Raw genomic sequence first — 56,251 nt, 5'->3', positions numbered from 1 at the left:
ATGGTGGACGTGGTCCGGGCGGCGGTCGGCGAGGTCGAGGACTACGCCCGGGTGATCGTCCGGCCGTTCCCCGGCACCGGCCTGCTCGGCAGCGCCGTCGCGGACGTCACCCACCTGGTCGCCGAACTCGTCGAGAACGCCGCGGTGTTCTCCCCGCCGAGCACCCAGGTCACCGTCCAGGGCGAGGTGGTGGCGCACGGCTTCGCGCTGGAGATCGACGACCGCGGCCTCGGACTGAGCGAGCAGCTGCTCGCCGAGATCAACGAACGCCTCGCCGTGGAACAGGAGTTCGACCTCGCCGACACCGACCGTCTGGGCCTGTTCGTGGTCAGCCGGCTGGCCCGCCGGCACGGCATCCGGGTGCACCTGCGGCCGTCCCCGTACGGCGGGACGACGGCGGTGGTGCTGATACCGCGCGAGCTGCTCGCGGAGGCTCCGGACGGGATGCCGGAGCCGGGCGCGGCCGGGAAGCGGTCCGCGGCGGGCGGCCGGCGCGGGCAACGGGACCTGGTCGCGGTGCCGGGGTCGGGGGGAGCCACCCCGTCGGCGGCCACGCTCGGGTCCGGCCGTGCCGGGGCCGGTGCGGGTACCGGAGGTCGCGCGGGAGCCGGCGCCGACGGCGGCGCGGGTGGCCTGGCCGGCAAGCATCGCGGCACGACGGGCGGGCCGAGGCCCTCCGCGCCCGACGTGGGCCGTACGCCGGGCGGGCTGCCGCGCCGGGCCTCCCGGAGCAGGGGTGGGCCGGTGCTGGTCCCCGCTCCCGCGGCGGACACCGAGGACGCGCCGGGGACGGGTCGTCACCGGCGGGAGGACGCCGTGGTGGCCGCGGCCGAGGCGGCCGTCGCGGCTGCAGGTGCGGTTGCCGGTCCGGCTGGGGCTGGTCCGGCCGGCGCCGGTCCGGCGGTGGCGGACGGCGACGACGCCACCGGCGCCGTCGGGCGGGCCGACGCCGTTCCCGCTTCTGCTTCCGCTTCCGTTCCCGTTCCCGTTCCCGCTCCCGTCGCGGACGCCGCGCCGCTCCGGACGGCGGGCGGCCTGCCCCGGCGAGTCCGGCAGGCGAACCTGGCGCCGCAGCTCAGGGACCAGCTCACGGAACAGCTGAAGGAACGGTTCCGCAACGGGGCCGAAACCGACGGCGGGGAGACCCGCGAGGTCAGGGAGCGCTCGCCCGAGGAGGCCCGGGCCACCTTCGCCTCGTTCCAGCGCGGCTTCACCAAGGGGAGGGGCGCCACGGCTCCGACGGACCGCACGGGTGCGTCCACCGGCGCGTCCACGGGCCGCACCGGTGCGCCGGCGGACCGCCCCGGTGCTCCGTTGACGGATCGTCCCGGCACGCCCGACGATCGTCCCGGACGGACGGAGGGACGGTCCACCGCCGTACCGGTCTGGCAGCCGCCGGACCGGTCCCGGCGGGCGATCGGCCCGGCGCCCGCCCCGGCGGCGCTGCCCGCGCCGCAGGACACCGGCCGGGCGCCGCTCGCGCGTCGGGTGCCGCCCGGGCAGCCGGTCCGCCGGAGCCCGGACACCGGTGCGCCCGCACCACCTGCCGTACCCGCACCACCTGTCGTACCTGCTCCACCCGCATCACCTGCACCACCCGCTCCACACGCACCACCCGCTCCAGCGGAAGGAACTGATTCATGACCACGTCGATGCAGTCGTCCGGGGACCTCAACTGGCTCCTGGACGACCTGGTGGGGCGCGTCGCGGCCCTGCGGCACGCGGTGATCCTCTCCAACGACGGCCTGGCCACCGGTGCCTCCCGCGACCTCGGCCGCGAGGACGCCGAGCACCTGGCCGCCGTCGCCGCCGGGTTCCACAGCCTGGCGAAGGGCGCCGGGGGGCACTTCAAGGTCGGTGGCGTCCGGCAGACCATGGTCGAGCTGGACGAGGCCTTCCTCTTCATCACGGCCGCCGGCGACGGCAGCTGCCTGGCCGTGCTGAGCGAGGCCGAGGCGGACATCGGCCAGATCGCGTACGAGATGGCGCTGCTGGTCAAGCGGGTCGGCGAGCACATGGCCGCCGAACCGCGCACCGAAACCGTCCCGCCGGTGAGATGAGCGGTCCGATGGCGGATCCGAAGACGGATGTGCCGGACGGCCCCGAGACGTCGGACGGCCCCCAGGTGCCGGTGGGCACGGCCGGGCCGTCCGGCGTCGGCGGTTCTGCCGGTGCCGACGGTCCGGGCGGTGCGGGCAGCGCGGGCGGCTCGGGCGGTCCGGGGGATCCGGGCGGTCCGGAGGCCGTGGCGGGGGACGGCCAGGCGGACCCGGACGGGCCCGACGTCGACCTGTTCCGGCCGCGCACCCCGGTCGACGACCGCTGGTTCGACGACGAGGCCGGCCCGGTGGTGCGGCTCTACTCGATGACCCGCGGCCGCACCCGGCCGGTCGAGGAGGGGCTGTTCGACCTGATCTCACTGGTCACCGCCGTCGATCCCGGGCCGGTCGCGGGGGCCGTGCCCGCGCACGTCCTCGACCCGGAGCACCAGACGCTGCTCACCCTGTGCCGCCGCGAGCCGCTCTCCGTCGCCGAGCTCGGCTCCTACACCGACCTGCCGGTCAGTGTGGTGCGGGTACTGCTCGGCGACCTCTACGACGCCGAACTGATCAGCGTCACCCGACCCGTTCCGCTCGCCGAGCTGCCGGACGAGCGCCTGCTGCGAGACGTGATCAATGGACTCCGTGCGCTCTGACCCCCACCCCCACCCGGTCGCCACCGGGCCGTACCGGGACGACACCGCGCCCCACCCGGCGAACGTCAACGACCCGCGCTGGCGCGGAGGTCCGGCCGTCGCGGTGAAGATCCTCGTCGCGGGCGGCTTCGGCGCCGGCAAGACCACCCTGGTCGGCTCGGTCAGCGAGATCCGGCCGCTGCGCACCGAGGAGGAGCTCAGCGAGCTGGGCCGCCCGGTGGACGACACCTCGGGGGTGGAGGCGAAGCGCACCACCACCGTGGCGATGGACTTCGGCCGGATCGACCTTCGGCCGGGGCTCGCGCTCTACCTGTTCGGCACGCCCGGGCAGGACCGGTTCTGGTTCGTCTGGGACGAGTTGGCCCGCGGCGCGCTCGGCGCCCTGGTGCTCGCGGACACCCGGCGGCTGGCCGACTGCTTTCCGTCGGTGGACTTCTTCGAGCAGCGCGGCATCCCGTTCCTGGTCGCGGTGAACTGCTTCGAGGGCACTGAACGGTTCGCGCCGGACGAGGTCCGCGAGGCGCTCGACCTCGACCGGGACATTCCGGTGCTGCTCTGCGACGCGCGCGTGCGGCAGGACGGCAAGGATCTCCTCGTCGCGCTGGTCGAGCACGTCGCGTCCCTCAGACGCCGCCGCGCCGCGGTCGGCGCCTGAGGGGGCTCGGCTCCGGTCCGGATCCTGACCCGCCCCGCCCCGCCCGGCCCGGTCCGGCTCGGCTCCGGTCCGGATCCTGACCTGCCCGGCCCGGCGCGGCTCCGGTATGGCCGGCTCCGCTCGGCTCGGCTCGGCTCCGGCTCGGCGTGATTCGGTACCGATCCGACCAAGGCCGTGAGCCGGCCGTTGTTCCGCCTTAAGACGGCTCGGCAGGTGGACGCGCCGACCTGCGTGTTCCGCAAGCCGTCTCATTCGACCGTCCACATTCCGGACGATCACTGTGCGGAAGGTTGCCTAGACCGCCCCGGCCGTGGAAGGCTCTGTGGTCGAAGGCCGCCCGGCCGTGCCGTCGGGAGCGCCGGAAACGCCACGTTCACACGGGCGTTGCGACCGGCGGAAGGCCTTCGACGAACCGGCGAGGCATCGTCGGCGGGCACCGGCAGCGGTGCGCCGCCGGGTGGAGAACGAAGGGGGAGGGCAGCAGGATGACCGTCGGCCGACGACGCATCATCACCGCCGCGCCCGGCTCCCCGGCGTCCGGCGCCCTCATGCCCGGCTTCCTCATGACCGGTGCCTCCATGTCCGGCGCCGCCGTGCCCGGTCCCGCCGATCCGGCGCTCACCGTCCGCCGCTACATCGACCACGCGCTGATCTGCAGCGCGTGTTGTCGCTGACCGGCCTGACCTTCCCGGTACGTCCCCGGCGCTGACGGCCCACCGCCCGACGCACCGCCGAAACCCGTCGACCAGGCCGTAGCGGACCGCCCGTCCGGCGTGCCCGCGGCCGACCAACCGGACCCGCCCAGCGGAGAGAGCACCAGTGAACATCGTCTGCCCCAGCACCGCCCCCGGCCTCGTCGGCCGTACCCGAACGACCGGGTCGGCCCCCGCGATGCGCGCGGGTGGACGGACCGGGCGGTGGAACCGGTGCGGGAGCCGTGCCGCGGACAGCCGACGGGGTCGCCCCGACCTCGAGCCGTTCTGGCCGTCCCGGCAGCCGCACCTGTTCGATCAGACGTGTCCCGGCTCGCCCAGCGCGTCCCGGCCCGCCGCCCGCTGACCCGGTTCGACCCGGTCCAGCCCAGGCAGTACGCCCGGTCGACGCGCAGACGACTCCACCCCGTCCGTCACGCGCGAAATGAGCGGCACACCATGTCTTCTTCCTCCACGGCCACCCTGCCCCTGCCCACCGCGACCCCGCACCTGCGCGCGGTCCGCTCCGTCCCTCCGGTCTCCTCCGTTCCCGTCACCGTGCCGGTCGGTCCCGGCGTGCCCGGGGCCGCCGGGCCGTCCGTCCCCTCGGCGCCGGTGTCCGACCGCTGGCCCGGGGCGGCGGCCCGTGCGCCCCACGCAGGGCCGACCCATGCCGGTCCGGCCCACGTCGGGCTGACCCACGCCGGTCCGGTTCGTCCGGCGGCCGTCCCGGCCCCCGCCGTCGCCCAGCCGGGCGCGGTGGCCCCGCAGGTGCCCCAGGCGCTGCTCGCCGCGCTGCCGGAGGGGGCGGCCGTCGTCGCCACCCTGCCGCAGGGCGTGCTGCCGCAGGGACTGCTGGCGCAGTACGGCACGCAGACCGGCGGCGCGAACGGCGGCCCGCTGGTCGGGTACCTGGTGCTGGTGCCGGCCGAGAGCCTGGCGGCGGGGACCGCGGGCCAGGGGACGGCCGGCCTGTCGGGCGGTCCTGCCGCTGCCGGGATCGCCGCCTCCGGGGGCCACGCCGTCCCCGGGGCCCACGCGGGTTCCGCCGCCCACACGGCCTCGGGGGTCCGTCCGGTCCGCCCGGCGGGACGCGGCATCGCCGTCGACACCGAGCGGCGCAACGCCTACGTCGACGGGCGGCTGCTCGACCTCACGTACCTGGAGTTCGAGCTGCTGGCCCACCTCACCGAGCACCCGCAGCGGGTGCACACCCGGGACCACCTGGTCTCGGCGGTCTGGGGCTACGGCCACGTCGGGGACGGGCGGACGGTCGACGTGCACGTCGCCCGGCTGCGCCGCAAGCTCGGACCGGCCTACCGGGACACCATCGTGACGGTCCGCCGGGTCGGCTACAAGTACACCCCGGCTGCGGTCTGACGGCGGGCCGTCACCGTTCGGTCCGGCAGCGGACCGCTCGTCCCGGGTGTGGACGGGCGGTCCGCTGCTTCGTCGTGCTCCGGTTCGTCGCGCTTCGGTTCGTCGTGTTCCGGCTCGTCGAGTTTCGGCTCGTGGTTTTCCGGGCCGTGGTGTTCCGGGCCGTCGTGTTCCGCCGGACCGTCAGGGGCGCTGGTCCGGCGGCAGGAGGAGGACGGCGAGGGCGTCGGCGCAGCTGCGGGCGTGGCCGAGGAACCAGTCCAGCCGGTCGTCGGTGAGGTGCGCGGGCGTCGAGCGGACCGCCAGGGCGAACCTCGCCTGCCCGGCGCCGTCCAGGACCGGTACGGCCACGGTCCGCACCCCGGCCGCCGACTCGCCGTCGTTGAGCGCGTGACCGGCCGTCCGCACCTTCGCCAACTCCTCGCTCAGGGCAGCGGGTTCGGTGATGGTGCGGTCGGTGAAGGAGGGCAGCGGGCCGAGTGTCGACGGTGCCGTCTCACCCGGGCGCGGCCAGGCCAGCAGGACCTTGCCGAGCGCCGTGGAGTGCAGCGGGCGGCGCAGGCCCAGTCCGGTGTCCGGGCGGACCGAGCCGCCGACCAGGATCACCGCGTGGGCACCGCTGCGGATGGCCAGGTCGGCCGTCGCCTTGGTGCGCCTGGACAGCAGCTCCAGCTCGGGTCCGGCGAGGTGCAGCCCGCGCTGGTGGAAGGTGAGCTGGCCGAGCTCGGCGACGGCCGGACCGAGCCGGTAGCGGACGGTCTGCTCGTCCTGCTCCAGGAACCCGGCGCTGACCAGCGTGCGGGCCAGCCGGTGCGCGGTGGAGACCGACAGGCCCATCCGGCGGGCCAGGTCCGAGGCACTCAGGTCGGGGCCGTTGTCGTGGAAGCAGTGCAGCAGTCCGAGCGCGCGCTGGACGGCCTGCGCACCGGCCGGCGGACTCTGGACGGCGGTGGCGGCCTCGGCCATGGCACCTCGCGTTTCGATAGGAACTCCGGACGGGCGGCCGGAGGCGGGGTCTCAGCGTAGGGCAGCCAGTGCTGCGGGAATGTGTCGATGACGTTGCAATGGAATGGCGTTGATGAACAACTGATCCCACCATGTGGCAAAAGCTTGCTTCCGGTTCGCCCGCCGTGGAACGCTCCTCGTGTCGCGCCGGACGGCCACTCGGCCCGGGCGGCGCCCGCCCCGACTCCACGGAAGGAGAAGCGCCGTGACGTCCCACCGGTGTCTCCCCTTCCGCGCGTGTTGTCGCTGACCGACCCCTCCGCGCCCAGCCCGTCCTGCATCGTGGCGTACAACTCCCTTGCGCACCAAGCCTCCTGGGGCATCGTGCGGTGATCGATCCCGACCTCCTCCGGCCGTCGCCGGAGCCCCCGTAGAGGACCAACTCCGTTGTCCAGTCGCATCCAGAACCCCTCCGCGCTTCCCGACACGCTCTGGTTCACCCGCTGCCCGGTGCCCACCGCGACCGGGATCGCCGCCGACCAGGGCCGGCTCGCCCGCGAGTTCGCCGCCGACGGCATCGCCGTCCGCTCGCTGCAGGACGCTCCGCCCGAGGTGGCCGCTGACCACCACTACACCCACGCGCTGACCGGCCTGTTCCGGGAGGGCGGCAACGTCCCCGCGCTGTGGGCCCGTTCGCGCGGCGAGGCGACCAGGCTGATCGGCCTCACCTGGATCGAGGAGCGCCAGGTGGTGCTGGTCCGGGCCGGCAGCGGCGTCACCGGGCCGGAGCAGCTGCGTGGGTTGCGGCTGGCGGTCCCACATCATGACATCGGCATCGACTTCTGGCGGGCCATGGCGCTGGCCGGCTTCCGCGGCGCCCTCGGGCTCGCGGGCCTCACCCTGGCGGACGCCGAACCGGTGGACGTCCCCGGGATCCCCGGCAGCGGGCAGTGGTCCGCCGAACTGGCCGCGCTGCGGGACGGCACGGTGGACGCCGTGTACGTGAAGGGGGCGCTCGCCGTCGAGGCGGCCCGCCGGATCGGTGCGGAGGTGGCCGTGGAACTGGACGCGGCACCCGACCGCCGGAGCCGGGTCAACAACGGCACGCCCCGGCCGATCACCGTCCACCAGCGGCTGCTGGACGAGCATCCCGAACTGGTCGCCCGTTTCCTCGCGGTGCTGCTGGAGTCCGCCGACTGGGCGGCGGAGCACCCGGAGGAGGTGGGTCGGATCCTGCGGGTCGAGACCGGCGCGGGGGCGGAGGGCGTCGTCGGAGCCTATGCGCCGGGCAGCCACCGGACCCTGCACCTGGACCTGTCGGGGGAGCGGCTGGACCTGCTGGCGCTGCAGGAACGATTCCTCAGGGAGCAGGGCTTCCTTGCCGCACCGGTGGACGTGCAGGCGTGGGTCGATCCGGAGCCGCTCCGCGCGGCCCGCGAGCTGCTGCGGGTGCGGCGTTCGGCCGGGGGCGCGGGTGGGGGCGCGGGCGGGGGCGCCGGGGCGGGTGTCGGTGCCGGTGCCGTTCAGATCACAGACTTCAGCTGACAGCGTTCAGCTAACAGATTTCGAAAGTTGTCAGCTGTCATCTGTCCGCTGCCATCTGTCACTCACCTGGAGAATCCCCGTGAAGACCCCCGGTCTCGCCCGCGCCGCCATCGCGCTGCTCGCCTCCACCGCCCTGGCCGCCTGCGGCTCGTCCACCGACGGGGCCAAGGCCTCCGCCGGGGGCGGGACCGACGGCAGGGCTGACGTCGTGCTCCGCCTGCCCGACCCCGGCAACAACGGCTTCCTCGCCCGAGGCAAGAAGGACGGCTCGCTGGATCAGGCCCTGGCTGCCGTCCACGCCAAGGTCGCCTGGACCGGCAGCGCCGGCCCCTTCGCCCCCGCCGCCCAGGCCCTCTCCGCCGACCAACTGGACGTCGCCCAGGGCTCGATCACCTCGGCCGTCGCCGCACTCGCCCAGAAGCCGGGCTTCAAGCTGTTCGCCCAGACCGCGCCCGACGGCGTCGGCGAGGGCATCCTGGTGAAGAACGACTCACCCGTCAAGACCGTCCAGGACCTGGTCGGCAGGAAGGTCGCCGTCTCCCAGGGCGGCACCAGCGAATACCTGCTCCTCAAGGCGCTCGCGAAGAACGGCGTCCCGGCCGACAAGGTGGAACGGGTCTACCTGCGCGCCGACCAGACCTCCGGCGTCTTCAACTCCGGCCAGGTGGACGCCTGGGCGACCTGGAACACCTTCTCGACACCCGCCATCGCCAACACCGGAGCACACTTCCTGGTCAACGGCCAGGAGGTCGGCTCCGACAACTACGCCGTCTGGGCGGTGCGCAACGGCTTCGCCGACAAGCACCCCGAGGTGGTGAAGGCCTTCTACGGATACCTGCGCGAGAACGGCGAGAAGGAGAGGGCCGACCCGGCCGGCTACCTCAACGTGTTCACCGACGCCGGCCCGACCGCCGTCACCCCCGCGGAGAAGGACGTCGCCGTGAACGTCAGCCGGCAGGGCACCCCCGCCGACGCCATCTCCGACGCCGACACCGCCCGCTTCGCCACCGTCGCCCGGTTCTTCGCCGACCAGAAGGTCACCAAGCAACTGGTGGACGTCAAGCCGTACCTGATCGACGTCAACAAGCTCGGGGACGTAGCCAAGTGACCACCACAACCGAGGAGTTCCCACCGGCGGACACCCGGGCGGCGCTGGCCGCCGGCCTGGTCGCCCCACAGAGCCGGCGCCTGCGCCCCCGCCCCCGCGCGCTCGCCGTGACCCTGCGCACCATCGGTCCGCTCGCCCTGCTCGGTGGCTGGGCGCTCGCCTCCGCCACCGGCGCGCTGACCCAGGACGTGCTCGCCTCACCCGCCCAGGTCGCCCAGGCCATCGGGGAGTTGTGGGGAAACGGCCAGCTGACCGACGCCCTGTCCGTCTCCCTCACCCGCGCCGGGCTGGGCCTCTTCTTCGGCGCGACCACCGGACTGGTGCTCGGTGTGGTCACCGGATTCACCCGCCTCGGCGAGGAGTTGCTCGACTCCGCGATCCAGATCCTGCGCACCGTCCCGTTCCTGGCCCTCGTCCCGCTGTTCATGGTGTGGTTCGGCATCACCGAGACCGCGAAGGTGGCCCTGATCGCGGTCGCCACCAGCTTCCCGATGTACGTGTCCGCCTCGGGCGGAGTCCGCAGCACCGACCGCAAGCTGGTCGAGGCGATGCGCAGCTTCGGCCTCGGCCGCTGGGCGATCGTGCGCACGGTCGTGCTGCCCGGCGCGCTGCCCTCGCTGCTGTCCGGACTGCGCCTGTCGATGACGCTCAGCGTGATCGCCCTGATCGCCGCCGAGGAGATCAACTCCACCGAAGGCATCGGATACCTGATGGCCCAGGCGCAGAACTACTCGCGCACCGACGTCCTCGCCGTCTGCATCCTGATCTACGGGCTGCTCGGCCTCGCCGCCGACGGCATCGTCCGAGTCCTGGAACGCGTGCTCATGCCGTGGCGCCAGGCCGTCCAGGGAGCGGCCCGATGACCACCGACCCGACCGGCACCGCCACGCTCGCCCCCTCTACCACGCCCGCGCCCGCGCCCGCGCCCGCCTCCGGGCCCGAGGAGGCCGTCCCGGCCGTCCACCTGCGAGGTCTGCGCCGGGTGTTCGGCACCAGGGCGGTCCTCGACCGGATCGACCTCTCCATCGTCCGCGGCGAGTTCGTCGCCCTGCTGGGCGCCAGCGGCACCGGCAAGACCACGCTGCTGCGCATCCTCGGGGCGCTCGACCGGGCCGACGGGGGAACCGTGCTCGTCCCCCCGGTGCGCACGGTGGTGTTCCAGGAGCCTCGACTGGTGCCGTCCAAACGGGTGCTCGCCAACGTCACGGTCGGTCTGCCGCGCGGCGCCGCGACCCGGGAGACCGGGCTCAAGGCGCTCGCCGAGGTCGGTCTGGAGCGGCACGCCGAGGCCTGGCCCGCCACCCTCTCGGGCGGTGAGGCGCAGCGCGTCGCACTCGCCAGGGCGCTCGTCCGGGAACCGCGACTCCTGCTCCTCGACGAACCGTTCGCCGCCCTCGACGCGCTCACCCGGCTGCGCATGCAGGACCTCGTCGGTGACCTGGTGCGCCGCCACCGCCCGGCCGTGCTGCTGGTCACCCACGACGTGGACGAGGCCGTACGGCTCGCCGACCGGGTCGTGGTGCTGCGCGACGGCCGGCTCGCCCGGGACGAAGCCGTCACCGTCGAGCGCCCGCGCGACCCGGCCGACCCAGCCTTCGCGGACCTCCGGCGCCGGCTGCTCGCGGACCTCGGCGTCCATTGACGCCCACCGAAGCCCACCGACATCCACCGACGCCCACCGGCGTCCACTGACGTCCGTGTACCACCGAACTCCGCCGCGATTCCGCAGCATTCTCCGACATCCGACAAACCAAGCCCGCCCCACCGGAGTTGACCTGATGACCGTCACCCTCGGCGTCCACGCCAGCAACCCCTCGCTCTACTACCTCGCCCGACTCCCTTACCTGGACGAGGAACTGGCGCCGCTCGGCGAGACCGGCGCCTTCCACCACTACACGGACGGCACCCGCACCGGAACGCTGCTCGCCGAGGGCGTCATCGACTTCGGCGGCACCGGCTCCACCCCGCCGATCACCGCCCAGGCGGCCGGCCACGACCTGGTCTACGCGGCGGTCTCCGCACCCCGCCCGGACCACGGCGCCCTGCTGGTGCTGGACTCCGGCCCGGTGCGGACGGTCGCCGACCTCAAGGGCGCCACCGTCGTCCTCGCCGTGGGCTCCTGGCAGACCCACCTGCTCGCCAAGGCCCTGCACGCGCAGGGACTTTCGTACGGCGACGACGTCACCCCGGTGAGCCCGGGAGCCGGCGAGAACCAGGCCCGGCGGCTGCGCGACGGCGAGATCGCCGGCTGGATCGCCCAGGGCGCGGAACTCGCCGCCGCCCGCCGCACCGGCGAGTTCCGCGAACTGGTCCGCACCGCCGACGTCATCACCGACCGCTCGGTGTTCTTCACCCGCCGGGACTTCGCGACCGGGCGCCCCGAGGTCGTCGCCGCGATCGCGACCGCACTGCGCAGGGCGGACGACTGGGCGGCCGCCCACCCGACCGAGGCCGCCGCGATCGCCGCCGAGGAACTGGGCGGCACGGCCGCCGACTGGCAGGCCGCGCTGGTCGCACTGCCCTGGCGACTGGAGCCCGCCACCGCCGCGTTCATCGCCGAACAGCAGGAGGCCGCGGACATCTTCCACGGCGCGGGCTTCGTCGACCGGGCGCTGACCGTCACCGACGCCCACCTCCCCGCGCTGGAGGCCCCGATGGCCGCCGCGCTCGCGAAGGCGGTCTGAGCCGTGGCCTCCGAAGTCCTCTGGTACATCATCCCGCGCGAGGGGCACTACCCCTGGGAACCGGCCGGGCGCCGCCCGGTCGACCTCCGCTACCTCCAACAACTCGCGGGCAGCGTCGAGCGATTGGGCTACACCGGCGCGCTGCTCGCGACCGACCTGTACGACGTCTGGACCCTCGGCAGCGCACTCGCCGCCGCCACCACCCCGGCCTTCAAACCGCTGCTGGCCGTCCACCCCGGTCTGGTCTCGCCCACCCTGCTGGCCAAGATGGCGCTCAGCTTCGACCACCTGCACGGCGGGCGGCTGCGCTTCAACGTGGTGAACGGTTCGACCACGCAGCTGCGCGAGTACGGGCTGAACGTCGGGCACGACGACCGGTACCGGCTCAGCGGAGAGTACTGGTCGATCGTCAAGCGTCTCACCGCAGGCGAAGTGTTCGACCACAAGGGAGAGTTCTACGAACTGAAGGACGCGGGCGCGAGCCTGCGCGAGCTGGCCCCGGTGCAGCCCGGCGGCATCCCGCTCTGGTTCGGCGGCAGTTCGGCGGCCGGCATCGAGATGGCCGCCCGGCACGTGGACGTCTACCTGACCTGGGGCGAGCCGCCGCACCTGCTCAAGGAGAAGTTGGACCTGGTCCGCGAGCGCGCCGCCGCCCACGGCCGGAGCCTGCGGATCGGGCTGCGGCTGCACCTGATCGTCCGCGACACCGAGGACCAGGCCTGGGCGGCCGCCGACCGGCTGCTGGACGTCACCAGCGAGGCCACGTACGCGCGTCAGCTGGGCGGGGCGAAGGGGGAGGACGGAGTCGGCTGGCAGCGGCAGTTCCGCCAGCACGGCGGCAAGGTGCCGGCGCGGGCCCGGGAGCTGGAGGCCTACCCCAACCTCTGGCCGGGGATGAGCCTGTTCCGCCCGGGCCCCGGCACGGCCGTGGTCGGATCGACGGCCCAGGTGATCGAGCGCCTGCAGGAGTTCGAGGCGCTGGGCGTCGACACCTTCATCCTCTCGGGCAATCCGCTGCTGCAGGAGGCTCACCGGGTTGCAGAAACGGTTCTGCCCGCCCTGGGCATCAAGCGGCCGGCGCCAAACGGTTGATGCCCGACGGCTGACAGGTGACAAGTGACGGATAACGGATAACAGATGACAGCTGACAGATTTCGAAATCTGTCAGCTGTCATCTGTCGATCGTCAGCCGTCACCTGCCAGCCGTCACCCGACGGCAGGCGCTGCGCCCTCTCAGCGACTCAGCCGGTCGATCTCCGCCAGCTCCTCCGCCGTCAGCGGCCCGCCGGCCAGCGCGTCGAGGTTCTGGTCCAGTTGGGCCACGCTGCTCGCGCCGATGATCACCGAGACCACCCGCGGGTCCCGCAGCACCCAGCACAGCGCCAGCTGCGCCAGCGTCTGCCCGCGCCGCTCGGCGACCTCGGCCAGCGCCCGCAGCTGCTCCAGCTTCTGCCCGGTCAGCGCCTCCTCGGTGAGGAACTTCCCGACCGACATCCGCGAGCCCGCCGGCACCTCCCCGGACAGATAGCGGTCGGTCAGCAGCCCCTGCGCCAGCGGCGAGTAGGCGATCAGGCTGGTCCCGGTGTCGCCCACCGCGTCCAGCACGCCGGCGTCCTCCACGTACCGGTTGAGGATCGAGTACGCGGACTGGTTCAGGAGCGCCGGTGTCCCCAGCTCGCGCAGGATCGCCGCCGCCTCCCGATGCTGCTCCGCCGGGTAGTTGGAGATCGCGGCGTACAGCGCCTTGCCGGATCGCACCGCGCTGTCGAGTGCCCCCATCGTCTCCTCGATCGGGGTGTCCGGGTCGTACCGGTGCGAGTAGAAGACGTCCACGTAGTCCAGCCCCATCCGGTCCAGCGACTGGTCGAGGCTGGCCAGCAGGTACTTGCGGCTGCCGCCGTTGCCGTACGGGCCGGGCCACATGTCCCAGCCGGCCTTGGTGGCGATGAACAGCTCGTCCCGGTACGGCCGGAAGTCCTGGGCGAACAGGTAGCCGAAGTTGCGCTCGGCGCTGCCGTACGGCGGGCCGTAGTTGTTCGCCAGGTCGAAGTGGGTGACACCCCGGTCGAAGGCCCGGCGCAGCACCGCCCGCTGCACCTCCAGCGGCTGGGCGTCACCGAAGTTGTGCCAGAGCCCGAGCGAGACGGCGGGCAGCTGGACACCGCTGCGGCCGGCCTTCCGGTAGGTCATCGAGTCATAGCGGTCATCGGCGGCGAGGTAGCTCATGCCGGACATCTTGCCAGCCGACCGCGGCGGAGCGGGCCCTTGCCCCCGTTCCCGGCCGGTGCCTATGCTCGCCGCGGATCGTGTGCGCGCGAGGCGAGAGGGAGGCGAGATGGCAGTCCGGACCGTGACCGCCGCCGCAGCCCGCCGCTGTTGTCGCCGCCACCGCGGCACCGACCGCTGACGCCCCCACGCCCTGCCGCCCCGAGCGGCCCGCCGCCCGCCCCGTCAGCCACGCCGTCGATGCGGCCGTGAGACCGCGGCGCCGGAGCACGCACCGGCTTCCCGGCCTCCGCACGGCTCACCCCGGCCCCCGGCCCCGGCTCCGCCCAGCACGTCCCCGGGCGGACCCGTCCCCGACCCGCCCCCCGGACCGGCCCGACCCGAGCCGAGCCCGACCCGAGCCCGACCGAGCCCGACCGAGTCCGACCCGAGCGCCCAAGGAGACCCGTCGTGCGGTTCACCGTCTCGTCCCTCGTCGCCAACGCCCCCGACCCGGTCACCGGCGTCCGACGCACCCCACAACAGAAGCTGCGCAACGTCGTCGACCAGGCGGTCCTCGCCGAGCAACTCGGCTACGACGGCTACGGGGTGGGGGAGCGACACGGCGAGCCGTTCCTCTCCCCGGCGCCGCCCCTGTTGCTCAGCGTGATCGCCGCCCGCACCTCCACCATCCGGCTGTTCACCGCGGTGACGGTGCTCAGCGTCCTCGACCCGGTCCGGGTGGCCGAGGACTACGCGATGCTCGACCAACTCTCCGGAGGCCGCCTTGAGTTGATTGTCGGCAAGGGCAACGACCCGCGGCACTTCGGGCTGTTCGGGCTCCCCGAGGAGCGTCAGTGGGAGGCGCTCGCCGAGAACTACGGCCTGCTGCACAGGCTCTGGCGTGAGGAGAGCGTGACCTGGGAGGGTTCGACCCGTCCGCCGCTCACGGACGCCACCGTCTGGCCGCGCCCGCTCCAGGACCCGATCCCGGTGTGGCACGGCAGCGCGACCAGCACGCGGTCCACCGACCTCGCGGCCCGGCACGGCGACCCGCTCTTCTCCGCCAACTCCTTCCACCCGCTGGAGAAGTACCGGGCGCTGGTCGAGCACTACCGCGAGCGCTGGGAGCACTACGGGCACGACCCGGCGCGGGCCAGGGTGGGCGCGGGCTTCGGCGGACTGTACGTCGCCAAGCGCTCGCAGGACGCCGTCGAGGGCTTCCGCCCGTACTGGAACGCGCTGTTCGACTCGGCCGCCGGTCGGCACAACAACTCGCCGTTCACGTCGCTCGAGGACGCCCTGGAGCGCGGTTCGGCGCTCGTCGGCAGCCCGCAGCAGGTGATCGAGAAGATCCACCGCTACCACGAGGCGTTCGGCAACGAGGTGGTCGGCATCGGGGTGGATGCGCTCACCGAGGAGGCTCAGCGCGAGCAACTGGAGCTGTTCGCAAGCGAGGTGGCGCCCGAGGTCCGCCGCGCGCTGTCCTAGCCGCGCGGCTCCGGCGCCCGCCCGCGCATTGCGCCGTGCACCCCCTACGCGGCGTGATGCCGACCACCGTCCGTGACGTGACGCGCGCCACCACGCGCGCCGGAATGCCGTTCGGCGGTGCGGGGGATGACGAACGGTCGAGGGGCCGTGGCCGCCGGGGGGCGGCGCACGGCCCTCGATCGTCCCGCCCGCGGCGGAGGGTCCCGCGGCCGGGCCTACGGCGGGCGCTGCGACGGGTCCGAAGATGCCCCGAGGAGACGCCGGGGAGACGCCGGGGAGATCCGCCGAGAGTCCGGGCGGGGTCCGCACTGGCGCCTGTACCTACTGGTATGTACAGTGCTCGGCATGAGCACCCAGGACCGCCTCATCGAGAGCACCCAGGACCTCCTCTGGGAGCGCGGCTACGTCGGCACCAGCCCCAAGGCCATCCAGCAGCGCTCCGGGGTCGGCCAGGGCAGCATGTACCACCACTTCGCCGGCAAACCCGACCTCGCCGCCGCCGCCCTGCGCCGCAGCGCCGAGCAGATGCGAGGCGTCGCCGAGGCCGATCTCGCCGCCCCCGGTACCGCCCACGACCGGATCGCCGCCTACCTGCAGCGCGACCGCGACGTCCTGCGCGGCTGCCGGATCGGCCGGATGGCCCAGGATCCGGACGTGGTCGCGGACCCACACCTGCGCGCGCCGGTCGAGGAGACCTTCGACTGGTTGCGCGGCCGGATCGCCGGACTGATCGCCGAAGGCCAGGCGGCCGGCGAGTTCGCCCCCGCCCTCGACCCGGCCGACACCGCCGCCGCCGTGGTCGCCGTCGTCCAGGGCGGCTACGTCCTGGCCCGCGCCGCTGACAGCGCCGAGCCCTTCGACCGGGCCGTCCGTGGCGCCCTCGGCCTGCTCGCCGCACACCGCACGGCCTGACGCCCCGAGCCCGTCCGTCGGTCAACCTGCCCGCCGGACAAGCAGCCCGTTGGAGAACCTGCCCGTCGACCCCGAGGAGCCATGCCGTGCATGCCATGCAGTACGAGATCACCCTCCCCGCCGACTACGACATGGGCGTCATCCGCCGGCGGGTCGCCGACAAGGGCCACCTGCTCGACGCCCATCCGGGCCTCGGCCTCAAGGCCTACCTGGTCCGCGAGCGCGGCCGGCACGGCTCACCCGTCAACCAGTACGCCCCGTTCTACCTCTGGCGCACCGCCGAGGGCATGAACGGCTTCCTCTGGGGGCCGGGCTTCCGCGGTCTGAGTGCGGACTTCGGCCGCCCCGCCGTCCGGCACTGGCTCGGTGCGGGCCTGGTGCACGGCGCGTCGTCAGTGCCTGTGGCGTCGGCAGCGTCGGCAGCGTCGGCGGGACCGGTAGGACTGGAAGGACCGGTACGAGCGGCCGAGACGGCCGGGCCGCCGACCACCGCCACCCGCGAGACCGTACGACTGCCGGAATCCGCCGACCCGGCCGAGGCCGTCGAACGGGCCATCGCCGAGCTGCCCGCGCACCCGGCCCTGCACACCGCCGCAGTGGCCGTCGACCCGAGCCGCTGGGAACTGCTGAGCTTCGCCCTGTGGCACGGCCCGGCGCCCGAGGACGTGCCCGGCATCCGGTACCAGGTGCTGCACCTGTCCCGCCCCGAACTCGACCGGCTGCCGGCCGGCCGCCACTGGTGAAAGGACCCACCGCCCCGATGTCCCCCGCGACTGCTCCCACCGGCCCAGGCCACACCGATCTCACCAACCGCACCAGCTGCACCGATCTCACCAACCTCACCGGGGCCCCGCTCGACCGCACGGCCGGCCGGGCCCTGCTCACCGACCTCGCCGGCCCGGGCGCCGCCGCCACCCTCGGTGGCCTGGACGCCCTCGCCCCCGGCTTCCCCGACTGGATCGTCACCGCCCTCTTCGGCGGCATCTACCAGCGCCCCGGCCTCGCCCTGCGCGACCGCCAGATCGCCAACCTGGCCGCCCTCACCGCCCTCGGCGGCGTCGAGCCGCAGCTCGCCGACCACGTCCGCTACAGCCGGCGGATCGGCCTGACGGAAGTGGAGATCACCGAAGTCATGGTGGGCCTCGCCCCGTACGTCGGTCTCCCCAAGGCGCTGGCCGGTCTGCGCGTCGCCGCCGCCACCTTCGCGGAGAGCCCCGCCGCGACCGCCGCCGCCTCCGACGACGAGACCGCCGCCACGGAGACCACTACGGAGACCGCCGCCACGGAGACCACTACGGAGACCGCCGCCACGGAGACCACTACGGAGACCGCCGCCACGGAGACCACCACGGAGACCGCCACCACGGAAGCCGCCACCGCCGAGGCCGAGGCATGAGCCGTACCGTCCGTACGGTCCTCGGCGACCTGGACCCCGCCGCCCTCGGGGTCACCGACTCCCACGACCACCTCTTCATCCGCAGCCCGCTGCTCCCCGGCCAGGAGCTGGACGACCCGGACGCGGCCGAGGACGTCCTGCGCGCCTACGCCGCCGCCGGTGGCCGCGCCTTCGTCCAGTGGACCCCGCTCGGCCTGGGCCGGGGCGCGGACTCCCTCGCCGCGCTCTCCCGTACGACCGGTGTGCACGTCGTCGCCGCCACCGGCGCGCACCAGGCGGTTCACTACGCGCCGGGCTTCTTTCCCGAGTCCGACGAGGCGCAGACGGAGGCGGCGGAGCGCCCCGGCTCGTACGCCGACCTCGCGGAACGTTTCGTCGCCGAACTCACCACCGGTCTGCCCGGCGCGCCCGAGGGGGTCCGGGCCGGGGTGATCAAGGTCGCGGGCGATCCGGGACCGGCCAGCCGGCACACCCGGTGGACGCTGGCCGCGGCCGCCGAAGCCCACCACGCCACCGGCGCTCCGATCGCCGTCCACCTCGAAGCCGACGGCGCGCCGCACTGGATCCTGGACCAGCTGCACGGTCGGCACGGCGTCCGGCCCGACCGGATCATCCTCGGCCACCTCACCCGGCTGCCCGACCGCGCGCTGCACCGTGCCCTGGCCGCCGAGGGCGTCCACCTCGCCCTCGACTGCCCCTCCCGGGCGGGCCATCCCGGCGACCACGACGCCTTCGAAGTGATCGCCGACCTGGTCGAGGCGGGGCACGCCCACCGGTTGCTCCTCGGCGCCGACACCACCACCCGGACCGCCCGCGCGGCCGGCGGTCCGGTCCGCCTGCTCACCGAGCTCGCCCCGCGCCTCGCCCGCAGCCACGGCCCGGAACTGCTCGAACTGCTCCTCACCACCAACCCGGCGGCCGCCTTCGCCGCCGACTGGCGCACGCCGTGAGGCATCCGGGCCGCCGCGGCGGAACCGGGCTGACAGCCGTCGGGTGCGCCCTCTACGGTGCCCGCACATGGTGACGCTGACGCTCAGGACCCTGACGACCGCCGACTGGCCGCTCTGGCGGGACCTCCGCCTCGCCGCCCTCACCGACGCGCCGGACGCCTTCAAGGCGGGCCTCGCCGACTGGCACCGGGGCGGCGAGGACCGCTGGCGTGACCGGCTCCGCGTCCCGGGCGCCCACCACGTCGCGGCGCTCCTGGACAGCGATCCGGTCGGTCTGGTCGGCGGCCTCCCCGGATCGCCGGACGGCGTACGGGAGTTGCGCTCGCTCTGGGTGGCTCCGCGGGCGCGCGGCCGGGGTGTCGCCGACCGGCTCGTCGAGGAGGTCGAGCGCTGGGCCCGGGACAGCGGCGGCACCACGCTGCGCCTCGCCTTCCTCCCCGGCAACGAAGCCGCGCTCGCCCTCTACCGCCGCCACGGTTTCGCCCGGCTCGCGGAGCGCGGTGACCTGCTCGCCGACGGGGTCACCCGGGAAGTGCTCCTGGCGAAGCCCCTGCGGTGACGGCGGCCGCCGCCGCGGAGGCGGCGTGGGGGAAGGCGAAGGCGGGGCCTGTGCCGTACGGGGGACGGCACAGGCCCCGCCTTCCATCGGACCGACGGGTCGACCGACGGGTCGACCGACCGGTCACATGTGGGTGCCGCCGTCGATGCGGAGCTCGGTGCCGTGACGAAGGCGCCGTCGTCGGAGGCGAGCATGGCGATCACGCCGGCCACCGTCTCCGGGCCGGCGAAGCCCTGGCCGAGGGCGGGGGAGAGCTTGGCCAGCAGACTGAGGTCGGCGTCGGCGGGCAGGCCCGGGTTGTGGGTCATGCCGCTGTCGATGCTGCCCGGTGCGACGCAGACCGCGCGCAGGCCCTGCTTCGAGTACTCCGAGGCGATGGCGTGGGTGAAGGACTGGATGCCGCCCTTGGTCGCGGCGTACGCGGCCATGTAGGGGTGGGCGAAGCTCGCGGAGGTGGAGCTGAAGTTGACCACCACGCCCTTGCCGCCGGCGAGCAGCGCGGGCAGCGCCTCACGGGTCATCAGGAAGGTGCCGGTCAGGTTCACCGCGAGGAGCTGGTTCCAGAACTCCAGGCTGGTCTCGTGGGTGTGCGCGGAGCGGAGGATGCCGGCCGCGTTGACCAGCACGTCCAGACCGCCCAGGCCGGAGATCGCCTCGGCGACGCCCGCGACGACGGCCGCCTCGTCCGAGATGTCCAGCACCTGGATGGTCAGGCGGTCCGCAGTGCCCTCGGCGGTGGCGCGGTCCAGGGTCTTCTTCAGGCCGTCCTCGTTGACGTCGACGGCGACGACGTTCCCGCCCTCGGCGAGGATCCGGTGCGCGGTGGCCTGGCCGATGCCCGAGCCGCCGCCGGTGATCAGGACGTTCCGTCCGTTGAAGCGCTCCATGGTGGTCTCCGTTCGTTCGCGGTCTCTCGATCCCGATCGACACGGTACGCCTGACTGGCACGTCGTGCCAAAAAGTCCATTCATGCCGATACGGCGCGGGGCGCCACAAAGTCGCGGCGTGTCTCCTTGGCATTCGCCCGCGTAGGCTGGCCCCGTGACCGGACGCCCGACCCTGACCCAGCGCCGCCGTGAGGCCACTCGGCTGGAGATCGCCCGCGCCGCCGCCGCGCTCTTCGCCGAGCGGGGAGCGGAGGCGACCACCGCGGAGGAGATCGCCGTCGCCGCGGGCATCTCGCTGCGCACCTTCTACCGGTACTTCTCCGTCAAGGAGGACGCCGTCGCCCCGCTGCTCGCGGCGGGCGGGCAGGAGTGGGTGGAGCTGTTCGCGGCGAGCCCCGCGGACCTGCCGCTGCGGGAGGCGCTGGAGCGCGCGGCGGTCGCCTCGCTGACCCCGGCCGACGAGGCGCGGGTCGAGATGATGCAGTGGGCCCGCGGCCTGCTGCGCGACCCGAAGCTGAGCGCCACCTGGCAGCGCGTCCACGCCGACTCGGAGGAGCGGCTGCGCGTCGCCCTCACCGAGCGCTGCCCGGACGGCACCGACCCGCTGGAGATCCGGCTGGCAGCCGCCGCCGCGACGGCGGCGATCCGGGTGGCCCTGGAGCAGTGGGCCTCCTCCGGCGCGGCCCTCGCCGGCCCCGGCTCCCCGCAGGACCTCGGTGCGCGCTGCATGCGCGAGCTCACGGCGGGGCTGCGGCTCTGGGAGCGGGTGGCGGACGGGGCGGGCAGGGTGGGCGGCTGAGCCCGCGGGTGACAGCGGCCCGGCGGTCGGTGGCTGACGACAGATGACAGATGGCAGGCGACAGATGTCGGCTGACAGAGTTCAGATGACAACTTTCGAAATCTGTTATCTGAAAGTTGTCATCTGTTCGTCCCTCTCCCCGTGACCTCCCAGCCGCGATCAGCTTCCTCCCAGCCGGCGTTAGGGTTGTTCCTCGCGCCCCGGCGGGGGAACCGGGGTGACCTCCTCGGATGTCCCCAGCGGAGGGGACTGGAGTTCGAGGCGTGGGAGCAAGCAGGACATGGGTCTGACAAGCCACAAGGTGCTGGCGTTGACCGCACTGATCGCGGTCGTGATGATGGTCGGCACGGTCTGGTTGTGGCCCAGGCTCGCGAAGAGGACCTGGCAGGCGGTACTCGGCCGGATCGGCGCCCTGCTCGCCACCCAGCTCGCGGTGCTCGCCGCGCTCGGCCTGGTCGCCAACAACTACTTCGCCTTCTACAGCAGTTGGGACGACCTGCTGGGCACCGGCGACACCGGCCCGGTGGTCATCCACAACAAGGCGGACGCCTCCGGCCGGCTGATGGTGGAGACGATGGGCCAGGCCTCGGTCAAGGGCGGCGGCGCGATGGGCCGCGAGCCCGCCCAGTCCGGCGAGATCCGCAAGATCCGGATCGACGGCGCGGTCAGCCGGCTGTCCACCGAGGGCTACGTCTACCTGCCCCCGCAGTACTTCCAGCCGCAGTACGCTCAGAAGCAGTTCCCGGCGGTGATCGTCAGCACCGGATTCCCAGGAATCGCCGAGAATCTGATCACCCGCTTCAACTACCCGGGCGCCGCGCTCAAGCTGCTGCAGGAAGGCCGGATGCAGCCGACCGTCATGGTCCTGGTGCGCCCCTCGCCCGCGATGCCGCAGGACACCGAGTGTGAGGACGTCCCGAACGGCCCGCAGTCCGACACCTACTTCACCAAGGACGTGCCCTCGGCGATCCAGGCCAGCTACCGGGTCTCCACCGACCCGCAGGCCTGGGCGTTCATGGGCAACTCGACCGGCGGCTACTGCGCGCTCAAGCTGGCCATGCGCCACCCGGACGTCTTCCCGACCGCCGTCGCCCTCTCCGCCTACTACGACGCCGCCGACGACCCGACCACGGGCGACCTCTTCGGCGGCAGCAAGCAGCGCCGCGACGAGGCCAACCTGTTCTGGCGGCTGAAGAACCTGCCGCAGCCGAAGGTGTCCGTGCTGCTGGCCGGCACCAAGAAGGGCGACGGCAACTACCGGCAGGAGACCGAGGCCTTCGTCGACGCGGTGCAGAGCCCGATGAAGGTCTCGTACAGCATGCTGGAGAACGGCGGCCACAACTTCGAGACCTGGAGCGCCCTGCTGCCCTCCTCGCTGGAGTGGCTGTCCCAGCACCTCAAGGTGCCGAACCAGGCGGCATGAACCCGGACGACCGAACCCCCGGAGCAGCGGCCCCGGGGGTTCGGTCGTTCAGTCGGACCGGTCCGTTCGGTCGGGCCGGGCCGTTCGTTCGGGCCGGGCCGTTCGTTCGGGCCGGGCCGTTCGGCCGGACCGGCTCGTACGGCTCGTTCCGCGGCCGTACGGCTCCGACAGCGCGGCGGTCCCGCCGCTCAGGCCACCCGCTCCAGCGTCCCGGTGTGCAGCTCGCCGACCCGGCCGCCCTCGCCCTCGAAGGTCCAGAAGGCGCGGACCGTCAGCTTGCCGAGGTCCATCACATGGCTGACGGTGATCCCGCTCTGCTCCGTCCAGCTGACGAAGTAGATCTCCGGCGCGACCTCGGCGACGTGCAGCCGCACGTCCTCCCACTGGCCCGCGGACTCGCCGAGGCCCTCCCAGCGCAGCCGCGTGCCGTCGGCCGAGTAGGTGTTGCGGAAGGCCGCGCCGTTGTCGGCCCGGAAGAGGTAGGTACGGCCGGCGAAGGCGGGCAGGGGCGCGGTCATGGTGGGGCGGGTCCTCGTCTCTGTCAGGTCGTGGCGAGCACCCGGTCGGGCTCGCCGCTCTTGTGCACGGCGGATGATGTCCGACGTCCAATTTATCCGACCGGGCGCAGTCGGTCAGGCACTCGCCACGGTACGGTCCGCCACCACGCGGTCGCCCGGGTGTGCGACCGGCACATGGGCAGGGCCGCGCGCCGGTCCTACCGTCCGGCCATGAGACGTACCCCCACACGCCCCAGCCCGACCACGCGCCCCGGCAGGAGGCGCGTCCCCACCGCCCTCACCGCCGTGCTGCTGACCCTGGCCGCCGCCCTCCTCGGCACCCCCACCGCCGCCCAGGCGGGCACGGCCCAGGTCACGGCCACGGCCCCCCTCACCCTGGAAGCCACCTTCCCCACCCCCGGCAACGGCTGGGCCAAGGTCGAGCGCTACCTCGACACCACCCCCGGCTTCGGCGCCGAGCAGTTCCCCTCCGACGGCCGCGGCGACCAGGACGGAGCCCGCCGGACGTACTTCGGCACCGCCCGGCCCTCCTCCGCCCGCTTCCTGCTGTACTCCGCCGCCGGCTGGGACACCGGCAGCCAGGCCACCCCCGTCCTGCTGGTCCACGGCGCCAACGACAACGCCGACCGCGCCTGGGCGAACCCGGGGGAGAGCGGCACCTGCGGCGCCGCGAGCTGCCCGTCGACCGGGCTCGCCCAGTACCTCGCCGGCAACGGCCGCCGGGTCTTCGCGATCGGCTTCGCCCACAAGCACGGCGACAACCTGCTCCAGGCACAGGCCGTCGGCGACGCCGTCGCACTGATCCGGGCCCGGCTCGGGGTCCCCCAGGTCGACGTGGTGGCCTGGAGCAAGGGCGAGGTCGCCGCCCGGGCGTACGTGTCCTCGGTGAAGCCCTCCTGGGGGAGGGCGTACGCGGGCGACGTGCGCCGGCTGATCACCCTCGGCGGTCCGCACGGCGGGCTCGACTACGTGTACGCGCACGGCTGGGACTTCGACCTGGTCACCTGGCCGGCCTGCGGCGGCACCGCCAACGCGCCGTCCCCGCACCTCTACATGACCTGCTACGGCACGTACACCGCGCAGCCCTGCCTCGGAGTGCTGCCGAGCGGCGGCTACGACTGCTACCCGGGCCAGCGCCAGCTGCTCGCCCGCTGGGACGGCACCTACGGGGTGGACACCACCGCGCAGGACTGGTGGACCACCTACTACGGAGGCCAGGGCTTCTACACCTCCGGCCAGGGCATCCAGACGGCGATCGACGCGGGCTCGCTGATCGCCCCGCTCCGGCAGGCCGGCATTCCGGCCTCGGTACGCACCTACCTGCTGGCGGGCGGGTCCGCCGACATCCCGGGCGTGCTCAACGAGGGCCGCGGGCCGAGCGACGGCCTGGTCTTCACCGCGAGCGCGCTGGACACCACCGGCATCGCGACGGTCGGCGGTACCCGGCTGCTCACCGGCCTCAACCACCTGAAGCTCGCCTGGGCACCGGACGCCGCGAGCCAGGTCAACGCCTGGCTGAGCTGAGTCGGGAAAGCCGATCAACTCGACTGCCGCGCAGCGTCGTTGATCGCGACCGGTCCACCCCGCGCCGCAGCGGAACTCCCCGATCACCGTCACCCGGTCGACAGGGCCACCCCTGCCGACCGGGCCACGTGACTCAGGAACCGGCAGCCGTCTCGACCACCGTGATGTCGAACGGCTGCCGGTTGTTGCCCTCGTTCCGGTCGTCCGCGCTGCGCACCGTGACCGAGCCGCCGCTCAGCCTGCCCGCCGGCAACTCCCGGTCGAGCCGGACCGGGATGAGGGCGGTCGCGCTGCGCCCCTCCCGCAGCCCGGGCCCGAACACGCAGCGCACCACGCGGCCGCGGCCCGTCACCTGGCAGTCGGACGGGAAGAACGGGCCCTCGGGGCTGACCCCCTCCGGCAGGCTGACCAGGACCGTGAACGGGGAGGCGGTGGTCTCCGGGCCGCCGTTGCCGACGAAGGCGCGGACGGTCGTGGTGCCGCCGGGTGTCGCCGCGTCCGGGTCCGACCGGACCACCTCCAGGTCGGAGGCGGACGGCCGCGCGACGGCGGGCGCGGGCAGCGTGGAGGCCCCGGACGTTCCGGACCCGGCGTCGGACCCGGAACCCGCTCCTGGCTTCGCCCCCGGCGTCGCCGGCGCGGGCAGGGTGGAGGCCCCGGGAGTCGCCGGCGCGGGCAGGGTGGAGGCCCCGGGAGTCGCCGGCGCGGGCAGGGTGGAGGCCTCCGGCGCCACTGGCGCGGGCAGGGTGGAGGCCCCCGGCGTCACCGGTGCGGGCAGGGTGGACGGTGTACCCGTCGCGAGGACCTCCACCGCGGGCCGGGGCTCGGGCCGGCGCAGCGCCCAGGACGGGTCGCCGGCCAGCACCGTCACCGCGCACCCCGCCGCCACGGCCGCGACCAGCCCGGCCCCGCCGAACCCGCGGCCGCCTGCGGCGCGCCGCACGCTGCCATCCCGTGCGCCGTCACCCCGCGCGCCGTCACCCCGCACGTCCTCGCCTCGTACGTCGGCATCGCGTACCCCGCCGCCCGGTGCGGCCTCCCACGCGTCCCGGTGCTGCTGCTCCATCCCCGCTCACCCTGCCCTCGCGTCCCGGCCGCCCGCGCCGTTGCGGGCCGCGTCGGCACCAGGGTGGCGGAGCCGTCGCCGGAGCCCGGTGGCAACCCGCCCGCCGTCCGCTCGAACGGATGACGGGCGCGCCGTCCCGACCGGGTCGGCCGGCAACGGGGGTTGACGGGATGTCAGGGGGCGAGGACCTGCCCCAGCCGGGTCGCGATCTGGTGCATCACCGGCACCAGGGAGGCGGACCCGTCCTGCTCCTCCAGGGCGCGGATCCGGGCCTCCGGTCCGGAGACCGAGAGCGCGGTTGGCGTCGGCGCGCCCGGGACGGCGAGCGCGATGCAGCGGACGCCGATCTCCTGCTCCTGGTCGTCGACCACGTAGCCGTGGTCGCGGGCCTCGGCGAGCTGGCGCATCAGCTCCTGCGGGTCGGTGACCGTGTACTCGGTGTGCGCGGGCAGCGGGTTGGGGCCGAGGACGGCGCGGGCCTCGTCCTCGGGCAGCTGGGCGAGCAGCGCCTTGCCGACGCCGGTGCAGTGCGGCTGGACCCGTCGGCCGACCTCGGTGAACATCCGCATCGAGCGGCGCGACTGCACCTGCCCGACGTACACCACCTCACCGCCCTCCAGCACCGCCAGGTTGGCGGTCTCGCCGGTGGCCTCCATGAGTTCGGCCAGGTAGGGGCGGGCCCAGCTGCCGAGCAGGCGGCCGGCCGTCTCGCCGAGCCGGATCAACCGGGGGCCGAGGGTGTAGCGGCGTGCGGTGTCCTGGCGGACATAGCCCTGCTGGACGAGGGTACGAACCAGCCGGTGGATGGTCGGCATCGGGAGGCCGGAACTGATGGAGAGCTCGCTGAGGGTGGCCACGCCGCCGGAGTCGGCCAGCGCCTCCAGGAGCTGGAAGGCGCGTTCGACGGACTGCACGCCGCCGCCGCTCGCGCGGTCCGTGCCTGTCGTCGATGCTGGGTCGGGGGTCGCGGCCACCGGTGTTTCCTTCACTGTCGGGGAGGAGCGGATTCCCGGCGATCCATTCAACAAATCGTTGAAATTCTGTATCGCGGAAACTAGTCTCCACCTTACAGAATCGAACCCGCCGGCCGGCGGGTGCCGATCCGGGAAGTTCCCCGAGGAAGTTCCCCGCGGAAGTTCCTGCCGGAGCTCCCCCGCCAGACTCAACCGTCTTAGGAGTGTCCTGCTCATGGCTGCAGATCAGGGGTCCGTCGGTTCCTCCCCCGCCGCTCCGGTCGTCACCGTCGCCGGTCCTCGCGTCCACCGGTCGGAGGAGGTGCTCACCGCGGAGGCGACCGCCTTCGTCGCCGGACTCCACCGCGCCTTCGAGGGGCGCCGACAGGAACTACTGGCCAGGCGGAAGGCCCGCCGCGCCGAGATCGCCGCCGCCGGGACCCTGGACTTCCTCCCCGAGACCGCCGCGGTCCGGGCCGCGGACTGGAAGGTCGCCGAGGCACCCCGCGCGCTCCAGGACCGCCGGGTCGAGATCACCGGCCCGACCGACCGCAAGATGGTCGTCAACGCGCTCAACTCCGGGGCGCGGATCTGGCTCGCGGACTTCGAGGACGCCACCTCGCCGACCTGGGAGAACGTGATCGGCGGCCAGCTCAACCTGATCGACGCCTTCGAGGGCCGGATCGACTTCACCAGCGCCGCGGGCAAGGCCTACACCCTCAAGCCCGCCGCCGAACTCGCCACCGTCGTGGTCCGCCCGCGCGGCTGGCACCTGGACGAGAACCACCTGCTGGTCGACGGCACTCCGATGGCCGGCGCGTTCGTCGACTTCGGCCTCTACTTCTTCCACAACGCCGCCCGGCTGCAGGCCAAGGGCGTCGAGGACCCCAACTCCGGCCCGTACTTCTACCTGCCGAAGACCGAGAGCCACCTCGAGGCCCGGCTGTGGAACGACGTGTTCACCCACGCCCAGGCCGAACTCGGCATCCCGCACGGCACGATCCGGGCGACCGTCCTGATCGAGACCATCACCGCCGCGTTCGAGATGGACGAAATCCTCCACGAGCTGCGCGACCACGCGGCCGGCCTCAACGCCGGACGCTGGGACTACCTTTTCTCGATCGTCAAGAACTTCCGCGACGCCGGCGAGCACTACATCCTGCCCGACCGCAACAGCGTCACCATGGCCTCGCCGTTCATGGCCGCCTACACCCGGCTGCTGGTGCAGACCTGCCACCGGCGCGGCGCCCACGCGATCGGCGGCATGGCCGCGTTCATCCCGAGCCGCCGCGACCCGGAGGTCAACGCGGCCGCGCTGGAGAAGGTCAAGGCGGACAAGGACCGCGAGGCCGGCAACGGCTTCGACGGCTCCTGGGTCGCCCACCCCGACCTGGTGCCCGTCGCCCGGGCCTGCTTCGACGCGGTGCTCGGCGATCGGCCCCACCAGAAGGACAACCCCGGCCCGGCCGAACCGGTCACCGCCGCCCAGCTGCTCGACATCGCCGGCGGCAGCTGCACCCGCGCGGGGCTGCACAACGCCGTCCAGGTCGGCATCCGCTACATCGAGGCCTGGCTGCGCGGACTCGGGGCCGTCGGCATCTTCAACATGATGGAGGACGCCGCCACCGCCGAGATCTCCCGCTCGCAGATCTGGCAGTGGATCCACAACGGGGTCGTGCTGTCCGACACCGGCGAGAAGACCACCGTCGAACTGGTCCGCGCCCTGGTCGCGACCGAGCTCGCCGAACTCCGCGCCGAACTGGGGGAGGAGACCTACGGCGCCGGCCGCTGGCGCGAGGCCGCCCGGCTCTTCGAACAGGTCGCCCTGGCCGAGGAGTTCGTGGACTTCCTGACCCTCCCCGCGCTTCCCCTGCTGGGCTGAGCCCCCGGCCGGCCCAAGCCCCGTTCCGTTTCGCCCGTACGGAACGGCCTCTCTCGTTTTCCCGTACAGGAGTCGAACCCATGGCACGCATCTTCTTCAACGGCCAGGCGATGGTCGGCGGCCCCTTCCACGCGAAGGTCGCCGACGCGCTGGTCGGGCCGGCCCGGACCGCGCCCGGCTACCGCTTCTTCTCCATCGACGACGTGTGCCCCGGCCTCCTGCGCGACCCCGCCGTCGACACCGCGATCGAGGGCGAGCTGTACGACATCAGCCTGGAACACCTGCGGGACGCCATCCTCCCCGGCGAGCCGCGCGAACTGGAGCTGGGTGTGATCGAACTGGAGGACGGCTCCGCGTGCCTGTCCATGCTGCTCGCCCGGGGCGAGGTGGAGCGCGGCGTCCACCGCGAGATCACCCATCACGGCGGCTGGCGCGCCTATCTGGCCACGCTGGGGCGAACGGCCTGACGGCTGACAGTCGACAGCTGACGGATGACAGCTGACAACTTTCGTCATCTGTTATCTGTCATCCGTCATCGGTCGGCCGTCGGCTGTTCGCCGTCATCCGTCGACCGTCCGTCGCCAGGTCGTCCCCAGCCCGCTGCGCCGGTAGAGGACGCTGCGCCGCCCGATGCGGGCGTCAGACCGGACGGGCCGCCAGCTCGCGGGCGGCCCGCGCGCAGTCGCGTGCGATCCGGTCCTCGTCGACGGTGGTCAGCTGCCCCTTCTCGACCACCGCGTTGCCGTTGACGAACAGCACCGACAGCGGCGGCAGCGCGCCGAAGGTGAGCGCGGCGACCGGATCGGCGATGGACGAGTGCATGATCCCGTCGATCTTCCACAGCGCCAGGTCGGCCAGCTTGCCGGCCTCGACCGAGCCGATCTCGTCCTGCCGCCCGAGCACCCGGGCGCCGCCCATGGTGCCCAGGCGCAGCGCCTGCCGCCCGGTGAGCGCGGTGGGGGAGCCGTGCAGCCGGTTGATCAGTAGCGCGTTGCGCAGCTCGGTGCCCAGTTCGCCGGACTCGTTGGAGGCGGCGCCGTCCACCCCGAGCCCGACCGGGACGCCGGCCCGGAGCATGTCGGGCACCCGGGCGATGCCGGCCGCCAGGCGGGCGTTGGAGGACGGGCAGTGGGCGACGCCGGTGCCGGTCTGGGCGAACTTGGCGATGTCGGAGTCGTTCATGTGCACGCAGTGCGCCATCCAGACGTCCTCGCCGAGCCAGCCCACCGACTCGAAGTAGTCGGTCGGCCCCATGCCGAACAGCTCCCTGCAGAACTGTTCCTCCTCGGCCGTCTCCGAGCCGTGGGTGTGCAGTCGGACGCCCTTGCGGCGGGCGAGTTCGGCGGACCGGCGGAGCAGCTCGGTGGAGACGGAGAAGGGCGAGCACGGCGCCATCGCGATGTGCAGCATCGAGCCGAAGGAGGAGTCGTGGTACCGGTCCACGGCGGCCTCGGACGCGGCCAGGATGTCGTCCGGTTCCTCGACGGCGTGGTCCGGCGGCAGCCCGCCGTCCTTCCGGGAGCGGTCCATCGAGCCGCGCAGGGCGGTGAAGCGCAGGCCGAGTTCCCGGACGGCCTCGATGGAGGCGCCGAGGACGTCGCCGCCGTCCTTGGGGAAGACGTAGTGGTGGTCGGCGGCGGTGGTGCAGCCGGACTTGAGCAGCGCGGCGGCGGAGCCCTGGCTGGCCGCGTGCACGAGCTTCTCGTCGACCCTCGCCCAGGTCGGGTAGAGGGCGACCAGCCAGTCGAACAGGATGTGGTCCTGGGCCAGGCCGCGGGTGATCCACTGGTAGAAGTGGTGGTGGGTGTTGACCAGGCCTGGGGTGACGAGGTGGCCCTCGCCGTCGATCCGGCGCACCACGTCGTCCAGCCACGCGGGGGCGGGGCCGTCGCCCACCGCCTCGATGGTGTTGCCGAGAATGACGACGTGGCCGCGGGCGTACTCGGTGTCGTTCGCGTCCACGGTGGCGATCGCGGCGTTCTCGATCACGATCCGCTGGTCGCCGGGCGGGGGCTGGACTGCCATGTGTGACTCCTAGGGGAGGGCCGGAGGGGCGTACGCCGCACGGCGCACGCCCCTCCCCGGACCGGTCAGGACGGTCTCGCCGTCGGAACTGCCGGAGCCGTCGGAACTGCCGGAGCCGCCGGAACTGCCGGAGCCGCCGGAACCGGCGCGCCGGAGGCCGGGCCGGACCCGGCTCGGCGGGCGGCGCCAAAGTGGTGGAAGAGCAGGTTGAGCAGGACGGCCATCACGCAGCCGGCCGAGATCCCCGAGTGCAGCAGGGTCCGAGCGGCCTCCGGGAAGGAGTCGTAGAACGTCGGCGCGGCGATCGGGATGATGCCGACACCGAGCGAGACCGCCACCAGGACAGTGTGCGAGTTGGACTCCATGCCCGCCTCCGCGAGTGTGCGGATGCCGCTGGCCGCGACCGTGCCGAAGAGCACGATCCCGGCGCCGCCGAGGACGGGCTGCGGAACCAGCGAGACGACCGAGCCCAGCACGGGGAACAGCCCCAGCAGGACCAGGATGCCTCCGCCGGCCGCGACCACGAAGCGGCTGCGGATCCTCGTCAGCGCCACCAGCCCGATGTTCTGGGCGAAGGCGCTGGCGGCGAAGCCGTTGAAGACGGGACTGAGCGCGGTGGCCAGACCGTCCGCCCGCAGGCCGGCGGCGAGGGTGGGTTCGTCCGCCTCGCGATCGACGATCCGGCCGAGCGCGAGCATGTCGGCGGTGGACTCGGTCATCGAGACCACCATGACGATGCACATCGAGACGATCGCGGCGGCGTCGAACTGGGGCGCGCCGAAGTGGAACGGGGAGGGGAGCGCGAAGATCTTCGCGTTCTGGACCGAGCCGAAGTGGGCCAGCCCCAGCGGGAAGGCGATCAGGGTGCCGAGTGCCAGGCCGACGAGCAGTGACAGCTGCTGCCAGAAACCGCGCAGCAGCCGGTTGCAGAGCACCACCGCGACGAGGGTGATCGCGGCGAGTCCGACGGCCCGCATGGAGCCGTACCCGGGGGCGCCCGGTGAACCGCCGCGCGCCCAGTTGACCGCCACCGGGAGCAGGGACACCCCGATGAGGGTGATCACGGTGCCCTGGACGACCGGAGGGAAGAACCGGATGAGCCTGCAGAAGTACGGCGCCGCGAGGAAGCACAGGAGCCCCGCGACGATCACCGCTCCGAAGATCACCGGGAGGGCGTGCTTCGGTCCGTGCTCCTTCGCTATGGCGATCATGGGCGCGACCCCCGCGAAGGAGACGCCGTTCACGAACGGCAGTCGCGCGCCGACCCTCCAGACGCCGAGCGTCTGGAGGAGCGTGGCCAGTCCGGCGGTGAACAGGCTGGCCGAGATGAGCAGGGCGAGCTCGGCGGGGGAGAGCCCGACGCCGGCGCCGGCGATGAGCGGGGGTGCGACGACCCCCGTGTACATCGCGGCGACGTGCTGGAGTCCGGTGGAGAACAGCTTCACCGGCGGCAGCAACTCGTCCACGGGGTGGGTCCCGGCCCGGGGCGGCTTGCCGGGCAGGTGTGCCGCCGCGCCGTCCGGGCCGCGCGTTCTCGGTGGGGTGGAACCGCCGTCTGTACTGCTGGTGTTGCTGGGTGCCATGTCGAGCCCCTCTTGTGCCCGTGGCTCCCGGCGCGCCCGTGGCGCTGGAGTGCGGCCGGTACTGCTGTGACCGGGGGCGGGACGGCGGTGCGGGGTTCCCTCGGCCGGCCCCTCCAGTGCCCCGGGCCGGCCGCCGCGAGGCAGACACGAACTCCGGTGGGTGGGGTGGGGGTGGAGAAACAGCTGGTACGGGTGGAGCGTGCGGTGCTGCCCGGGGTGGAACGCGGGGTGCTGCTCGAGGCGGAACACGGGGTGGAACGACCGGTGGTGTGTGGAACGCGGGGTGCTGCTCGAGGCGGGCGGCGGGGTGGAACGACCGGTGGTGTTCGGAGCGGAACGACAAGTGGAACGCGAGGGCCGGCTGGCGCGGCGCTTCCGGGCGGCGTCCACCTGGTGGGGGAGGTCAGGTGACCGGGATGACCGGGACGACGCCCTCGCGGTGCACGGTGCCCTCGATCAGGCCGTACATGCGGTCCGCGGCGTAGTAGACCTCGTTCTCGTTCCTGAGGCCGAACGGCTCCAGGTCGACCAGGAAGTGGTGCTTGTTCGGCAGTTCGAGGCGGACCTCGTCCACCTCGGCGCGGTTGTCGAGGACCCGGGTGCCCATCGCGTGCAGGGTCTGCTGCAGCGAGTAGGAATAGGTATCGGCGAAGGCCTCCAGCAGGTGCCGCTTCACCTGGGCGTAGGAGCGGTTCCAGTCGGGCTGCGCCTCGCCGTCCCGCCCGCTGTGGCCGAACTTCCACCGGGCGGTCACCTGGGTGGCGAGGATGCGGTCGTACGCCTCCTCGAGGGTGGTGTAGTCGTCCTTGATGTAGCCCCAGAACTCCGAGTTGGTGGAGTTCATGACGACCAGGTCCTTCAGGCCCGAGATGACCCGGACGGCTTCCCCGTCGTAGACGATCTCGCTGGTACGGACCTCCTGGCCGCTGCGGACGAAGGAGTGGCCCACCTCCTTCTCCTCCACCACCTCCTTCTTCTTCTCCTCCTCCGAGCCGATGAAGTCGGCCGAGCCGTCCCGCGTCCGGATCCGCTCCCAGGCGTACTCCTCGATCCGGATCCGGGCGCCGTGCACGACGCCGCGCTCCGTGTCGTCGACGAAGTGGCGGGCCAGGAGGATGCCGAACGCCTCGGCCGACTCGATGCCGTACTCCTTGGCGAAGGCGTAGACGGTGTTCTTGATGGTGTCGGTGGGCAGGCAGTTGGCGTTGGACCCGGTGAGGTGGACGTCGTCGAACTCGCCGCGCAGCGAGACCGAGACGTTCAGGTCCTTGATCTCGTGCCGGGCGGAGTCGCGGTGGATCCGGACGATGCGGTTCTCCGCCTTGCCGTACTGGTTCTGACCGAGCACGTGGGCCATGACGTGGCTCCTAGGCTTTCCAGGTCGGCCCACTAGCTTCCGCGGTAGACCGAGTATCCGAACGGACTGAGCAGCAGCGGCACGTGGTAGTGGTGCTGGTCGGGCGCGACCGTGAAGACGATCGAGACCTCGGGGAAGAACGGAGGCTCGGAGGACTCGGGCGCGTGGTACGCGCCGGTGTCGAAGAGCAGCCGGACGACCGAGCCCGGCTCCACGGCCGGCAGGTCCCTGGCCCGGCCGTCGGAGTCCGTGGCGCAGGTGCCCAGCACCTGCCAGCCACTCTCGGTGTGCAGTGCGAGCTCGACCGGGACGCCTTCGGCCGGCCGGCCGAGGCTGGTGTCGAGAACGTGGGTGGAGATGCCGGTCATCGGTGAAGTGCCCTTACCTGTGGCGTAGATGGCGAAGCGTCAGTTGTGGTGTGAGGCGAGCGGATGTGAATCTGGACGCCCGGGGGGCGATGTCGCCACGGATGTGACGAATCGTCAGGACGGGTGTCAGGATGTGTCGAGCAGGCGGTTGAGCCGGATGTCGTTGATCTTGCGAAGCTCCTCGCGGACGATCTCCGCCTCGGTGGCCGCGTCGTTGGGGTGGCGCTCGCGCAGGGCGGCGAGCAGGCCGACCGCGGAGCGGCCGGTCGCGCAGATCAGGAACACGTGGCCGAACTTGGCCTCGTAGGCGGCGTTGGCCTCGTTCAACTCGTCGAGGACCGCCTGATCCACGCCCCGGATTCCGGCCTGTTCGCACTCGGAGGTGGCGTCGCCCGTCAGGGGCTCGCCGATCCGGGCATGGCCGGCCATCGCGTCGCGCAGGTCCTCGGCCGTCAGGGACGCCACGGCGGCCGCGTTGGCGGCGAGCAGGGCCTCGCGGTCGGACCAGGGCTTGTCCGCCGCGACCGCGGCGGCCCAGCGGGGGCTGGAGCAGACCTCCAGCAGGATCCCTTCCAGCTCCGCGGCATCGGCCGAGGCCAGGGCGTCAAGGGTGTGGGGGTGGTTGGTCACGAGTGGACCTCCTGGAGAGTGGTGCCACCCGGAAAAGCTAGATCGGGCCCACCCGGTCGTCAACACTTTGTTGAACGATTGGTGGCTGCGTTTCGAACGGGGCCGCGAAGTCGGGCCCTTTCGTGTGCGATTCGCCAAGTGTGCCCCGCCGCAAGCCGATCCAGTCCTGTCGTGGCGGCGGGGTCACCCGTTCGGAAGCCCCGCGGCGGGGTCCGGGCGCGCCCCGGAGGGCGCCGAACCGGGCGTCAGGACGACTTCGCGCCGTCCTGGCGGTTCAGGTAGTTGTACACGGTGAAGCGGCTGACACCCAGGGCCGAGGCAACGGTCTCCACGCCGTGGCGGACGGTGAACGCGCCGCGCTCCTCCAGCAGGGCGACGACCCGCTGCTTCTGCGACCGGTCGAGCTCGGCCAGCGGGCGGCCGTCGAACTGGCGGGTCATCTCGGTGAGCATCCGGTCCAGCGCGCTGCTCAGGTGCGGCAGCCGGACGGCCAGGGCGGGGGTGCCCTCCCACTCCAGGACCACGTCGTCGGGCTTCGCCTCGTCCAGCGGGACGGGCGTCGCGCCGACCGCGGCCAGCAGCGGCTTCACCGCTGCGGCGAGCGGGTGTTCCACGTTCTCGGTCACGGCGTACCGTCCTCCTCGCCCAGCACGCTGACCTGGACCGAGATCCGGGTCGCCCCGGCGTCCAGGGTCTCCTTGAGCAGCTTGGTCACCGCGGCCAGGACCTGCTCGGCCTCCCCCTCCGCGCCAGTGCCGAAGGGGCCGACGGACACGGCCAGGCCGGCCGCGTCGACGACCTCGCGAGCCGCCGCGGCGTGCTCCGGGAACGTCTCCAGTTCGAACGGTTCTGTCGTGAACTCCACCATCAATCGCACGGGGTCACTGTAGCGAGCGGGGGTGCGGACGGGGCAGGGGCTTGGGTGATCGAACGGTCCGGCCCCCGTGAGCGGCGACAGCCCCGCCCCGCGAACCCCGAGGCGGCTTCAACAAAATGTTGCAACTCCCTTGACGCTCGCTCGGTGGGCCGGAGATGCTGCCATCGTCTTCCATTGCACAGAATTCCTCTTCCGTATCGTGGAAATCGAGCCGAAGGGGAGAGGGCTGAGAGGGGAGTGCGACGTGACGGCGGCTGCCAAGCACGGCTTCACGGTCAACCTGTCGATCCTGTTCGGCGAACTGCCGCTCCTGGAACGGCCCGCCGCGGCCGCCGCGGCCGGATTCACCGCCGCCGAACTGTGGTGGCCCTTCGAGGCGGAGCCCGACCCCTCGCGGGCCGAACTGGACGCGCTGCGCAGGGCGTTCACCCACGCCGGCGTGCGGCTCACCGGCCTCAACCTGCTGGACGACCTGAGCGAGGGTGCCCGCGGGACCGTCTCGCTACCGTCCGAGCGGCACCGCTACCGCGCCAACCTCCCGGTCGCCGCGGAACTCGCCGCCTCGCTCGGCGCCACCGCGCTCAACGCGCTGTACGGCAACCGGGTCGAGGGCGTCGACCCGGCCGAGCAGGACGCGCTCGCGCTGGAGCACCTGGTGCTCGCCGCGCGGGCCGCGCACGGGGTCGGCGCCATCCTGCTGATCGAGGCCCTGAACGAGACCGAGTCGCCGGACTACCCGCTGGTCTCGGCCGCCGCCGCGGTCGAGGTGGTCGACAGGGTCAACGCCGCCACCGGCCTGGGGAACGCCAGGTTCCTCTGCGACCTGTACCACCTGGCCAGGAACGGCGAGGATCTGGCGGCGGTCATCGACACGTACGCCGACCGCATCGGCCACGTGCAGATCGCCGACACCCCGGGCCGCAACGAGCCCGGCACCGGCGAGCTGGACTTCGAGGACCTGTTCGCCCGGCTCACCGCCATGGGCTACACCGGCGTGATCGGCCTGGAGTACCGCCCCTCCACCGGGGTCAGCGCCGACAGCTTCGAGTGGCTGCCGCGCGAACTGCGCACCGCCGCCAGGTAGCGGAGCCGATGAGCGTCACCCCGCCGCGTGCCGCCGAGTCGCGGGCCACCGGGGAAGCGTCACCGAGTCGCGAGCCACCGGGGAAGCGTCGCCGGAGCCGCGAGTCGCCCGGGGAAGCGTCGCCGAGCCGCGAGCCACCCGGGGAAGCGTCGCCCGAGCCGCGAGCCACCCGGCGGAAGCGCCGCCGACCCACCCGACCCCCCGCCCGCACACACAAGGAGCTCGACGCGATGAGCCGCAGGATCGCCTTCATCGGCCTCGGCATCATGGGCGGCCCGATGGCCGCCAACCTGGTCAGGGCCGGCCACCACGTCACCGGCTTCAACCGCACCCGGCCCCCGATCGACGCCCTGGTCGCGGTCGGCGGCCACGGGGCCACCGGCATCGCGGACGCGGTGCGGGACGCCGAGGTCGTCATCACCATGGTCCCGGCCGACCCGCAGGTCGAGCAGGTCGTCCTGGGCGAGGGCGGCGTGCTGGAGAACGCCGGGCCCGGCACCCTGCTGATCGACATGTCCTCGATCACCCCGCAGACCTCGATCAAGGTCGGGGCCGCGGCCAGGGAGAAGGGCGTCCGCACCCTGGACGCTCCGGTCTCCGGTGGCGAGGCGGGCGCCGTCGAGGCCGTCCTGTCGATCATGGTCGGCGGGGCCGCCGAGGACTTCGCCGAGGCCGAGCCGCTGTTCGGCGCGCTGGGCACCACGGTCGTCCACGTCGGCCCGTCCGGCGCCGGCCAGACCGTCAAGGCCGCCAACCAGCTGATCGTCGCGGCCAACCTCCAGGTGCTCGCCGAGGCCGTGGTGTTCCTGGAGAACGCCGGCGTCGACCTCGCGTCCGCGCTGGACGTGCTCGGCGGCGGCCTGGCCGGCTCCACCGTGCTCGACCGCAAGAAGGCGAACCTGCTGAACCGCGAGTTCGCGCCCGGTTTCCGGATCGACCTGCACCACAAGGACATGGGCATCGTCACCGACGCCGCCCGCGCCGTGGGCGCCGCGCTGCCGGTCGGCGCCGTGGTGGCCCAACTGGTCGCCTCCGCCCGCGCCAACGGCGACGGCTCGCTCGACCACTCGGCGCTGCTGCGCGGCGTCGAGCGGCTCTCCGGCCGCGAGGTCGGCTGACCCCCCGGGGGCTCCCGAGCGGAGTGCCCGGCTCCGAACTCCTCCTGGCGGCGTGTACCCGTTCCGATGGTGCCGGCGCCGCCAGGAGGCCGCACTCGGCCGGCGAGCGGGCCGGGGCTCATCCGCCCGCCCGCCGGTCGAACCAGGCCGGCGACGCGTACGTCCCGCTGTGGGGGGCGCCTCGATCGAGCCCGGTACGCGTCGCCCTGCTTCGTCCCCGCCGAGGGAGGCCTCCCGTACTCCCGGCCACGCAGACCGAGGGGCTCGCACCCCGGGCCACCCGGGCCCATGCTGGACGCACACGCCCGTCGGGCGCACGTCTGCCGGGCGCGCGCCTGTCGGATGCATGCCTGTCGGACGCGCGCCTACCGGACGCACGCCTGTCGGACGCACGCCGCAGGACCACCGCCAGACCCGTACGGAAACGAGGACCGCGCCATGCCACCCACCCCCCACCAGGGCCATGTGGTCGTCGCCCCCGACAAGTTCAAGGGCAGCCTGGAGGGCGCCGAGGCGGCGGCCCGGATCGCCGCCGGCATCCGGCGCGCCGCGCCCGGCACCGAGGTGCGCGAACTGCCCGTCGCCGACGGCGGCGAGGGCACCCTGGCCGCCGCGCTCGCGGCCGGCTTCAGCAGGGTCCCGGCCGAGGTGGCCGGCCCGACCGGACTGCCGGTGGACGCCGCGCTGGCCGTCCGGGACGACACCGCCGTGGTCGAGCTGGCGCAGGCCTCGGGCCTGGCCCGGCTGCCCGGCGGCCGGGCCACCCCGCTCACGGCCGGGTCCTACGGGGTCGGCCAGCTGATCGCCAAGGCGGTCTCGCTCGGCGTCAAGCGGATCGTCCTGGGACTCGGCGGCAGCGCCTGTACGGACGGCGGCGCCGGCATGGTGCAGGCCCTCGGGGCGCGGCTGCGCGACGCAGACGGCGTCGAACTCCCGCCCGGTGGCGCCGCGTTGCGCCGGCTCGCGGAGATCGACCCCGGCCCGCTGGCCGACGCCCTGGGCGGGGTCGAGGTCGTGGTGGCCTGCGACGTGGACAACCCGCTGCTCGGGCCGCGCGGCGCCGCCGCCGTCTACGGTCCGCAGAAGGGCGCCGACGGCGCGGACCTGGTGGCGCTGGAAGCGGGGCTGACCCGGTTCGCCGACCTGGTCGCCGAGGCCACCGGGCGGGACGTCCGGGAGGCGCCCGGCGCCGGCGCCGCCGGCGGGGTGGGCTTCGCCGCCCTGGCCCTGCTCGGCGCGACCGTACGACCCGGCATCGAGCTGCTGCTCGACCTGCTGGGCTTCGACGCGGCCGTGCGCGGGGCACGCCTCGTCGTGACCGGCGAGGGCTGCCTGGACGCGCAGACGCTGCACGGCAAGGCCCCCGCCGGAGTCGCCGCGGCCGCCGCCCGGGCCGGGGTCCGGGTGGCCGCCGTGGCGGGCCGGCTGGAACTCACCGAACCCCAGTGGCGTGCCGCCGGCTTCACCGCCGCGATCGCCCTGACCGACCTGCTCGACTCGACCGACCTGCTCGACTCGACCGACCTGATCGACCCGACCAACTCGACCAACTCGACCGCCCTGACCGGCCCGACCGACCTGACAGACCTGGCCGAGCGGTCTGGGGAGAGCATGGCCAGGGCCGCCGAGCTGGCCGAACTCGCGGGGGAGCGGTTGGCCCAGCGCCTGCTGCCGGGCTGACCCCGTGCGCGCGGAGCCACCGGACGCCCCCGACCCTCCAACGCCCATCCATTGACGTTTTGTTGAAGACAGGCCTAGGCTCCCGGCAATCCTTCGCCTCCACCCGTGTTCGCGCACCACCGACTCCCAGGTTCCGGAGGTCTCCCATGCCCTTCAGCCAGCCGACGGTGATCCGCTCCCGACGGGCGGTCCTGCCCGACGGCGAGCACCCCGCGGACGTGCTGATCCAGGACGGGAGGATCGTCCGGACGGCCCCGCACGGCTCGCTCACGGCCGGCGACGGCGAACTCGTCGACGTCGTCGACCTCGGCGACACCGCGCTGCTGCCGGGCCTGGTCGACACCCACGTGCACGTCAACGAGCCCGGCCGCACCGAGTGGGAGGGCTTCGCCACCGCCACCCGGGCCGCCGCGGCCGGCGGCGTCACCACGATCGTCGACATGCCGCTCAACTCGATCCCGCCCACCACCACGGTGGCCGGGCTGGCGGCCAAGCGGAAGGCCGCCGAGGGCCAGGCCTGGGTCGACCTCGGGTTCTGGGGCGGCGCCGTCCCCGGCAACCTCGCGGACCTCGAACCCCTGTACCGGGAAGGCGTGTTCGGCTTCAAGAGCTTCCTCGCCCCCTCGGGGGTGGAGGAGTTCCCGCACCTCGAGGCCGCCGACCTGACGGCGGCGCTGGCCGAGCAGGCCCGGATCGGGGCGCTGGCGATCATCCACGCCGAGGACCCGGCCGTGCTCGCCGCCGCCCCGCAGCAACCCGGCGTCCACTACCGGGACTTCCTGGCCTCGCGGCCCGCCGACGCGGAGACCGCCGCCGTCGCCCACCTGCTCGCGGCGCTGTATCGGACCGGCGCCCACCGCACCGGCGCCCGGGTGCACGTCCTGCACGTCTCCTCCGCCGCCGTGCTACCGCTGCTGCGACGGGCCCGCGAGGACGGCGTACGGGTGACCGCCGAGACCTGTCCGCACTACCTGACCCTCGCCGCCGAGCAGGTGCCGGACGGCGACACCGCCTTCAAATGCTGTCCGCCGATCCGCGACGAGGCCAACCGGGACGCGCTCTGGCAGGCCCTGGCGAACGGCGAGTTCATCGCCGTCGTCTCCGACCACTCACCGTCCACCCCCGACCTCAAACTGCTGCCCGAGTACGGCGGCAGCGGCGACTTCGCGGCCGCCTGGGGCGGAATCGCCTCGCTCCAGCTCGGCCTGCCGGCCGTCTGGACCGAGGCCCGCCGGCGCGGCCACGCCCTGGCCGACGTGGTGCGCTGGATGTCCGCCGGACCGGCCGCCCTGGTCGGTCTCACCGGCACCAAGGGCGCCATCGCCGCCGGCCACGACGCGGACCTGGTCGCCTTCGACCCCGACGGCGAGTTCGCCGTCCGGGCGAGCGGGCTGCACCACCGCAACCCGGTCACCCCGTACGCGGGCCGGACCCTCACCGGCGCGGTGCGCACCACCTGGCTGCGCGGTCGCGCGGTGGACCCTGCCGCCCGCCCCTTCGGCCGACAGCTCGTCCGGCCGCACTCCCACCCCGACCCCACCTCACCGCCACCCCGTCCGAACCCGCCCAAGGAGAGTCAGTGACCACTGCCGGCACCCCGAGTGCTCCCTTCACCGAGCTGGTCGACCTGGCCTCCCGACCGCTCGGCGCGGGCGTCGTCGCCACCAACGAGGACACCTTCGCGGACGCCGAGAACCTGCTGGTCGCCGCGCCGGCCGAGTTCCGCCCGCACACCTTCGGCCACAAGGGCCAGATCATGGACGGCTGGGAGTCCAGGCGCCGTCGCGGAGTCTCCGCCGAGCAACCGCACCCCACCGACGCGGACCACGACTGGGCGATCGTCCGGCTCGGCGCCGCCGGGGTGATCCGCGGCGTGGTCGTGGACACCGCCCACTTCACCGGCAACCACCCGGAGTCCGCCTCGGTCGAGGCCGCGTCAGTCCCCGGCCACCCCTCGCCCGAGGAACTCCGGGCCGCCGAGTGGACCACGATCGTGCCGCGCACCGGGCTCAGGGGCGACACCGCCCACGAGTTCGCCGTCGCGGACGGCACCCGCTACACCCATGTGCGGCTGAACATCTTCCCGGACGGCGGCGTCGCCCGCCTGCGGGTGCACGGCGAGGTGCTCCCGGACCCGCGCGAACTCGAAGGCCTCACCTTCGACTTGGCCGCCCAGGAGTACGGCGGCGTGGCCGAGGCGGCGTCCGACCGCTACTTCTCCTCCCCGCACAACCTGAACGCTCCCGGCCGCGCCTCCGTCATGGGCGACGGTTGGGAGACCCGGCGTCGGCGCGACAAGGCCAACGACTGGGTGCGGATCGCCCTGGCCGGGGGCGGTGAGGTCCTGGCCGCCGAAGTGGACACCTCCTGCTTCGTCGCCAACGCCCCCGGCTGGGCCGACCTGATCGGCTTCGACGCCTCGACCGGGGCCGACCCGGCCGACGGCGAATGGTTCGAACTCCTGCCCCGCACCCGGCTCCAGCCCGACACCCGGCACCGCTTCCGGCTCGACGCCGGCCGCCCGGTGACCCACGTGCGCATCAACGTCTACCCGGACGGCGGCCTGGCCCGCCTCCGGCTCACCGGCCGCCTCACCGAGGCCGGTCGCACGGCCCTCGCGCTGCGCTGGTTCGACGCCCTCCCGGCCGCCGAGGCCCGTGCCGCCCTCGCCGCGGCCGGTGCCGCCGCCGGCGAGGCCGCCGCGCTGACCGCCGCCCGCCCGGTCGTCGACCCGACCGGGGCCGCGGCCGTCGTCCGGATCCTGCTCGGCTAGTTGTTCTGACCCGTGAGCCCTGTCACCAACCTCTGTGGTCAGTACAGCTAGTCGACGGTCCGTCGGTTCATCTCCGGAGCCACGAGCCCTACTCGTACGGCCGCCCGGCCCGGACCGGCGACGCGCCGTCCGTGCCGCCGCCGTCCCCGCCGTCCCCGCCGCCGCCGTCCCCGCCGTCCGCGCCGCCGCGCTCCTGCCCGGCGGTCGCGGAACGCGCCCCTCCCTCCTGGGTGGTGGGGGAGGGGCCGTCGCGTCCGCCCAGGTCGGCGGACGGGGCTACACGGATTGTTCACGGATATGTACGGACGGCAGCCGTCGGAGCCGCCGGGTCGATAGGCTGGTGCGTGCCCGCGGTCGCTCCGTGGGGGGACATCGGAAGGGGACGACATGTCGACACCAGTCCCGGGCCGTCACGCCGCGCTTGACCAGGGTCCGACGGGCCCGTTCACCTCCCTCCAACACGCCCTCAGACTGATGGAGGCGGTCGACCGCCACCCCGACGGCGCCACCCTGGTGGCCCTCGCCCGGGAGACCGCGCTCGGGCTGCCCACCGTGCGGCGGCTCGCCGAGATCCTGGAGGTCGAGGGCTATCTCCAGTGCCAGGACGGGGGTTGGCTGCTGGGCGGCACCTTCGCGCTGCTCGGCCAGCACAACCGGGAGCAGCTGGTGAAGGCCAGGCTCAACCGCAAACTCGCGGAACTACGGGACGAGTTGGGTGCCGCGGTGTACTTCGGCCGGTACCACGACGGCGAGTTGTCGGTGGAGGCGGTCTCGGCCGCCGACTACGCCCCGGCCGTGCAGGAGTGGGTGGACTTCAGGGCGACCGCGCACGCCAGCGCGATCGGCAAGTGCCTGCTCAGCCAGCTGGACGTGGACGCCCGGCGCGACCACCTCTCCCGGCACCCGGTCGCCCGGCTCACCTCCCGCACCGTCACCGACGCCGACCAGCTGATGCACCGGCTGGAGCGGCAGCCGGCCACGGTGCCGGTGCTCGACATCCAGGAGTACGCGCTGGGCACGGTGTGCGCGGCGGTGCCGATCACGGCGGGCAGCACGGTCGGCTGTCTGGCCACCTCGATGCCGGCGGACAACATCCACAAGCTGAAGGCCGCCGCCGAGCTGCTGGCGGCCCGGGCGGCGCCGCTGATGCTGGCGATGGCGGTCTGACGGCGGGTCGGCGGTCGCGTGGGGGTCAGGGGAAGCCCTGCCGGGAAACCGGTGGGGCTTCCCGCGTTTCCCGTGGCGTCGGCCGGTGCATCACTTATTAGACTCGATGTCGATAAGGGCGGGCGAAACCCTTGTCCCCACGGCTACCCGCGAGTACGTTTCCCTGGAGCCGAGCCGCCGCCCCCAGGTCAGGAGGGCCTGCCATGCCCCGTTCCACCCTCGTCCCCGCCCTCGCCGCCCCCGCCGCGCGCGTGCACGACAACCTCGTCCTGGAGCCCCGGGACGTCCGCTTCGACTGGGCCCAGCTGCCGCTGCACTGGATCCCGGACGAGCCGATGGCCACCCACGTCATCAACGTGCTGCACCTGCTGCTGCCCGAGGGGGAGCGCTGGTTCGTCAAGGTGTTCAAGGAGGCGTTGCCGCTCATCCGGGACGAGCAACTGCGCGAGGAGGTCCTCGGATTCATCGGGCAGGAGGCCATCCACGCCGAGGCGCACCAGGAGGTCCTGGACCACCTGCTCGGCCAGGGACTCGACCCGAGGCCGTACGTCCGGCAGATCTCCTGGCTGTTCCAGCGGGTCCTCGGCGACAAGCCGGGGCTGACGGCGGCCCAGCGGCGGGAGAGCGTCATCGAGCGGGTCGCCTTCATCGCGGCGATCGAGCACTTCACCGCCTTCCTCGGCAACTGGGCTCTCAACTCCCCGGGTCTGGACCGGGCCAAGGCCGACCCGACGATGCTGGACCTGCTGCGCTGGCACGGCGCGGAGGAGGTCGAGCACCGCAGCGTCGCCTACGACCTGATGGTCCACCTGGACCCGGGCTACCTGCGCCGGGTGCGCGGGATGGTGTTCTCGGGGCCGCTGCTGGTCCACCTCTGGGTGCGCGGCGCCCGCTTCCTGCTCGCCGCCGACCCCACCCTGGAGGGGCGACTCAAGCCCACCTGGCGGGAGGCGGGCCGGATCGCCAAACGCGGACTGCTGCCGGACCCGCTCAGGTCGATCCGCTCCGGGCTGCGCTACCTGCGGCCGGGCTACCACCCGACCCAGGAGGGCTCGTCCAGCCAGGCGCTGGGCTACCTCGCCACCTCCCCGGCCGCCCGCGCGGCTGCCGGGCGCGGCTGACGGTCGACAGGTTTCAGCGAACAGATGACGTCATCTGTTCGCTGAACTCTGTTCGCTGAAGTCTGAAATCTGAACGCCGAACTCTGACATCCGAAACCTGTCAGCTGTCGCCCGCCGCCCGCCCGCCGCCCCGCTCCCACCCCAAGGACCCCGCCGGATGGACCAGCTCACCCCGCCCCCCGACCTCTACGGCCGCCCCCGCGCCGACGGCTTCATGCGCCGGCTCACCGCCTTCGGCGACCGCTACCACCCGGCCCTCGGTGGCCCGCTGCTGCGCCGCAACCCCCGCCGCCCGTACAGCCGCCCCACCCCTGCGCTCCGCCTGGTCGTCGCCGATCGCCGCCCACTGGCCGCCGGCGTCGTCGAGTTGACCCTCGCCGACCCCTCCGGCAGTCCGCTGCCCCGCTGGCAGCCCGGCGCCCACCTGCGCCTCGTCCTGCCCTCCGGCCGCGAGCGCCACTACTCCCTCAGCGGCGACCCGGCCGACCGCACCGCCTACCGCATCGCCGTCCGACGGCTGCCCGAGGGCGGCGGCGGGTCCGTCGAGGTCCACGACGCCCTGCACCCCGGCACCCGGCTCACCGCCCGTCGCCCGCGCAACGGCTTCGCCTTCTGCGCCGAGCCCGCCGTCCTCCTGCTGGCCGGCGGCATCGGCATCACCCCGCTGCTCCCGATGGCCCGCGAGGCGCAGCGCCACGGCCTGGACTGGCGCCTGGTGCACGTCGGCCGCAGCGCCGACACCCTCCCGTACACGGACGAGCTGCGGGCCCTCGATCCGCGTCGGGTGGTGCTGCGCACCGACGACGAGCACGGCGGCGTCCCCACCGGCGCCGAACTGCTCGCCCACGCCCCGCGCGGCGCCGCCGTCTACTGCTGCGGCCCGGCCCCGATGCTCACCGCCGTGCAGCGCGCCCTGGACGGCTCCCCGGCCGCCTCGCTGCACTTCGAGCGCTTCGGCGCCGCCCCGATCACCGACGGCGAGCCCTTCACCGTCCGCCTCGGCGCCGACGGCCCCGCCCTCGACGTCCCCGCCGACCGCTCCGCCCTGGACGTGCTGCGCGAGGCCCGCCCGGACCTCCCGTACTCCTGCCACCAGGGCTTCTGCGGCACCTGCGAGGTCCGCGTGCTGGCCGGGCCGCCCGATCACCGGGACCGCCGTCTCACCCCCGAGCAGCGTGCCGCCGGCGCCCTGCTGCCCTGCGTCTCCCGGGCCGCCGAGGGCGAGACCCTCGTGCTGGACCTCTAGAAGGAGCCCCTCACCATGGCGAAAGCGACCCCCGCCTTCCGCTACACCGAGCGCGACCTCACCCGCTTCCGCGAGACCCAGCAGCTCGCCTACCACTGCGCCGAACAGGTCGCCGCCTGGATCGAACCCGGCGTCACCGAGCGGCAGGCCACCGCCGAGCTGCGCCGCCGCCTGGTCGCCGCCGGGGTGCAGGACTTCTTCCACATCCCCTTCGCCTGGTTCGGCGACCGGACGGCGTTCCGGCACTTCCACACCCCGCTGCAGTTCTTCGCCGGCAACCGCCGGCTGGAGGAGGGCATGCCGTACGTGCTGGACTGCGCGCCCGTGGTGGACGGCTACACCGCCGACATCGGCTACGGCGGCAAGGTCGGCGAGAACCGGGTCTGGGACCGCCTGGCCGCCGACCTCGAGGTCTACCGCGAGCTGATCCTCCAGGAGGTGCGGGCCCGCAAGCCGCTCTCCGAGGTGTACGCCGCAGTCGACGCCCAGATCGCCGCGCACGGCTACGACAACCGCCACCAGGTGTACCCGGGCCGGGTGATCGGCCACCAGGTCACCCGCAACACCGCGCGCGGCCCCGCCGGGGTGAACGTCTTCGGCTTCGGCGTGCGCACCCTCCAGACCCTCGGCCGTGAGCTGATCTCCGAGCGGCTGCACGGCCGTTCACCGCTCTGGGCGGACGGGCGCTCGTCCCGGCACGCGCCCACCCCGGGCCTGTGGGCGGTCGAACCGCACATCGGTTTCCGGGGTGTGGGCATCAAGTTCGAGGAACTGCTGGTGGTCACCGAGGACGACGCCTACTGGCTCGACGACGACCTGCCGCACGTCCGCCGCTGGACCGCGACCACCGGGCAGACTGCAACCCAGAACACCGCCGCCACCCAGAAGGCCGCCGCCACCGAGCACGCCGCCGCCACCCAGAACACCACCGCCACCCAGAACGCCGCCGCCACCCAGAAGGCCGCCGCCACCGAGAACGCCGCCGCCACCCAGAACACCACCGACACCGAGAACACCGCCGACACCAAGAGCATCGCCGCCACCGAGCCGACCACCCTGGAGGCCACCCGATGACGAGCCCGTCGCAGCGCCGCCCGGCGAAGACCCTGGCGAAAACCCCGGCGGCGCCCCCGGCGGCGCCCCCGGTGCGCCGCCGGACCGTCCACTCCGGCGGCCTCCCACTCGCCGTCTTCGAGCAGGGCGACCCGGACGCCCCCACCGTCCTCCTCGTACACGGCTACCCCGACACCCACGCCGTCTGGGACGACATCGCCGCCGACCTCGCCCGCGACCACCACGTGGTCCGCTACGACGTGCGCGGCGCCGGCGAGTCCGCCGCCCCCGCCGACCGGTCCGGCTACCGCCTGGAGCACCTCGCCGAGGACCTGTTCGCCGTCGCCGACGCCGTCAGCCCGGACCGCCCGGTCCACCTGGTCGCCCACGACTGGGGCTCGATCCAGTCCTGGGAGGCCGTCACCGCGCCCGGCGCCGAGCGCCGGATCGCCTCGTACACGACCCTGTCCGGCCCCAGCCTGGACCACATGGGCTACTGGCTGCGCCACCGGCTGCGCCGCCCCACTCCCCGCCACCTCAAGCAGCTGCTGCACCAGGGCCTGCACTCCTGGTACATCACCGCCTTCCACCTGCCCTACCTCGCCCCCGGTGTCTGGCGCCTCGGCCTGGCCCGGGCCTGGCCGCGGGTGCTGCGCGACCTGGAGCACGTCACCCCGCGCGCCGACCACCCGCAGCCCAGCCTGCGCCGCGACGCGGTCCGCGGCATCGAGCTGTACCGGGCCAACTTCCGCCCCACCCTGGGCAGTCCGCGCGAGCGGCCGACCGAGGTGCCGGTCCAGCTGATCACCCTCACCCGGGACCGGTACGTCGGCACCTACCTCTCCGAGGGGCTGGAGCGCTGGGCACCCGAACTGACCCGCAGGACGCTGCACGCCGGCCACTGGTCGGCGCTGCTGGAGAAGGGAGCCACCGTGGCCGGGATGGTCCGCGAGTTCACCGCCCGCATCGACGCGGGGCAGGCCCGAGGGGCCGAGGGCGACGGCCGGCTGGTCGTGGTCACCGGCGGCGGCAGCGGCATCGGCCGGGCCACCGCGCTCGCCTTCGCCGAGGACGGCGCCCGGGTGGTGGTCTGCGACCTCGACCTCGCGGCCGCCGAGCGCACCGCCGAACTCGCCTCGCTGATCGGCGCGAAGGCGCACGCCTACCGGGTGGACGTCTCCGACGGCGCCGCGATGGACGCCTTCGCGCAGACCGTCGCCGCCGAGCACGGCGTGCCCGACGTCATGGTCAACAACGCGGGCGTCGGGCACTCCGGGACGTTCCTGCAGACCACCGAGAAGGAGTGGCAGCGGGTCCTGGACGTCAACCTCTGGGGCGTGATCCACGGCTGCCGCGCCTTCGGCACCCTGATGGCCGACCGCGGCCAGGGCGGCCACATCGTCAACGTCTCCTCGGCCGCCGCCTACCTGCCCTCCAAGGCGCTCACCGCCTACGCCACCAGCAAGGCCGCGGTGTTCATGCTCTCCGACTGCCTGCGCGCCGAGTTCGTCGCCCACGGCATCGGCGTCTCCACCATCTGCCCCGGCATCGTCAACACCAACATCACCCGCACCTCCACCTTCTCCGCCACCACCTCCACCGAGCAGGCCGCCAAGCAGGCCCGCGCCGCCAGGCTCTACGCCCGCCGCGGCTTCCCCCCGGAGAAGGTCGCCACCGCCATCCTCACCGCCGTCCGCACCGGCCGCCCCGTCGTCCCCGTCACCCCCGAGGCCAAGGCCGCCCGCTTCCTCTCCCGCCTCAGCCCCGGCCTGCTGCGCCTCGCCGCCCGCCTCAACGTCACCTGACCGGGCTTCGCGCGGGCGGACCCCGCCCCGGGTGGCCCCCAGCGGCCGCCCGGGGCTGTGAGAGCATCGAGGCCCATGGAGATGACAACGGCCCTGTGGTCCTTCGCCCTCGTCGTGGGACTGCTGACGCTCACCCCCGGTCTCGACACCGCGCTGATCCTGCGGACCTCGGCGCTGGGGCGGCGCCGGCAGGCGTGGGGGGTCGTGCTGGGGATCCAGACCGGGACGCTGCTCTGGGGGACGCTGACCTCGGCCGGGGTGACGGCGCTGCTGACCGCCTCGCAGGTGGGGTACGAGATCCTGCGCTGGGCGGGTGCGGCGTACCTGGTGTGGATGGGCATCGGGATGCTGCGCAACCGGGGCGGTGAGGCGGCGGCCGAGGAGGAACCGGAGGACGGCGGGTTCGCGCACGGCTGGCGGCGGGGCACGCTGACCAACCTGCTGAACCCCAAGGTCGGGGTCTTCTACGTCGCCGTGCTGCCGCAGTTCATCCCGGCCGGGGCCCCGCACTTCGCCGCCGGCGTGGCGCTGACCTGCGTGCACGTCGTGGAGGGCCTGCTCTGGTCGACCGTCCTGGTGGGCTTCGCCCAGGCGCTGCGCGGCTGGCTGCGCCGGCCGGCCGCCCGACGGCTGATGGACCGGGTGACCGGCGCGGTCGTGGTGGGCTTCGGCGTGAAGCTGGCACTGAGCGACTGACCCCGCTCGCTCGGTTCGTCCTCGCTCGTCCTTGCTCGTCCCGTTCGTCCCTGTTCGTTCCCGTTCAGGCCGCGTGGGTACGGGGCTCCGGGCGGCCCGCGGTGGCGCCCCCGACGTCCCCGTAGCCCCCGTCGCTCTCCGTTTCCCGGTGGGGCGGGTCGTGGTGGATCGGCCCGTCCGAGGCGCTCAGCGGCAGGCAGCTGCCGCCGCGCCGGTGGGCGACGATCTCGGCGGCGACCGAGACCGCCGTCTCCTCCGGGGTGCGGGAGCCGAGGTCCAGGCCGATCGGGGAGCGCAGCCGGGCCAGCTCGGCCTCGGTGAGCCCCGCCTCGCGCAGCCGGGCCACGCGTTCGCGGTCGGTGCGGCGCGAGCCCATCGCGCCGACGTAGCCGACCGGCAGCCGCAGGGCGCGCTCCAGCAGTGGGATGTCGAACTTGGCGTCGTGGGTGAGCACGCACAGCACGGTGCGTCCGTCGATCCGGTCGTGCTGGGAGTCCAGGTAGCGGTGCGGCCAGTCGACCACCACCTCGTCGGCCTCGGGGAAGCGACGGGCGGTGGCGAAGACCGGCCGGGCGTCGCAGACGGTCACGTGGTAGCCGAGGAACTTGCCGATCCGCACCACCGCGGCCGCGAAGTCGATCGCCCCGAAGACCAGCATCCGCGGCGCGGGCACGTACGACTCGACGAAGCAGGTGACGGTGCCCTGCCGGCGGTCGTCGCAGGGGCGTCCGTCCAGGCCGAGTACGAGCCGGCCGGTGCGTCCGGCCTCCAGCATCGCCCGGGCCTGCGCGACGACCGCCCGCTGCAGGCCGCCGACCGTCGAGGGGGCCGGCGAGAGCGCGCCCTCGACGCCGTCGGCGGTGACCGCCAGGGCGGCCCCGACCAGCCCGTCCGGCCCGGCGATCACCCGCACCAGCGCCACCGGTGTGCCCGCCGCGACGTGGGCGATCCCGGCGTCCAGTCCGGTGTCGGCCCCCGGCGCCACCGGCTGGACGAAGACGTCCAGGACGCCGCCGCAGGTCAGCCCCACCGCGAAGGCGTCCTCGTCGCTGTACCCGAAGCGTTCCAGGGCCGGCCGGCCGCTCGCGATGGCGGCCTGGCACAGCTCGTACACCGCGCCCTCGACGCACCCGCCGGAGACGCTGCCCACCGCCTCGCCGTCGGCGTCCACGGCCAGCGCGGCTCCGGGGTCGCGCGGAGCGCTGCCGCAGACGCCGACCACGGTGGCCACGGCGAAGGAACGCCCGGTCGCGTGCCAGGCCAGCAGCTGCTCGGCGATGTCCTGCATGGGGTGAGGCTCCTTACACGGTTTCGACAGTAGCGGGCGGCGCCGCCGTAGGGGAAACGATCCCGTACGACGGCGGTGCCGCCCAAGGCCGCTGCCCAGGGCGCTACCGCGCGAGGCCGTGCTGTCCGCCGAGCCCCCGGCCGGGGGCTCAGCCCGGCCGCTCGGTGGTCAGGTGCTCCGGCCGCACCGGGATCCGGTTGAGCGCCAGCCCGGTGGCGTCGCGGATGGCGGCCACGATGGACGGCGTCGCCGAGACGGTCGGCGCCTCGCCGACCCCGCGCAGCCCGTACGGCGCGTTGGGATCGGGCAGTTCGAGCAGTTCCACCGGGATCGGCGGGGTGTCCAGGATGGTGGGGATCAGGTAGTCGGTGAAGGAGGCGTTGCGCACCTTGCCGTCCCGCAGGACGATCTCCTCCATCACCGCGAGGCCCAGCGCCTGGGTGCAGCCGCCCTGGATCTGGCCGACCACGGAGAGCGGGTTGAGCGCCTTGCCGACGTCCTGGACGGCGGTGAGCTCGACCACCTTGACCAGGCCCAGTTCCACGTCCACGTCCACCACCGCGCGGTTGGCGCAGAAGGAGTACTGGACGTGGCCGAAGCCCTGGCCGCTCTCCCTGTCGAAGGGCTGCGTGGGCCGGTGGCGGTGCACGCGGGTCTGCTCGACGGCCCCGTCGCCGAGCAGGTCGACGACGGGGACCAGCACGCCGGCGCTCCTCGACACCACCTTGCCGCCGGCCAGCACCAGGTCGTCGTGGGTCCAGCCGTAGCGCCGGCGGCCCCGGTCGAGCAGTTCCCGGCGCACCGCCTCGGCGGCCAGCTTCACCGCACCGCCGGTCATGTACGTCTGGCGCGAGGCGGAGGTCGAGCCGGCCGAGCCCACCGAGGTGTCGGCCGGGTGGATGGTGACCCGCTCGACGCCCAGCTCGGTGCGGGCGATCTGGGCGTGCACGGTGACGCCGCCCTGGCCGACCTCGGCCGCCGCGGTGTGCACCATGGCGACCGGCTCGCCGCCGATCGCCTCCAGCCGCACCCGGGCGGTGGAGTAGTCGTCGAACCCCTCGGAGAAGCCGACGTTCTTGATCCCGACCGAGTAGCCGACGCCGCGCACGATCCCCTCGCCGTGCGAGGTGTTGGACAGCCCGCCGGGCAGCCGGCGCAGGTCGGGGCGCTCGGTGTCCAGCGGCGGCGGAAGCGGCATCTCCTTGGCCCGGCGCAGCAGTTCGGCGACCGGAGCGGGCGCGTCGATCTGCTGCCCGGTGGGCATGGAGTCGCCCTGCGAGACGGCGTTGATCTGCCGCAGCTCCACCGGGTCCATGCCCAGTTCGGCGGCCAGCTTGTCCATCTGCGACTCGTAGCCGAACGCCGCCTGCACCGCGCCGAAGCCGCGCATCGCCCCGCAGGAGGGGTTGTTGCTGTACAGCGCGAGGGCGTGCATCCGCACGTTCGGGATCACGTACGGGCCGTGCCCGAGCGAGGCCGCGTTGCCGACCACGGCGGGGGAGGTGGAGGCGTACGCGCCGCCGTCCAGCACGATCCGGCAGTCGGCGAAGACCAACTTGCCGTCCCGGGTGGCGCCGTGCTCGTAGTGCATCCGCGCGGGGTGGCGGTGCACGTGGCCGAAGAAGGACTCGTCCCGGGAGTAGACGATCTTGACCGGTTTGCCGGTGCGCTGGGCCAGCAGGCAGGCGTGGATCTGCATCGACAGGTCCTCGCGGCCGCCGAACGCGCCGCCGACGCCGGCCAGGGTGAGCCGGACCTTCTCCTCCGGCAGGCCGAGCACCGGAGCCATCTGCCGGCGGTCCGCGTGCAGCCACTGGGTGGCGACGTAGAGGTCGACGCCGCCGTCCTCGGCGGGCACCGCGAGGCCGGACTCCGGGCCGAGGAAGGCCTGGTCCTGCATGCCGACCTCGTAGTCGCCGCTGACGATCACGTCGGCCAGCGCCCGCACCTCGTCGGTCACGCCGCGGCCGGAGACCAGCCGCTGCTCGTGGCAGATGTTGCCGTACGCATGGGACTTGTACGCGTGCGGCTCGTGCACGTACCCGTACGTCTCCGGGTCGAGGCACTGCTCCTCGGTGACGATCGGGGTGAGCACCTCGTACTCGACCGCGATCTTCCTCGCCGCGCGCCGGGCCGTCTCCGGGTGGTCGGCCGCGACCAGCGCGACGGGCTCGCCGTGGTAGCGGATCCGGTCGATCGCCAGGGCCGGCTGGTCCTGGACGTCCAGGCCGTAGTACTTGGTGCCGGGGATGTCCTCGTGGGTCAGCACCGCGTACACCCCGGGCACCTTGAGCGCCTCGGAGAGGTCCACCGAGAGGATGTTCGCCCGGGGGTGCGGCGAGCGCAGCGCCGTGCCCCACAGCATGTCCTCGTGCCAGAGGTCGGAGGAGTAGGCGAACTCGCCCCGGACCTTCAGGTTGCCGTCCGGGCGCAGTGGCGAGCCGCCGATGCCGTCCTTGGACGCCTGGTCGATGCTCCGGAGGTTCTTCTGCCCCTGGATGGTCCGCTGGACCGCCCGGCCGCTCGTGGCACCGCTCGCGACACCACCCGTGCCAACGCCGCCGCCCGTGCCGCCACCCGTGCCAACGCCGCCGCCCGTGCCGCCACCCGTGCCAACGCCGCCGCCCGTGCCGCCACCCGTGCCAACGCCGCCGCCCGTGCCACCGCTCGCCGCGCCGCTCATCGCGTACCGGCCTTCCCCGCGCCGCCCATGCGGGCCGAGGCCAGCCGCACCGCGTCCATGATCTTCTCGTAGCCCGTGCAGCGGCACAGGTTGCCGGACAGCGCCTCGCGGATGTCGTCGTCGCTCGGCCGCGGGTCGTCCGCCAGCAGCGCGTCGGTCTGCACCAGCAGCCCGGGGGTGCAGAAGCCGCACTGGACGGCTCCGGCGTCGACGAACGCCTGCTGGACGGGGCCCAGTTCGCCGTCCTGCCCGCTCAGGCCCTCGACCGTGCGCACCTCGCGGTCCTGCACCTGTCCGGCCGCGACCAGGCAGGAGCAGACCGGGACGCCGTCCAGGTAGACGGTGCAGGAGCCGCACTCGCCCTGCTCGCAGGCGTTCTTCGAGCCCGGCAGGCCGACCCGCTCGCGCAGCACGTACAGCAGGCTCTCGCCCTCCCACACGTCGTCGGCCTCGACCGGCTTGCCGTTGGCGGTGAAAGTGACCCTCATGCCGCGCTCCTGATCTGCTTGCCGTAGTCGTTCCAGGTCCAGGTGAGGGTGCGGCGGGCCATCACGGCGAGCGCGTGCCGGCGGTAGTCGGCGGTGCCCCGGACGTCGTCGATCGGCGAGGCCGCGGCCTTCACCAGCTCGCCGAAGCGCCGGACCACCTCGGCGCCCAGCGGCTCCCCGGACTCCCACAGGCCCCGCTCGGCGAGCACGCCCCGGAGGTACTCCTCGGCCTCGACGGCGCGGCGCGGCGTGGGGGCGGCCGAGCCGATGCCGGTGCCGACGGTGCCGCTGCGCGGGTGCAGGGCAAGACCGAACGCGCAGACCGCGATCACCATGGCGTTGCGGGTGCCGATCTTCGAGAACTGCTGCGGCCCGTCCGCCACCGGGACGTGCACGGCCCGGATCAGCTCGTCGGCCGCCAGGCAGTTGCGCTTCACCCCGGTGTAGAAGTCGTCGATCGGGATCATCCGGGTGCCGCGCACCGAGGCCGCCTCGACGAACACGTCCCGCCCGGCCGCCAGCAGCGCCGGGTGCGAATCGCCGGCCGGGGAGGCCGCGCCGAGGTTGCCGCCGACGCTGCCGCGGTTGCGGATCTGCGGCGAGCCGACGGTGCGGGCCGCCAGCGCCAGCCCGGGCAGCGGGCCGGACAGCTCCGCGATGATCCGGGCGTAGGGGATGGCGGCACCGAGCCGGACGACGCCGCCGTCCTCGGACCACGAGGTGAGTTCGGCGATGCGGTTCAGGTCGAGGATCGCGGACGGCCGGTGCATGTCGAAGTTCAGCTCGACCATGACGTCCGTGCCGCCCGACAGGGGCAGCGCCGTCGGCTGTTCGGCCTTCACCGCGAGTGCCTCGTCCCAGGTGGCGGGCCGAAGGAACTCCATGCGGGTGTCTCCTCACGTCGTCGCCCGCCGGGTGTCCGGCGGCGTGTCGCCCAGTGAACCGCTGTGACGCGGCCCACTGGCAGTCACCGATGGCATGAAGCCCCGGCTGTGAGCCCGCCCGGCATCCTGTACGTTCCTCTAAGGAGGGGAATCCCGCAGCCCAGGTGTTCGCCGGGTGCTACCTACGACCGTAATCCCGGCCGTGACGCGAGGGCTACGGACCCGCACACGCCCCTACGGCCAGGCCCTATCGTTACCCCTTCGTTCCTCCCCCCAAGCCCCGTTAAGGAGTCCGCGGATGCGCGTCCGTGACCTGCTCGCCCCCGGCGCCCCGGGACTGCGCCTGCTCGCGGCCGAGGAAGAGCTGGACCGGCAGGTCAGCGGTGTGATGACGACGGACCTCCAGGACCCGGGCCGCTACCTGCACGGTGGCGAACTGGTGCTCACCGGCATGCTCTGGCGCACCGTCCCGGCCGACTCCGAGCGCTTCGTCCGCACCCTCGCGGCCGGCGGCGCGGTCGCTCTCGCGGCCGGCCAGGCCGAGGTCGGGCCGGTGCCCGAGGACCTGGTCGAGGCCTGCCGCCGGCACCGGATGCCGCTGCTCGTCGTCCCCGACGACGTGGCCTTCGGCACCGTCACCGAGTTCGTCGGGCGCCAGCTCTCCGCCGACCGCGCGGCCGACCTCGCCGCCCTGGTCGACCGGCACCGCCTGCTGGTCTCGGCGGCCGGCGGCGGCGGACTGGACGCGGTGCTGGACCTGCTCGGCGGCGACCTCGACCTGGACTGCTGGGTGCTCACCCCGACCGGCGCGGTGATCGCCGGCCCCGCCGACCGGCTCTCCGCCCAGGACCGTGACCAGCTGGTCCGCACCCACCTCGCCGCCCAGCGCCAGCGCCGCCGCCCCCCGCACCGGGCCCGGCTGGCGGCCGGCTCCTACTCGCTGCTGCCCGCCCCGGCCCCGGTCCCCGACTCGGAGCCCACCCCCGCTCCCGCCGCCGGCGAGCCCGACGCGCCGCCGGCCGACCGCCCGCTGGCCGACTGGGTGCTCGTGGTCGCCGGCGACGTCACCGAGTGGACCACCAAGCGCCAGCAGCTCGCCGAGAACCTCGCCCGGCTGGTCGCCGCCGAGCGCCACCGCCGCGACGAGGGCCGCCGGCTGCGCCGCCGCCTCGCCGACGAGGTGCTCGCCCTGCTGCGCCGCGACGCCGACCCGGCCGAGATCAGCCGCGGCCTGTACGCCTCCTCGGCGATGGCCGCCCGCTACGAGGGCCCCGGGCGCAAGTCCCAGGCGCAGGAGGACTCCTGGCTGGTGCTCAGTGCCGAGGGCACCGGCCTGCCGGAGGGCGCCGTACGGGCGGTGCTGGAGGAGGCCCTCGGCGGCACCGACGACCGCGCCCTGATCGCCGGAACGGGCACCGGCGCCGTGGTGGTGCTGCCCGCCCTGGAGGGCCCGGTGCCCGCCGACACGCTGCGCGAACTGCTCGCCCCGCTGGAGGCCGGGCTCGGCGCGGACGACCGGATCACCCTCGGCGTCTCCGCCCCCGCCTCCGGGGCCGGCGGCCTGCGCGGCGCCCTGGAGGAGGCCCGGCACGCCCGCCGGATCGCCGCCTCCCGGACCGGCCGGATCTGCGTCGCGGGCCCGGAGGAGCTCGCCTCGCACGTCCTGCTGCTGGCCGCCGTCCCGGACGAGGTGCGCCGCGCCTTCCGCGGCCGGCTGCTGGACAAGGTGATCGCGTACGACACGGAGCACCAGGCGGACCTGGTCCGCACCCTGGAGGCCTTCCTGCGCTCGGACGGCTCCTGGACCCGCTGCGCCGCGCAGCTGCACGTCCACGTGAACACCCTGCGGTACCGGATCGGCCGGATCGAGGAGCTGACCGGGCGTGACCTCTCCCGGCTGGAGGACCGGGTGGACTTCTACCTGGCGCTGGAGCTGGCCTGACGCCGCACCCGCCCGGACGTGCGACAGGGCCCGGGGGGGGCGAGGGGGGGGGGGGGGGGGGGGGGGGGGGTGTTTTCCTTCAGGGCTTCCCTGTCCCGGTGGGAGGGGAGGCAGCGA

At 73.7% G+C, this 56,251-nt stretch carries 51 protein-coding genes and 1 pseudogene (1 of these 52 cut by a window edge); 35 read left to right on the top strand and 17 right to left on the bottom strand.

The window, feature by feature from the left end:
* From ACZ5OX_RS24745 to ACZ5OX_RS24720, 6 genes are all read left to right on the top strand, one after another.
* On the top strand, positions 1–1,644 hold the 3' portion of the coding sequence (locus ACZ5OX_RS24745) for a sensor histidine kinase (RefSeq protein WP_465633021.1). Its footprint begins 1,458 nt before the window's first position; the window shows 1,644 of its 3,102 coding nt (coding positions 1,459–3,102); its start codon lies off the left edge, out of view; the stop codon is at positions 1,642–1,644.
* Positions 1,641–2,060: a roadblock/LC7 domain-containing protein gene (locus ACZ5OX_RS24740; RefSeq protein WP_465633019.1), complete on the top strand. Its 420-nt coding sequence runs from the start codon at positions 1,641–1,643 to the stop codon at positions 2,058–2,060. The genes ACZ5OX_RS24745 and ACZ5OX_RS24740 overlap by 4 nt, the downstream gene beginning before the upstream one ends.
* 8 nt (positions 2,061–2,068) lie before the next feature.
* The gene (locus ACZ5OX_RS24735) at positions 2,069–2,695 is read left to right on the top strand and encodes a DUF742 domain-containing protein (protein WP_465633017.1); all 627 of its coding nucleotides are present in this window, start codon (positions 2,069–2,071) and stop codon (positions 2,693–2,695) included.
* A 103-nt stretch (positions 2,696–2,798) separates the two neighbouring features.
* Positions 2,799–3,350, top strand: coding sequence for a GTP-binding protein (locus ACZ5OX_RS24730; protein WP_465633130.1), 552 nt, complete (start codon positions 2,799–2,801; stop codon positions 3,348–3,350).
* A gap of 485 nt (positions 3,351–3,835) precedes the next feature.
* Positions 3,836–4,024 (top strand): hypothetical protein, encoded by a 189-nt coding sequence (locus tag ACZ5OX_RS24725; RefSeq protein WP_465633015.1) that lies wholly within the window; start codon positions 3,836–3,838, stop codon positions 4,022–4,024.
* 477 nt (positions 4,025–4,501) lie between these two features.
* Positions 4,502–5,422: a winged helix-turn-helix domain-containing protein gene (locus tag ACZ5OX_RS24720; RefSeq protein ID WP_465633014.1), complete on the top strand. Its 921-nt coding sequence runs from the start codon at positions 4,502–4,504 to the stop codon at positions 5,420–5,422.
* Between the two features lie 180 nt (positions 5,423–5,602).
* Here ACZ5OX_RS24720 and ACZ5OX_RS24715 read toward each other — a convergent pair whose 3' ends face one another.
* A complete protein-coding gene (locus ACZ5OX_RS24715; RefSeq protein ID WP_465633012.1) occupies positions 5,603–6,385 on the bottom strand; it encodes an IclR family transcriptional regulator in 783 nt (260 codons plus the stop codon).
* 426 nt (positions 6,386–6,811) lie between these two features.
* On the opposite strand from ACZ5OX_RS24715, the gene ACZ5OX_RS24710 reads away from it, so the two are divergent.
* The 6 genes from ACZ5OX_RS24710 (at position 6,812) to ACZ5OX_RS24685 (ending at position 12,793) form a co-directional block, all read left to right on the top strand.
* On the top strand, positions 6,812–7,909 hold the full coding sequence (locus ACZ5OX_RS24710; RefSeq protein ID WP_465633011.1) for an ABC transporter substrate-binding protein: 1,098 nt from the start codon (positions 6,812–6,814) through the stop codon (positions 7,907–7,909).
* A 79-nt stretch (positions 7,910–7,988) separates the two neighbouring features.
* A complete protein-coding gene (locus ACZ5OX_RS24705) occupies positions 7,989–9,017 on the top strand; it encodes an ABC transporter substrate-binding protein (protein ID WP_465633009.1) in 1,029 nt (342 codons plus the stop codon).
* Positions 9,014–9,880 carry an ABC transporter permease gene (locus ACZ5OX_RS24700; RefSeq protein ID WP_465633007.1) on the top strand — a complete coding sequence of 289 codons (867 nt, stop codon included), beginning with the start codon at positions 9,014–9,016 and terminating at the stop codon, positions 9,878–9,880. Before ACZ5OX_RS24705 ends, ACZ5OX_RS24700 begins: the two co-directional genes overlap by 4 nt.
* Positions 9,877–10,659, top strand: a complete 783-nt coding sequence (locus ACZ5OX_RS24695) for an ABC transporter ATP-binding protein (protein WP_465633005.1) — start codon at positions 9,877–9,879, stop codon at positions 10,657–10,659. Before ACZ5OX_RS24700 ends, ACZ5OX_RS24695 begins: the two co-directional genes overlap by 4 nt.
* A gap of 136 nt (positions 10,660–10,795) precedes the next feature.
* Positions 10,796–11,701, top strand: a complete 906-nt coding sequence (locus ACZ5OX_RS24690) for an ABC transporter substrate-binding protein (RefSeq protein ID WP_465633003.1) — start codon at positions 10,796–10,798, stop codon at positions 11,699–11,701.
* Positions 11,702–11,704: 3 nt separating this feature from the next.
* The gene (locus tag ACZ5OX_RS24685; protein ID WP_465633001.1) at positions 11,705–12,793 is read left to right on the top strand and encodes an LLM class flavin-dependent oxidoreductase; all 1,089 of its coding nucleotides are present in this window, start codon (positions 11,705–11,707) and stop codon (positions 12,791–12,793) included.
* A 141-nt stretch (positions 12,794–12,934) separates the two neighbouring features.
* Here the strand turns inward: ACZ5OX_RS24685 and ACZ5OX_RS24680 are convergent, their stop codons facing one another.
* Entirely contained in the window at positions 12,935–13,927 is a 993-nt protein-coding gene (locus ACZ5OX_RS24680) for an aldo/keto reductase (protein WP_465632999.1), read from the bottom strand.
* Between the two features lie 450 nt (positions 13,928–14,377).
* Between ACZ5OX_RS24680 and ACZ5OX_RS24675 the strand changes: the two genes are divergently transcribed.
* The 6 genes from ACZ5OX_RS24675 to ACZ5OX_RS24650 all read left to right on the top strand — a co-directional run bounded on the left by ACZ5OX_RS24675 (position 14,378) and on the right by ACZ5OX_RS24650 (position 19,214).
* Positions 14,378–15,397: an LLM class flavin-dependent oxidoreductase gene (locus ACZ5OX_RS24675; RefSeq protein ID WP_465632997.1), complete on the top strand. Its 1,020-nt coding sequence runs from the start codon at positions 14,378–14,380 to the stop codon at positions 15,395–15,397.
* 345 nt (positions 15,398–15,742) lie between these two features.
* Positions 15,743–16,309 carry a TetR/AcrR family transcriptional regulator gene (locus tag ACZ5OX_RS24670; protein WP_465632995.1) on the top strand — a complete coding sequence of 189 codons (567 nt, stop codon included), beginning with the start codon at positions 15,743–15,745 and terminating at the stop codon, positions 16,307–16,309.
* Between the two features lie 86 nt (positions 16,310–16,395).
* Positions 16,396–17,052 carry a DUF4865 family protein gene (locus tag ACZ5OX_RS24665; protein ID WP_465632993.1) on the top strand — a complete coding sequence of 219 codons (657 nt, stop codon included), beginning with the start codon at positions 16,396–16,398 and terminating at the stop codon, positions 17,050–17,052.
* A gap of 17 nt (positions 17,053–17,069) precedes the next feature.
* Positions 17,070–17,705, top strand: coding sequence for a carboxymuconolactone decarboxylase family protein (locus ACZ5OX_RS24660; protein WP_465632991.1), 636 nt, complete (start codon positions 17,070–17,072; stop codon positions 17,703–17,705).
* Complete coding sequence (locus ACZ5OX_RS24655; protein ID WP_465632990.1) at positions 17,702–18,655, top strand: phosphotriesterase family protein; 954 nt, start codon at positions 17,702–17,704, stop codon at positions 18,653–18,655. The genes ACZ5OX_RS24660 and ACZ5OX_RS24655 overlap by 4 nt, the downstream gene beginning before the upstream one ends.
* A 67-nt stretch (positions 18,656–18,722) precedes the next feature.
* Positions 18,723–19,214, top strand: a complete 492-nt coding sequence (locus tag ACZ5OX_RS24650) for a GNAT family N-acetyltransferase (protein ID WP_465632988.1) — start codon at positions 18,723–18,725, stop codon at positions 19,212–19,214.
* A gap of 123 nt (positions 19,215–19,337) precedes the next feature.
* On the opposite strand, the pseudogene ACZ5OX_RS24645 reads toward ACZ5OX_RS24650, so the two are convergent.
* Positions 19,338–20,101, bottom strand: a pseudogene (locus ACZ5OX_RS24645) (SDR family NAD(P)-dependent oxidoreductase).
* Positions 20,102–20,255: 154 nt separating this feature from the next.
* Here ACZ5OX_RS24645 and ACZ5OX_RS24640 point away from each other — a divergent pair.
* Complete coding sequence (locus ACZ5OX_RS24640) at positions 20,256–20,900, top strand: TetR family transcriptional regulator (RefSeq protein ID WP_465632986.1); 645 nt, start codon at positions 20,256–20,258, stop codon at positions 20,898–20,900.
* Between the two features lie 280 nt (positions 20,901–21,180).
* A complete protein-coding gene (locus tag ACZ5OX_RS24635) occupies positions 21,181–22,323 on the top strand; it encodes an alpha/beta hydrolase (protein WP_465632984.1) in 1,143 nt (380 codons plus the stop codon).
* 188 nt (positions 22,324–22,511) lie between these two features.
* Here the strand turns inward: ACZ5OX_RS24635 and ACZ5OX_RS24630 are convergent, their stop codons facing one another.
* The gene (locus ACZ5OX_RS24630) at positions 22,512–22,841 is read right to left on the bottom strand and encodes a MoaF-related domain-containing protein (protein ID WP_224275159.1); all 330 of its coding nucleotides are present in this window, start codon (positions 22,839–22,841) and stop codon (positions 22,512–22,514) included.
* 210 nt (positions 22,842–23,051) lie between these two features.
* Here ACZ5OX_RS24630 and ACZ5OX_RS24625 point away from each other — a divergent pair, with 210 nt between their 5' ends.
* The gene (locus tag ACZ5OX_RS24625; protein ID WP_465632983.1) at positions 23,052–24,365 is read left to right on the top strand and encodes an esterase/lipase family protein; all 1,314 of its coding nucleotides are present in this window, start codon (positions 23,052–23,054) and stop codon (positions 24,363–24,365) included.
* A 133-nt stretch (positions 24,366–24,498) separates the two neighbouring features.
* Here ACZ5OX_RS24625 and ACZ5OX_RS24620 read toward each other — a convergent pair whose 3' ends face one another.
* Together ACZ5OX_RS24620 and ACZ5OX_RS24615 are read right to left on the bottom strand one after the other, a co-directional pair.
* The gene (locus ACZ5OX_RS24620; RefSeq protein WP_465632981.1) at positions 24,499–25,431 is read right to left on the bottom strand and encodes a hypothetical protein; all 933 of its coding nucleotides are present in this window, start codon (positions 25,429–25,431) and stop codon (positions 24,499–24,501) included.
* Between the two features lie 173 nt (positions 25,432–25,604).
* Positions 25,605–26,405, bottom strand: a complete 801-nt coding sequence (locus tag ACZ5OX_RS24615) for an IclR family transcriptional regulator (protein ID WP_465632980.1) — start codon at positions 26,403–26,405, stop codon at positions 25,605–25,607.
* A 214-nt stretch (positions 26,406–26,619) separates the two neighbouring features.
* Here ACZ5OX_RS24615 and aceB point away from each other — a divergent pair, with 214 nt between their 5' ends.
* Both aceB and ACZ5OX_RS24605 read left to right on the top strand, forming a co-directional pair.
* A complete protein-coding gene (aceB, locus tag ACZ5OX_RS24610; protein ID WP_465632979.1) occupies positions 26,620–28,266 on the top strand; it encodes a malate synthase A in 1,647 nt (548 codons plus the stop codon).
* Between the two features lie 80 nt (positions 28,267–28,346).
* Entirely contained in the window at positions 28,347–28,733 is a 387-nt protein-coding gene (locus tag ACZ5OX_RS24605) for an allophanate hydrolase-related protein (protein WP_449788847.1), read from the top strand.
* Positions 28,734–28,905: 172 nt separating this feature from the next.
* On the opposite strand, the gene ACZ5OX_RS24600 is transcribed toward ACZ5OX_RS24605, so the two are convergent.
* From ACZ5OX_RS24600 to ACZ5OX_RS24570, 7 genes are all read right to left on the bottom strand, one after another.
* Entirely contained in the window at positions 28,906–30,291 is a 1,386-nt protein-coding gene (locus ACZ5OX_RS24600; RefSeq protein WP_465632977.1) for an 8-oxoguanine deaminase, read from the bottom strand.
* A gap of 65 nt (positions 30,292–30,356) precedes the next feature.
* Positions 30,357–31,874 carry a nucleobase:cation symporter-2 family protein gene (locus ACZ5OX_RS24595; RefSeq protein WP_465632975.1) on the bottom strand — a complete coding sequence of 506 codons (1,518 nt, stop codon included), beginning with the start codon at positions 31,872–31,874 and terminating at the stop codon, positions 30,357–30,359.
* Between the two features lie 403 nt (positions 31,875–32,277).
* Positions 32,278–33,231, bottom strand: coding sequence for a factor-independent urate hydroxylase (pucL, locus tag ACZ5OX_RS24590; protein WP_465632973.1), 954 nt, complete (start codon positions 33,229–33,231; stop codon positions 32,278–32,280).
* Positions 33,232–33,263: 32 nt separating this feature from the next.
* Positions 33,264–33,599, bottom strand: a complete 336-nt coding sequence (gene uraH / locus ACZ5OX_RS24585) for a hydroxyisourate hydrolase (RefSeq protein ID WP_465632971.1) — start codon at positions 33,597–33,599, stop codon at positions 33,264–33,266.
* A 126-nt stretch (positions 33,600–33,725) separates the two neighbouring features.
* Complete coding sequence (uraD, locus tag ACZ5OX_RS24580) at positions 33,726–34,229, bottom strand: 2-oxo-4-hydroxy-4-carboxy-5-ureidoimidazoline decarboxylase (RefSeq protein WP_465632969.1); 504 nt, start codon at positions 34,227–34,229, stop codon at positions 33,726–33,728.
* Between the two features lie 245 nt (positions 34,230–34,474).
* A complete protein-coding gene (locus ACZ5OX_RS24575; protein WP_465632967.1) occupies positions 34,475–34,855 on the bottom strand; it encodes a helix-turn-helix domain-containing protein in 381 nt (126 codons plus the stop codon).
* Positions 34,852–35,097, bottom strand: a complete 246-nt coding sequence (locus tag ACZ5OX_RS24570; protein ID WP_465633128.1) for a thiamine-binding protein — start codon at positions 35,095–35,097, stop codon at positions 34,852–34,854. Before ACZ5OX_RS24570 ends, ACZ5OX_RS24575 begins: the two co-directional genes overlap by 4 nt.
* Before the next feature lie 253 nt (positions 35,098–35,350).
* On the opposite strand from ACZ5OX_RS24570, the gene ACZ5OX_RS24565 reads away from it, so the two are divergent.
* The 11 genes from ACZ5OX_RS24565 (at position 35,351) to ACZ5OX_RS24515 (ending at position 48,849) form a co-directional block, all read left to right on the top strand.
* Positions 35,351–36,190: a TIM barrel protein gene (locus tag ACZ5OX_RS24565; RefSeq protein WP_465632966.1), complete on the top strand. Its 840-nt coding sequence runs from the start codon at positions 35,351–35,353 to the stop codon at positions 36,188–36,190.
* Positions 36,191–36,420: 230 nt separating this feature from the next.
* Positions 36,421–37,308, top strand: coding sequence for a 2-hydroxy-3-oxopropionate reductase (locus tag ACZ5OX_RS24560; protein ID WP_465632964.1), 888 nt, complete (start codon positions 36,421–36,423; stop codon positions 37,306–37,308).
* Positions 37,309–37,746: 438 nt separating this feature from the next.
* The gene (locus ACZ5OX_RS24555) at positions 37,747–38,988 is read left to right on the top strand and encodes a glycerate kinase (RefSeq protein WP_465632962.1); all 1,242 of its coding nucleotides are present in this window, start codon (positions 37,747–37,749) and stop codon (positions 38,986–38,988) included.
* A gap of 146 nt (positions 38,989–39,134) precedes the next feature.
* On the top strand, positions 39,135–40,571 hold the full coding sequence (allB, locus tag ACZ5OX_RS24550) for an allantoinase AllB (RefSeq protein ID WP_465632961.1): 1,437 nt from the start codon (positions 39,135–39,137) through the stop codon (positions 40,569–40,571).
* A complete protein-coding gene (gene alc / locus ACZ5OX_RS24545; RefSeq protein WP_465632959.1) occupies positions 40,568–41,761 on the top strand; it encodes an allantoicase in 1,194 nt (397 codons plus the stop codon). The genes allB and alc overlap by 4 nt, the downstream gene beginning before the upstream one ends.
* Positions 41,762–42,148: 387 nt before the next feature.
* Positions 42,149–42,928, top strand: coding sequence for an IclR family transcriptional regulator (locus ACZ5OX_RS24540; RefSeq protein WP_465632957.1), 780 nt, complete (start codon positions 42,149–42,151; stop codon positions 42,926–42,928).
* Positions 42,929–43,131: 203 nt separating this feature from the next.
* Entirely contained in the window at positions 43,132–44,049 is a 918-nt protein-coding gene (locus ACZ5OX_RS24535) for a metal-dependent hydrolase (RefSeq protein WP_465632956.1), read from the top strand.
* 157 nt (positions 44,050–44,206) lie between these two features.
* Positions 44,207–45,295 carry a PDR/VanB family oxidoreductase gene (locus tag ACZ5OX_RS24530; protein WP_465632954.1) on the top strand — a complete coding sequence of 363 codons (1,089 nt, stop codon included), beginning with the start codon at positions 44,207–44,209 and terminating at the stop codon, positions 45,293–45,295.
* Positions 45,296–45,310: 15 nt separating this feature from the next.
* Positions 45,311–46,369: a M24 family metallopeptidase gene (locus tag ACZ5OX_RS24525; RefSeq protein WP_465632953.1), complete on the top strand. Its 1,059-nt coding sequence runs from the start codon at positions 45,311–45,313 to the stop codon at positions 46,367–46,369.
* The gene (locus ACZ5OX_RS24520; protein WP_465632951.1) at positions 46,366–48,153 is read left to right on the top strand and encodes an SDR family oxidoreductase; all 1,788 of its coding nucleotides are present in this window, start codon (positions 46,366–46,368) and stop codon (positions 48,151–48,153) included. Before ACZ5OX_RS24525 ends, ACZ5OX_RS24520 begins: the two co-directional genes overlap by 4 nt.
* A gap of 75 nt (positions 48,154–48,228) precedes the next feature.
* Positions 48,229–48,849 carry a LysE family translocator gene (locus ACZ5OX_RS24515; RefSeq protein ID WP_392922023.1) on the top strand — a complete coding sequence of 207 codons (621 nt, stop codon included), beginning with the start codon at positions 48,229–48,231 and terminating at the stop codon, positions 48,847–48,849.
* A 64-nt stretch (positions 48,850–48,913) separates the two neighbouring features.
* On the opposite strand, the gene ACZ5OX_RS24510 is transcribed toward ACZ5OX_RS24515, so the two are convergent.
* The 4 genes from ACZ5OX_RS24510 to ACZ5OX_RS24495 all read right to left on the bottom strand — a co-directional run bounded on the left by ACZ5OX_RS24510 (position 48,914) and on the right by ACZ5OX_RS24495 (position 54,192).
* Positions 48,914–50,137 (bottom strand): XdhC family protein, encoded by a 1,224-nt coding sequence (locus ACZ5OX_RS24510; protein ID WP_465632949.1) that lies wholly within the window; start codon positions 50,135–50,137, stop codon positions 48,914–48,916.
* A gap of 148 nt (positions 50,138–50,285) precedes the next feature.
* A complete protein-coding gene (pucD, locus tag ACZ5OX_RS24505; protein WP_465632947.1) occupies positions 50,286–52,820 on the bottom strand; it encodes a xanthine dehydrogenase subunit D in 2,535 nt (844 codons plus the stop codon).
* A complete protein-coding gene (locus ACZ5OX_RS24500; RefSeq protein WP_465632945.1) occupies positions 52,817–53,308 on the bottom strand; it encodes a (2Fe-2S)-binding protein in 492 nt (163 codons plus the stop codon). Before ACZ5OX_RS24500 ends, pucD begins: the two co-directional genes overlap by 4 nt.
* On the bottom strand, positions 53,305–54,192 hold the full coding sequence (locus ACZ5OX_RS24495; protein ID WP_465632944.1) for an FAD binding domain-containing protein: 888 nt from the start codon (positions 54,190–54,192) through the stop codon (positions 53,305–53,307). The genes ACZ5OX_RS24500 and ACZ5OX_RS24495 overlap by 4 nt, the downstream gene beginning before the upstream one ends.
* Before the next feature lie 298 nt (positions 54,193–54,490).
* Here ACZ5OX_RS24495 and ACZ5OX_RS24490 point away from each other — a divergent pair, with 298 nt between their 5' ends.
* On the top strand, positions 54,491–56,134 hold the full coding sequence (locus ACZ5OX_RS24490; protein WP_465632942.1) for a PucR family transcriptional regulator: 1,644 nt from the start codon (positions 54,491–54,493) through the stop codon (positions 56,132–56,134).
* Positions 56,135–56,251 lie beyond the last annotated feature (117 nt).

It is taken from the genome of Kitasatospora sp. NPDC032121 (genome assembly GCF_055580145.1).
The sequence above is the reverse complement of the archived record's forward strand: the minus strand, read 5'-3'. Positions and strand labels throughout refer to the sequence as shown.

Coding starts and splice junctions, on each gene's coding strand:
- ACZ5OX_RS24595 (WP_465632975.1), bottom strand. CDS start 31,874: ATGGCACCCAGCAACACCAGCAGTACAGACGGCGGTTCCACCCCACCG.
- aceB (WP_465632979.1), top strand. CDS start 26,620: ATGGCTGCAGATCAGGGGTCCGTCGGTTCCTCCCCCGCCGCTCCGGTC.
- ACZ5OX_RS24735 (WP_465633017.1), top strand. CDS start 2,069: ATGGCGGATCCGAAGACGGATGTGCCGGACGGCCCCGAGACGTCGGAC.
- ACZ5OX_RS24570 (WP_465633128.1), bottom strand. CDS start 35,097: ATGGTGGAGTTCACGACAGAACCGTTCGAACTGGAGACGTTCCCGGAG.
- ACZ5OX_RS24555 (WP_465632962.1), top strand. CDS start 37,747: ATGCCACCCACCCCCCACCAGGGCCATGTGGTCGTCGCCCCCGACAAG.
- ACZ5OX_RS24695 (WP_465633005.1), top strand. CDS start 9,877: ATGACCACCGACCCGACCGGCACCGCCACGCTCGCCCCCTCTACCACG.
- ACZ5OX_RS24605 (WP_449788847.1), top strand. CDS start 28,347: ATGGCACGCATCTTCTTCAACGGCCAGGCGATGGTCGGCGGCCCCTTC.
- allB (WP_465632961.1), top strand. CDS start 39,135: ATGCCCTTCAGCCAGCCGACGGTGATCCGCTCCCGACGGGCGGTCCTG.
- ACZ5OX_RS24525 (WP_465632953.1), top strand. CDS start 45,311: ATGGCGAAAGCGACCCCCGCCTTCCGCTACACCGAGCGCGACCTCACC.
- ACZ5OX_RS24510 (WP_465632949.1), bottom strand. CDS start 50,137: ATGCAGGACATCGCCGAGCAGCTGCTGGCCTGGCACGCGACCGGGCGT.
- ACZ5OX_RS24655 (WP_465632990.1), top strand. CDS start 17,702: ATGAGCCGTACCGTCCGTACGGTCCTCGGCGACCTGGACCCCGCCGCC.
- ACZ5OX_RS24715 (WP_465633012.1), bottom strand. CDS start 6,385: ATGGCCGAGGCCGCCACCGCCGTCCAGAGTCCGCCGGCCGGTGCGCAG.
- ACZ5OX_RS24680 (WP_465632999.1), bottom strand. CDS start 13,927: ATGAGCTACCTCGCCGCCGATGACCGCTATGACTCGATGACCTACCGG.
- ACZ5OX_RS24530 (WP_465632954.1), top strand. CDS start 44,207: ATGGACCAGCTCACCCCGCCCCCCGACCTCTACGGCCGCCCCCGCGCC.
- ACZ5OX_RS24560 (WP_465632964.1), top strand. CDS start 36,421: ATGAGCCGCAGGATCGCCTTCATCGGCCTCGGCATCATGGGCGGCCCG.
- ACZ5OX_RS24720 (WP_465633014.1), top strand. CDS start 4,502: ATGTCTTCTTCCTCCACGGCCACCCTGCCCCTGCCCACCGCGACCCCG.
- ACZ5OX_RS24495 (WP_465632944.1), bottom strand. CDS start 54,192: ATGGAGTTCCTTCGGCCCGCCACCTGGGACGAGGCACTCGCGGTGAAG.
- ACZ5OX_RS24660 (WP_465632991.1), top strand. CDS start 17,070: ATGTCCCCCGCGACTGCTCCCACCGGCCCAGGCCACACCGATCTCACC.
- ACZ5OX_RS24635 (WP_465632984.1), top strand. CDS start 21,181: ATGGGTCTGACAAGCCACAAGGTGCTGGCGTTGACCGCACTGATCGCG.
- ACZ5OX_RS24520 (WP_465632951.1), top strand. CDS start 46,366: ATGACGAGCCCGTCGCAGCGCCGCCCGGCGAAGACCCTGGCGAAAACC.
- pucL (WP_465632973.1), bottom strand. CDS start 33,231: ATGGCCCACGTGCTCGGTCAGAACCAGTACGGCAAGGCGGAGAACCGC.
- ACZ5OX_RS24515 (WP_392922023.1), top strand. CDS start 48,229: ATGGAGATGACAACGGCCCTGTGGTCCTTCGCCCTCGTCGTGGGACTG.
- ACZ5OX_RS24740 (WP_465633019.1), top strand. CDS start 1,641: ATGACCACGTCGATGCAGTCGTCCGGGGACCTCAACTGGCTCCTGGAC.
- ACZ5OX_RS24600 (WP_465632977.1), bottom strand. CDS start 30,291: ATGGCAGTCCAGCCCCCGCCCGGCGACCAGCGGATCGTGATCGAGAAC.
- ACZ5OX_RS24540 (WP_465632957.1), top strand. CDS start 42,149: ATGTCGACACCAGTCCCGGGCCGTCACGCCGCGCTTGACCAGGGTCCG.
- uraH (WP_465632971.1), bottom strand. CDS start 33,599: ATGACCGGCATCTCCACCCACGTTCTCGACACCAGCCTCGGCCGGCCG.
- ACZ5OX_RS24500 (WP_465632945.1), bottom strand. CDS start 53,308: ATGAGGGTCACTTTCACCGCCAACGGCAAGCCGGTCGAGGCCGACGAC.
- ACZ5OX_RS24535 (WP_465632956.1), top strand. CDS start 43,132: ATGCCCCGTTCCACCCTCGTCCCCGCCCTCGCCGCCCCCGCCGCGCGC.
- ACZ5OX_RS24670 (WP_465632995.1), top strand. CDS start 15,743: ATGAGCACCCAGGACCGCCTCATCGAGAGCACCCAGGACCTCCTCTGG.
- ACZ5OX_RS24690 (WP_465633003.1), top strand. CDS start 10,796: ATGACCGTCACCCTCGGCGTCCACGCCAGCAACCCCTCGCTCTACTAC.
- ACZ5OX_RS24625 (WP_465632983.1), top strand. CDS start 23,052: ATGAGACGTACCCCCACACGCCCCAGCCCGACCACGCGCCCCGGCAGG.
- pucD (WP_465632947.1), bottom strand. CDS start 52,820: ATGAGCGGCGCGGCGAGCGGTGGCACGGGCGGCGGCGTTGGCACGGGT.
- ACZ5OX_RS24725 (WP_465633015.1), top strand. CDS start 3,836: ATGACCGTCGGCCGACGACGCATCATCACCGCCGCGCCCGGCTCCCCG.
- ACZ5OX_RS24490 (WP_465632942.1), top strand. CDS start 54,491: ATGCGCGTCCGTGACCTGCTCGCCCCCGGCGCCCCGGGACTGCGCCTG.
- ACZ5OX_RS24650 (WP_465632988.1), top strand. CDS start 18,723: ATGGTGACGCTGACGCTCAGGACCCTGACGACCGCCGACTGGCCGCTC.
- ACZ5OX_RS24630 (WP_224275159.1), bottom strand. CDS start 22,841: ATGACCGCGCCCCTGCCCGCCTTCGCCGGCCGTACCTACCTCTTCCGG.
- ACZ5OX_RS24620 (WP_465632981.1), bottom strand. CDS start 25,431: ATGGAGCAGCAGCACCGGGACGCGTGGGAGGCCGCACCGGGCGGCGGG.